The organism is Bacillus sp. AFS015802, assembly GCF_002561455.1.
Lineage (GTDB): Bacteria > Bacillota > Bacilli > Bacillales > Bacillaceae_B > Rossellomorea.
Genome location: NZ_NTUP01000004.1, coordinates 1 through 57,671, shown reverse-complemented (window position 1 = coordinate 57,671; position 57,671 = coordinate 1). Strand labels below are relative to the sequence as shown.

Annotated in this window: 55 protein-coding genes, 1 pseudogene and 1 other annotated feature (1 of these 57 running past the window's edge); of the genes and pseudogenes, 16 read left to right on the top strand and 40 right to left on the bottom strand. The window is 46.4% G+C overall.

What is annotated here, in order from left to right; genetic code table 11:
• Positions 1–351, top strand: partial view of a 30S ribosomal protein S4 gene (rpsD, locus tag CN378_RS02670; protein ID WP_034765742.1) — the 3' portion only. It extends 252 nt beyond the left edge of the window; the window shows 351 of its 603 coding nt (coding positions 253–603); its start codon lies beyond the left edge, outside the window; it ends in the stop codon at positions 349–351.
• 137 nt (positions 352–488) lie between these two features.
• Here the strand turns inward: rpsD and tyrS are convergent, their stop codons facing one another.
• A complete protein-coding gene (gene tyrS / locus CN378_RS02665) occupies positions 489–1,751 on the bottom strand; it encodes a tyrosine--tRNA ligase (RefSeq protein ID WP_098350393.1) in 1,263 nt (420 codons plus the stop codon).
• Between the two features lie 54 nt (positions 1,752–1,805).
• Positions 1,806–2,014, bottom strand: a binding site (T-box leader).
• 177 nt (positions 2,015–2,191) lie between these two features.
• On the opposite strand from tyrS, the gene CN378_RS02660 reads away from it, so the two are divergent.
• Entirely contained in the window at positions 2,192–5,155 is a 2,964-nt protein-coding gene (locus CN378_RS02660; protein WP_098350392.1) for a transglycosylase domain-containing protein, read from the top strand.
• A gap of 477 nt (positions 5,156–5,632) precedes the next feature.
• On the opposite strand, the gene acsA is transcribed toward CN378_RS02660, so the two are convergent.
• Positions 5,633–7,351 carry an acetate--CoA ligase gene (gene acsA, locus CN378_RS02655; protein WP_098350391.1) on the bottom strand — a complete coding sequence of 573 codons (1,719 nt, stop codon included), beginning with the start codon at positions 7,349–7,351 and terminating at the stop codon, positions 5,633–5,635.
• Between the two features lie 252 nt (positions 7,352–7,603).
• On the opposite strand from acsA, the gene CN378_RS02650 reads away from it, so the two are divergent.
• From CN378_RS02650 to CN378_RS02635, 4 genes are all read left to right on the top strand, one after another.
• Entirely contained in the window at positions 7,604–8,236 is a 633-nt protein-coding gene (locus CN378_RS02650; RefSeq protein WP_098350390.1) for a GNAT family N-acetyltransferase, read from the top strand.
• Positions 8,237–8,266: 30 nt separating this feature from the next.
• Complete coding sequence (locus CN378_RS02645) at positions 8,267–8,914, top strand: acetoin utilization AcuB family protein (RefSeq protein ID WP_098350389.1); 648 nt, start codon at positions 8,267–8,269, stop codon at positions 8,912–8,914.
• On the top strand, positions 8,911–10,086 hold the full coding sequence (locus tag CN378_RS02640; RefSeq protein WP_098350550.1) for an acetoin utilization protein AcuC: 1,176 nt from the start codon (positions 8,911–8,913) through the stop codon (positions 10,084–10,086). The genes CN378_RS02645 and CN378_RS02640 overlap by 4 nt, the downstream gene beginning before the upstream one ends.
• Positions 10,087–10,272: 186 nt before the next feature.
• Positions 10,273–11,385 carry a hypothetical protein gene (locus CN378_RS02635; RefSeq protein ID WP_098350388.1) on the top strand — a complete coding sequence of 371 codons (1,113 nt, stop codon included), beginning with the start codon at positions 10,273–10,275 and terminating at the stop codon, positions 11,383–11,385.
• 61 nt (positions 11,386–11,446) lie between these two features.
• Here the strand turns inward: CN378_RS02635 and moaA are convergent, their stop codons facing one another.
• From moaA to mobB, 3 genes are read right to left on the bottom strand one after another with little or no spacing between them, the layout of a single operon-like run.
• Positions 11,447–12,454 (bottom strand): GTP 3',8-cyclase MoaA, encoded by a 1,008-nt coding sequence (gene moaA, locus CN378_RS02630; protein ID WP_098350387.1) that lies wholly within the window; start codon positions 12,452–12,454, stop codon positions 11,447–11,449.
• 33 nt (positions 12,455–12,487) lie between these two features.
• Entirely contained in the window at positions 12,488–13,078 is a 591-nt protein-coding gene (locus CN378_RS02625) for a molybdenum cofactor guanylyltransferase (RefSeq protein ID WP_179884777.1), read from the bottom strand.
• Positions 13,071–13,616 carry a molybdopterin-guanine dinucleotide biosynthesis protein B gene (gene mobB / locus CN378_RS02620; protein WP_257140969.1) on the bottom strand — a complete coding sequence of 182 codons (546 nt, stop codon included), beginning with the start codon at positions 13,614–13,616 and terminating at the stop codon, positions 13,071–13,073. Before mobB ends, CN378_RS02625 begins: the two co-directional genes overlap by 8 nt.
• Before the next feature lie 140 nt (positions 13,617–13,756).
• Here mobB and moaC point away from each other — a divergent pair, with 140 nt between their 5' ends.
• On the top strand, positions 13,757–14,245 hold the full coding sequence (gene moaC / locus CN378_RS02615) for a cyclic pyranopterin monophosphate synthase MoaC (RefSeq protein WP_098350384.1): 489 nt from the start codon (positions 13,757–13,759) through the stop codon (positions 14,243–14,245).
• A 37-nt stretch (positions 14,246–14,282) separates the two neighbouring features.
• On the opposite strand, the gene modB is transcribed toward moaC, so the two are convergent.
• The 7 genes from modB to CN378_RS02580 are packed head-to-tail and all read right to left on the bottom strand — an operon-like array spanning position 14,283 to position 19,331.
• Entirely contained in the window at positions 14,283–14,942 is a 660-nt protein-coding gene (modB, locus tag CN378_RS02610; protein ID WP_098350383.1) for a molybdate ABC transporter permease subunit, read from the bottom strand.
• 27 nt (positions 14,943–14,969) lie between these two features.
• A complete protein-coding gene (modA, locus tag CN378_RS02605) occupies positions 14,970–15,725 on the bottom strand; it encodes a molybdate ABC transporter substrate-binding protein (protein ID WP_179884776.1) in 756 nt (251 codons plus the stop codon).
• Between the two features lie 12 nt (positions 15,726–15,737).
• On the bottom strand, positions 15,738–16,250 hold the full coding sequence (locus CN378_RS02600) for a MogA/MoaB family molybdenum cofactor biosynthesis protein (protein ID WP_098350381.1): 513 nt from the start codon (positions 16,248–16,250) through the stop codon (positions 15,738–15,740).
• A gap of 40 nt (positions 16,251–16,290) precedes the next feature.
• A complete protein-coding gene (moaD, locus tag CN378_RS02595) occupies positions 16,291–16,524 on the bottom strand; it encodes a molybdopterin converting factor subunit 1 (RefSeq protein ID WP_098350380.1) in 234 nt (77 codons plus the stop codon).
• Complete coding sequence (locus CN378_RS02590) at positions 16,517–16,993, bottom strand: molybdenum cofactor biosynthesis protein MoaE (RefSeq protein ID WP_098350379.1); 477 nt, start codon at positions 16,991–16,993, stop codon at positions 16,517–16,519. The genes moaD and CN378_RS02590 overlap by 8 nt, the downstream gene beginning before the upstream one ends.
• Entirely contained in the window at positions 16,983–18,302 is a 1,320-nt protein-coding gene (locus CN378_RS02585) for a molybdopterin molybdotransferase MoeA (RefSeq protein WP_098350378.1), read from the bottom strand. The genes CN378_RS02590 and CN378_RS02585 overlap by 11 nt, the downstream gene beginning before the upstream one ends.
• 15 nt (positions 18,303–18,317) lie before the next feature.
• The gene (locus CN378_RS02580) at positions 18,318–19,331 is read right to left on the bottom strand and encodes a MoeB/ThiF family adenylyltransferase (protein WP_098350377.1); all 1,014 of its coding nucleotides are present in this window, start codon (positions 19,329–19,331) and stop codon (positions 18,318–18,320) included.
• Positions 19,332–19,705: 374 nt separating this feature from the next.
• Between CN378_RS02580 and fdhD the strand changes: the two genes are divergently transcribed.
• The 3 genes from fdhD to CN378_RS02565 are packed head-to-tail and all read left to right on the top strand — an operon-like array spanning position 19,706 to position 23,974.
• The gene (gene fdhD, locus CN378_RS02575) at positions 19,706–20,521 is read left to right on the top strand and encodes a formate dehydrogenase accessory sulfurtransferase FdhD (protein WP_098350376.1); all 816 of its coding nucleotides are present in this window, start codon (positions 19,706–19,708) and stop codon (positions 20,519–20,521) included.
• Between the two features lie 26 nt (positions 20,522–20,547).
• Entirely contained in the window at positions 20,548–23,493 is a 2,946-nt protein-coding gene (gene fdhF / locus CN378_RS02570; protein ID WP_098350375.1) for a formate dehydrogenase subunit alpha, read from the top strand.
• A complete protein-coding gene (locus CN378_RS02565) occupies positions 23,486–23,974 on the top strand; it encodes a helical membrane plugin domain-containing protein (protein ID WP_098350374.1) in 489 nt (162 codons plus the stop codon). The genes fdhF and CN378_RS02565 overlap by 8 nt, the downstream gene beginning before the upstream one ends.
• A gap of 66 nt (positions 23,975–24,040) precedes the next feature.
• On the opposite strand, the gene motS is transcribed toward CN378_RS02565, so the two are convergent.
• The 4 genes from motS to CN378_RS02545 all read right to left on the bottom strand — a co-directional run bounded on the left by motS (position 24,041) and on the right by CN378_RS02545 (position 28,100).
• Positions 24,041–24,775 carry a flagellar motor protein MotS gene (gene motS, locus CN378_RS02560; RefSeq protein WP_098350373.1) on the bottom strand — a complete coding sequence of 245 codons (735 nt, stop codon included), beginning with the start codon at positions 24,773–24,775 and terminating at the stop codon, positions 24,041–24,043.
• Entirely contained in the window at positions 24,765–25,571 is an 807-nt protein-coding gene (gene motP, locus CN378_RS02555) for a flagellar motor protein MotP (RefSeq protein ID WP_098350372.1), read from the bottom strand. Before motP ends, motS begins: the two co-directional genes overlap by 11 nt.
• A gap of 59 nt (positions 25,572–25,630) precedes the next feature.
• The gene (gene ccpA / locus CN378_RS02550; RefSeq protein ID WP_098350371.1) at positions 25,631–26,629 is read right to left on the bottom strand and encodes a catabolite control protein A; all 999 of its coding nucleotides are present in this window, start codon (positions 26,627–26,629) and stop codon (positions 25,631–25,633) included.
• 394 nt (positions 26,630–27,023) lie between these two features.
• Entirely contained in the window at positions 27,024–28,100 is a 1,077-nt protein-coding gene (locus CN378_RS02545; RefSeq protein ID WP_098350370.1) for a bifunctional 3-deoxy-7-phosphoheptulonate synthase/chorismate mutase, read from the bottom strand.
• Positions 28,101–28,304: 204 nt separating this feature from the next.
• On the opposite strand from CN378_RS02545, the gene CN378_RS02540 reads away from it, so the two are divergent.
• Positions 28,305–30,461, top strand: coding sequence for a cell division FtsA domain-containing protein (locus CN378_RS02540; RefSeq protein WP_098350369.1), 2,157 nt, complete (start codon positions 28,305–28,307; stop codon positions 30,459–30,461).
• 48 nt (positions 30,462–30,509) lie between these two features.
• Here CN378_RS02540 and CN378_RS02535 read toward each other — a convergent pair whose 3' ends face one another.
• The 5 genes and pseudogenes from CN378_RS02535 to CN378_RS02520 all read right to left on the bottom strand — a co-directional run bounded on the left by CN378_RS02535 (position 30,510) and on the right by CN378_RS02520 (position 32,947).
• On the bottom strand, positions 30,510–31,055 hold the full coding sequence (locus CN378_RS02535) for a YtxH domain-containing protein (protein ID WP_257140968.1): 546 nt from the start codon (positions 31,053–31,055) through the stop codon (positions 30,510–30,512).
• An 81-nt stretch (positions 31,056–31,136) separates the two neighbouring features.
• Positions 31,137–31,356, bottom strand: a pseudogene (locus CN378_RS23285) (hypothetical protein).
• Between the two features lie 130 nt (positions 31,357–31,486).
• Positions 31,487–31,801 carry a bacillithiol system redox-active protein YtxJ gene (ytxJ, locus tag CN378_RS02530; protein ID WP_098350368.1) on the bottom strand — a complete coding sequence of 105 codons (315 nt, stop codon included), beginning with the start codon at positions 31,799–31,801 and terminating at the stop codon, positions 31,487–31,489.
• Between the two features lie 119 nt (positions 31,802–31,920).
• Positions 31,921–32,409 (bottom strand): YtxH domain-containing protein, encoded by a 489-nt coding sequence (locus CN378_RS02525; RefSeq protein WP_098350367.1) that lies wholly within the window; start codon positions 32,407–32,409, stop codon positions 31,921–31,923.
• A 16-nt stretch (positions 32,410–32,425) separates the two neighbouring features.
• Complete coding sequence (locus tag CN378_RS02520; RefSeq protein ID WP_098350366.1) at positions 32,426–32,947, bottom strand: DUF948 domain-containing protein; 522 nt, start codon at positions 32,945–32,947, stop codon at positions 32,426–32,428.
• 201 nt (positions 32,948–33,148) lie between these two features.
• Here CN378_RS02520 and CN378_RS02515 point away from each other — a divergent pair, with 201 nt between their 5' ends.
• Entirely contained in the window at positions 33,149–34,264 is a 1,116-nt protein-coding gene (locus CN378_RS02515) for an aminopeptidase (protein WP_098350365.1), read from the top strand.
• 321 nt (positions 34,265–34,585) lie between these two features.
• Here CN378_RS02515 and murC read toward each other — a convergent pair whose 3' ends face one another.
• The 9 genes from murC to CN378_RS02470 all read right to left on the bottom strand — a co-directional run bounded on the left by murC (position 34,586) and on the right by CN378_RS02470 (position 44,513).
• Positions 34,586–35,905, bottom strand: coding sequence for a UDP-N-acetylmuramate--L-alanine ligase (murC, locus tag CN378_RS02510; RefSeq protein WP_098350364.1), 1,320 nt, complete (start codon positions 35,903–35,905; stop codon positions 34,586–34,588).
• Positions 35,906–36,062: 157 nt separating this feature from the next.
• A complete protein-coding gene (locus tag CN378_RS02505; protein WP_098350363.1) occupies positions 36,063–36,719 on the bottom strand; it encodes a hypothetical protein in 657 nt (218 codons plus the stop codon).
• 8 nt (positions 36,720–36,727) lie between these two features.
• Entirely contained in the window at positions 36,728–37,831 is a 1,104-nt protein-coding gene (locus tag CN378_RS02500; protein ID WP_098350362.1) for a nicotinate phosphoribosyltransferase, read from the bottom strand.
• Positions 37,832–37,944: 113 nt separating this feature from the next.
• On the bottom strand, positions 37,945–40,653 hold the full coding sequence (locus CN378_RS02495; RefSeq protein ID WP_098350361.1) for a DNA translocase FtsK: 2,709 nt from the start codon (positions 40,651–40,653) through the stop codon (positions 37,945–37,947).
• A 222-nt stretch (positions 40,654–40,875) separates the two neighbouring features.
• On the bottom strand, positions 40,876–41,481 hold the full coding sequence (gene ytpR / locus CN378_RS02490) for a YtpR family tRNA-binding protein (protein ID WP_098350360.1): 606 nt from the start codon (positions 41,479–41,481) through the stop codon (positions 40,876–40,878).
• A complete protein-coding gene (locus CN378_RS02485; protein WP_098350359.1) occupies positions 41,481–42,290 on the bottom strand; it encodes a DUF1444 domain-containing protein in 810 nt (269 codons plus the stop codon). Before CN378_RS02485 ends, ytpR begins: the two co-directional genes overlap by 1 nt.
• A gap of 176 nt (positions 42,291–42,466) precedes the next feature.
• Positions 42,467–42,784, bottom strand: a complete 318-nt coding sequence (locus CN378_RS02480) for a thioredoxin family protein (protein WP_098350358.1) — start codon at positions 42,782–42,784, stop codon at positions 42,467–42,469.
• A 1-nt stretch (position 42,785) separates the two neighbouring features.
• The gene (locus CN378_RS02475) at positions 42,786–43,817 is read right to left on the bottom strand and encodes a PTS sugar transporter subunit IIC (protein ID WP_098350357.1); all 1,032 of its coding nucleotides are present in this window, start codon (positions 43,815–43,817) and stop codon (positions 42,786–42,788) included.
• A gap of 192 nt (positions 43,818–44,009) precedes the next feature.
• Positions 44,010–44,513 (bottom strand): hypothetical protein, encoded by a 504-nt coding sequence (locus CN378_RS02470; protein WP_098350356.1) that lies wholly within the window; start codon positions 44,511–44,513, stop codon positions 44,010–44,012.
• 164 nt (positions 44,514–44,677) lie between these two features.
• Between CN378_RS02470 and CN378_RS02465 the strand changes: the two genes are divergently transcribed.
• Together CN378_RS02465 and CN378_RS02460 are read left to right on the top strand one after the other, a co-directional pair.
• Positions 44,678–45,124 carry a YtoQ family protein gene (locus CN378_RS02465; protein ID WP_098350355.1) on the top strand — a complete coding sequence of 149 codons (447 nt, stop codon included), beginning with the start codon at positions 44,678–44,680 and terminating at the stop codon, positions 45,122–45,124.
• A 218-nt stretch (positions 45,125–45,342) separates the two neighbouring features.
• Positions 45,343–46,836, top strand: coding sequence for a peptide MFS transporter (locus tag CN378_RS02460; protein ID WP_098350354.1), 1,494 nt, complete (start codon positions 45,343–45,345; stop codon positions 46,834–46,836).
• On the opposite strand, the gene CN378_RS02455 is transcribed toward CN378_RS02460, so the two are convergent.
• The 3 genes from CN378_RS02455 to CN378_RS02445 form a co-directional block, all read right to left on the bottom strand.
• Complete coding sequence (locus CN378_RS02455; RefSeq protein WP_098350353.1) at positions 46,798–47,202, bottom strand: hypothetical protein; 405 nt, start codon at positions 47,200–47,202, stop codon at positions 46,798–46,800. The two genes, CN378_RS02460 and CN378_RS02455, sit on opposite strands and share 39 nt — an antisense overlap.
• Before the next feature lie 140 nt (positions 47,203–47,342).
• Complete coding sequence (locus CN378_RS02450; protein WP_098350352.1) at positions 47,343–47,873, bottom strand: DUF84 family protein; 531 nt, start codon at positions 47,871–47,873, stop codon at positions 47,343–47,345.
• Between the two features lie 103 nt (positions 47,874–47,976).
• Positions 47,977–49,050 (bottom strand): M42 family metallopeptidase, encoded by a 1,074-nt coding sequence (locus CN378_RS02445; RefSeq protein ID WP_098350351.1) that lies wholly within the window; start codon positions 49,048–49,050, stop codon positions 47,977–47,979.
• Positions 49,051–49,281: 231 nt separating this feature from the next.
• Here CN378_RS02445 and CN378_RS02440 point away from each other — a divergent pair, with 231 nt between their 5' ends.
• Complete coding sequence (locus CN378_RS02440; protein ID WP_098350350.1) at positions 49,282–49,596, top strand: PepSY domain-containing protein; 315 nt, start codon at positions 49,282–49,284, stop codon at positions 49,594–49,596.
• Positions 49,597–49,931: 335 nt separating this feature from the next.
• Here CN378_RS02440 and CN378_RS02435 read toward each other — a convergent pair whose 3' ends face one another.
• Entirely contained in the window at positions 49,932–50,774 is an 843-nt protein-coding gene (locus tag CN378_RS02435; RefSeq protein WP_098350349.1) for a YtnP family quorum-quenching lactonase, read from the bottom strand.
• Between the two features lie 116 nt (positions 50,775–50,890).
• Positions 50,891–51,535: a tRNA (guanosine(46)-N7)-methyltransferase TrmB gene (trmB, locus tag CN378_RS02430; RefSeq protein ID WP_098350348.1), complete on the bottom strand. Its 645-nt coding sequence runs from the start codon at positions 51,533–51,535 to the stop codon at positions 50,891–50,893.
• Positions 51,536–51,768: 233 nt separating this feature from the next.
• Between trmB and CN378_RS02425 the strand changes: the two genes are divergently transcribed.
• A complete protein-coding gene (locus tag CN378_RS02425) occupies positions 51,769–52,047 on the top strand; it encodes a YtzH-like family protein (protein WP_098350549.1) in 279 nt (92 codons plus the stop codon).
• Positions 52,048–52,049: 2 nt separating this feature from the next.
• On the opposite strand, the gene CN378_RS02420 is transcribed toward CN378_RS02425, so the two are convergent.
• The 5 genes from CN378_RS02420 to thpR form a co-directional block, all read right to left on the bottom strand.
• Positions 52,050–52,823, bottom strand: coding sequence for a phosphotransferase family protein (locus CN378_RS02420; protein WP_098350347.1), 774 nt, complete (start codon positions 52,821–52,823; stop codon positions 52,050–52,052).
• Between the two features lie 168 nt (positions 52,824–52,991).
• Positions 52,992–55,130 carry a type I pullulanase gene (pulA, locus tag CN378_RS02415; RefSeq protein ID WP_098350548.1) on the bottom strand — a complete coding sequence of 713 codons (2,139 nt, stop codon included), beginning with the start codon at positions 55,128–55,130 and terminating at the stop codon, positions 52,992–52,994.
• 19 nt (positions 55,131–55,149) lie between these two features.
• Entirely contained in the window at positions 55,150–55,311 is a 162-nt protein-coding gene (locus CN378_RS22480; protein WP_179884775.1) for a hypothetical protein, read from the bottom strand.
• Positions 55,312–55,952: 641 nt separating this feature from the next.
• Positions 55,953–56,903, bottom strand: a complete 951-nt coding sequence (locus tag CN378_RS02410; RefSeq protein WP_098350547.1) for a nuclease-related domain-containing protein — start codon at positions 56,901–56,903, stop codon at positions 55,953–55,955.
• A 23-nt stretch (positions 56,904–56,926) separates the two neighbouring features.
• A complete protein-coding gene (thpR, locus tag CN378_RS02405) occupies positions 56,927–57,478 on the bottom strand; it encodes an RNA 2',3'-cyclic phosphodiesterase (protein ID WP_098350346.1) in 552 nt (183 codons plus the stop codon).
• Positions 57,479–57,671: the final 193 nt, after the last annotated feature.

The following is a 57,671-nucleotide window of genomic DNA, read 5'->3' as shown; positions in this document are numbered from 1 at the left end:
AACTTCATGGCGCTACTTGAGTGCCGCCTGGATAACGTTGTTTATCGTTTAGGTCTTGCTCGTACTCGCCGTCAAGCACGTCAACTTGTTAACCACGGTCACGTTACAGTGAACGGATCTCGCGTAGACATCCCTTCATTCCGCGTTCTTCCTGGTCAAACAATCTCAGTTCGTGAAAAATCACGTAACCTTGACATCATCAAAGAAGCGATGGAAGTGAACAGCTTTGTTCCTGAATTCCTAACTTTCGATGCTGACAAATTAGAAGGTACATTCACACGCGTTCCTGAACGTTCTGAATTACCAGCTGAAATTAACGAAGCTCTTATCGTTGAGTTCTACTCTCGTTAATCTTTGTGAAAGAGACACTGTCCATTTTGTGGGCAGTGTTTTTTTGTGCTTAAAATACTGAAATTCCCATAATAAAAAGCACGGTACCCGCTCCTAATGAGAGAAACGGATACCGTGCTGATAGATTCTATATCCTATTATACGTACTGAATTCTGAAATATTTCTTCTTTCCGCGGCGGATGATCGTAAATTGTCCTTCGATCTTGTCTCCTTCGCCCATCACATGCTGGAGATCCGTGACCCGTTCGCCGTTGAGGTAGATTGCACCGTTTCCGACATCTTCACGTGCCTGACGCTTGGAAGGCGAGATTTTCGCATTGACGAGGAGATCGATCAATCCGATTTCTTCTCCTTTTGCCTGTTCGAAAGAAGGAACATCTTTGAATCCTTCCAGTATTTCAGAAGCAGATAATGACTTGATCTCACCGCTGAATAAGGCTTGAGTAATGCGGATGGCCTGATCAAGGGCTTCTTCTCCGTGGATCATCTTTGTCATTTCTTCCGCAAGCGTCTTTTGTGCTTTACGCAGATGAGGCTCGGTTTCAACAGAAGCAGCAAGCGCATCGATTTCTTCATGGGAAAGGAAGGTAAAGTATTTCAAATATTTCACAACATCCGCATCAGCCGCGTTGATCCAGAACTGGTAGAACTCGTAAGGAGACGTCTTCTTCGGATCGAGCCACACCGCTCCGCTTTCCGTTTTCCCGAATTTCGTTCCGTCCGCTTTCGTGACAAGGGGGATCGTGAAGCCGAATGCCTTCGTTTCTTCTTCATGTGTGCGTCTGATCAGTTCAAGGCCCGTCGTGATGTTCCCCCACTGGTCACTTCCACCGATCTGCAGCTTACAGTTGTAGTTGTCATATAAGTGATTGAAGTCCATCGCCTGAAGGATCGTGTATGTGAATTCCGTGAATGAAATACCCGATTCCAGACGGGACGAGATCGTATCCTTCGCCAGCATGTAATTCACACCCACATGCTTACCGAAGTCACGCAGGAATGTGACAACATCCATCGCTCCGATCCAGTCATAGTTATTCACCATCACCGCACCATTTTCTCCTTCGAAATCAAAAATGCTCTGGAGCTGCCCTTTAATGCTCTCTACATTTCCCTGAATGGCTTCAATGGTCTGCAGTTTACGCTCTTCATTTTTCCCACTCGGGTCACCGATCAATCCGGTGGCCCCCCCAACCAGGACAAGGGGACGATGCCCTTGATTCTGGAAGCGGCGAAGCGTCAGGAATGGAAGCAGATGTCCGATATGCATACTGTCCGCTGTCGGATCGATCCCGCAATAAATGGAAATGCTTTCTTTATTCAAAAGGTCCTTCAAACCTTCCGCATCCGTTTGCTGATACGTGATCCCACGCCATTCCAAGTCTTTTAATAAATCCATCCTTTTTTCCTCCTTTTGATAAACAAGCTGACGACAAAAAAGTCCCTGCATATATGCAGGGACGCTGTCGCGCGGTACCACCCAAATTAAGGAATAACATCCTTCACTCATTAGAGATAACGGCTCTCACCGTTTGCCGCTACTAATGTTCACGGCAAAAGCTCCAGGATGTAATTCATCGGCCATTTGTGTCAGTTCACAGCAACCACTGACTCTCTTTGTAACAGGGAAGGCAGACTACTTATTCCTCTCATTGCATGTATTATTGTTCAGAAATCCGATCATATGCCGGATCATCATTCATATCACTATATTAGGTTTTTACCATATTCCAAAATAATAGTCAACTAAACGCATGATAAAAGACCATTTTATTTGACTTTTTACGACAGCCTTCCTGGAATTATGCTATAATGGGAATGTTCTGGGGGGAATGATATATGAAGGAAAAATGGAACAAATTTCTCGAAAAAATAGACCCTGCAATCAGGTTCTTTTCAAATACCAGAGTTCAAAAACGAGCAAGAATTACATACGGAGTATTCTGGAACCTGTCATTGATCCTGGTCGTGATTTTCGTACTGGGATTTGCCTTTGCAGGAGGAGTCGGAGCGGGTTATTTCGCTTCACTCGTCAAGGAAGAACCGATCCGTCCTTATGACCAAATGAAAAAGGACATCTACAACTATGAAGAAACCTCACGTCTTTACTTCTCGGATGACGTCTATCTCGGGAAACTCCGGACAGACCTGGAACGGGAAGAAGTAAAGCTTGAAGATATCTCGGTAGATTTGCAAAATGCCGTCATTGCCACGGAAGATGAATATTTCAAGGATCATAACGGTGTCGTGCCAAAAGCGATCATGCGTGCCGTACTCCAGGAATTCACGAATTCATCCACTCAATCGGGCGGAAGTACACTTACTCAGCAGCTGATCAAAAACCAGATCCTCACCAATGAAGTGTCTTTTGAAAGAAAAGCGAAAGAAATCCTTCTCGCTCTTCGCCTGGAAAGATTTTTTGAAAAAGATGAAATACTGGAAGCCTATCTGAATGTAGCGACTCTTGGACGGAACTCTTCCGGTCAAAACATCGCGGGCGTCCAATCGGCTGCCAAAGGGATCTTCGGAGTGGATGCAAAGGATCTGTCCCTGCCTCAGTCAGCCTTCATCGCCGGACTTCCACAGGCTCCCTTCTCTTACACGCCATTCAAGAATAATGGGGAAATCAAAGAGAATCTTGAAGCCGGGATGAGCCGGAAAAACACGGTCCTCTACCGGATGCACCGGGAAGGCTACATCACGAAAAAGCAATATGACGATGCCGTTGCCTATGACATCACGAAGGACTTCGTTAAACCTAAGCCATCACCTAGAGAACAATATCCATGGCTCACTGCCGAACTTGAAAGCCGGGCAGTGGAAATCATGAAAAATGTGCTTGCCAAGAAAGATGGATATTCTGAACAGGATCTGAAAAATAATGACGAACTTGAAGATAAGTACCAGACGCTTGCTGACCGCAATGTCCGTCAAAGCGGGTATCAAATTCATTCGACCATCAACAAGAAGATCTATGATCAAATGCAGAAAACAAAAGATGCATATGATATGTACGGTCCTACCAAGACCGTCACGGTAACGGACCCTGATACTGGGAAAGAAGTTGAAGTAGAACAACCGGTTCAGGTCGGTGCCGTCATGATCGAGAATAAATCGGGACGGATCATCAGCTTCATCGGCGGACGTGATTTCAAATTGGAACAAATCAACCATGCCACTCAGTCACACAGATCAAACGGATCTACGATGAAGCCATTGCTCGCCTACGCACCAGCCCTGGAATACGGATACATTTCACCGGGATCACCGATTCCTGATGTTGCCGTGGATATCAATGGCTGGACCCCGGAAAACTATTCGCTTAGAGAGCGTGGGTTATATCCTGCAAGATTTGCCCTTGCAGAGTCTTTGAATCTCCCTGCTGTCAGAACGTATGCGAATATTTATAACCGGAATCCATTTAAAGAGTTCCTGCTGAAAATGGGCTTTAACTCCCTATCCAGCAGATATGACAATAACCTGTCGTTAACACTTGGAGCAACCACCGAGGGTGTGACCGTCGAGGAAAATGTGAATGCCTATACGACCTTCGCCAACGGCGGGAAATTCATAGATGCCTACATGATCGATAAGATCGTGGACAAAGATGGCACGGTCGTTTATGAACATAAATCAGAACCTGTGGATGTGTTCAGTCCGCAAACAGCTTATTTAACAATTGATATGATGAGAGATACACTGGATCATTCCCTTGGTACCGGGCGTTATGCGAAAACCTTCTTGAACTTTAATTCGGACTGGGCCGGTAAATCCGGGACGAGTCAGGACTATAAAGATCATTGGTTTGTGGCAACGAATCCAAGTATCACCTTTGGGACCTGGTTCGGCTATGACACACCTTCGTCACTGAACACTGCCGGATCCCGTGCCCGGTACGGACATTACGGATTGCGTAACATCCGCTTATGGTCTTATCTGTTGAATGATGTCAGAGATCTGGCTCCCGAGCTGATCGACCCTGATGCATCGTTCCAACAGCCGGAAGGGATTGTCAGAAGATCTTTCTGTTCCATCTCCGGACTGCTTCCATCTGAGGCATGCAGCCAGGCGGGACTTGTAAAAAGTGACTTATTCAATGCCAAATACGTACCAACCAAAACGGATGACAGCTTACTCATGAGCCGATACGTGATGGTAAACGGAAAGAAATACCTCGCATTACCGAATACACCGGCAGAATTTTCACAGCCGGGTGTCATCTTGAACCCTGACTTTGTGAAAAATATCTTCGGGGCTGTACCTGGAAATCCGGATAAGCTCATTCCGGATGGTGACGAACGTTTCAAGAATGTCCTCATCGCGGAAAACAAGATTTCCGATGACGGAGCAGCTCCTGGAACCGTCAATGCGAGCGGAAGCGGGAACACCATTACCTGGACCCCTTCAGCAAGCGGCGACGTAGTCGGATACCGCGTATACAGCACGTCAGGCGGCAAGGTCGGAAGCGTCAAGTCCGGGTCAAGTTTAGCAGTATCCGTTGGAAACGGTGATTTCTATGTGGTTGCCGTCGATGTTGCCGGCAAAGAATCTGCCCGTTCCAACACTGTGCAAATCGGAAAGCCGGAACCGAAACCTGCTGAGCCTAAAGCTGAAAAACCGGCTACGGATCCGAAACCGCCAGGTGACAAACCGGCCGATCCTCCGCCAAAACCGGATAAACCGGACAAACCGGAGCCACCGCCGCCAGAGGATGATGGCGGCGGCACTGGAGGCGGAGACGGGGGAGGTGTCGGTGGAACCGAACCACCTACAGAACCGGATCCACCACCAGCGCAGAACTGATGATTGATTGGAAAGAGGGAAACGTCGTTGTGACGTCTCCCTCTTTTTTAGAAGTCTTATCCTTAATGGAGTAACCAGTTATAGTGAAAATAAGCGGAGTTTTTCCGGTTAAGACTGCAGAATAGAGCTTTGTCCGGGATTTAAGCGGAAATATTCCGGTTAAGCAAAGCAGAATAAGCTATTTTTATCGTTTTTCGAGCAAATAGGCGGAATATTTCCGGCTATTTAAGGTAATTTCAGTTCTTTTTGATCAATAGTCGGAATTTCTCCGCTTATTTACCAAACTGGTTCTCCCCTCCTTTATCGAAAACGGACAATAGAGAAACCGAAAAAACCTTAGAGATCTTTGAATCTCTAAGGTTTTTTGAGTGTGAACTATGCCGTGTTAAATCAGGTGACTTGCTATTTGATTAACCGATTTGCACCTCACAAGTAGACCCCCACTCACAAAGAGCGGGGGTCCATCCAACACATCTATCAGTCTTCCATCGTACTCAAGTCACCCGTAGGCAGGTCCAGTTCCCATGCCTTCAAGACGCGGCGCATGATTTTTCCGCTTCGTGTCTTCGGCAGCTTATCACGGAATTCGATTTCTCTCGGTGCCGCATGGGCAGCAAGCCCTTTTTTCACGAACTGACGGATCTCTTCCTTCAGTTCATCTGTCACTTCGTATCCGTCACGAAGGGCGATGAATGCTTTGATGACTTCACCACGGACAGGATCGGGCTTCCCGATGACACCTGCTTCGGCAACAGCCGGATGTTCCACAAGCTTACTTTCCACTTCGAAAGGACCTACCCGTTCACCTGACGTCATGATGACATCATCGATACGTCCCTGGAACCAGAAGTACCCGTCCTCATCCATATAGGCAGAATCCCCGGATACGTACCAGTCACCCGGCATAAAGTAGGATTCATACTTCTGTGGATTATTCCAGATCTGGTTCATCATCGATGGCCAGCCTTTTTTGATGGCAAGGTTCCCCATCCGGTATGGAGGTACTTCATTTCCTTGATCATCGACGATTGCGGCTTTGATGCCCGGGAACGGTTTCCCCATGGAGCCCGGTTTGATCTCCATGCTTGGATAGTTACAGATCAGCTGACCGCCTGTTTCGGTCATCCACCACGTATCATGGATGCGCAGGTTGAATACCTTCATTCCCCAGCGGACGACTTCCGGATTCAACGGTTCCCCGACGCTCAGGATGTGGCGAAGGGAGCCGAGGTCGAATTGTTTTACGACTTCATCCCCTGCACCCATCAGCATCCTGAAGGCAGTCGGTGCACTGTACCAGACCGTCACGCCATAATCTTCGATCGTCTTATACCAGTTCTCCGGCTTGAAGCGACCCCCTACGATGACATTGGACGCCCCTGTCAGCCACGGTCCGAAGATTCCATAGGAAGTCCCCGTCACCCAGCCTGGATCTGCTGTACACCAGTACACGTCCTCTTCCTGTAGATCAAGGACCCATTTAGACGTTTGATAATGCTGGATCATCGCATTATGGACGTGGAGGACCCCTTTAGGCTTCCCTGTGGACCCCGACGTATAATGAAGGATCAGACCATCGTTCCGGTCCACCCACTCCACTTGAAGCTTATCGCTTGCTTCAGCAAATTTAGCCATAAAGTCCACATGGACATCATCTTCCTCCACATCATCCCCGACAAGGAATACATGCTTCAGATTCGGCAGTTCACTTACCGGAACCCTCTTCAACAGCTCCGGAGTGGTGACGAGCACCTTCGCTTCGCTGTCCTCCAGACGATCCCGTACGGCACCTTCCATGAAAGCTTCAAACAGCGGCCCCACGATGGCACCCAGCTTGATCGCCCCGAGTACGGAGAAATACAATTCAGGTGATCTTGGCATGAAGATGAAGACGCGGTCTCCCTTTTCAACGTCCCCGAAACGCTTAAATACATTCCCTGCCTTGTTCGACATTTTCTTCATATCAGAGTACGTATATTTTTCATCACGTTCTGCATCTCGGTAATAAAGAGCGACTTTATTCTTCCTGAATGACGCTGCATGCCGGTCGATCGCTTCATGTGCGAGATTGACACGACCTGTTTCCGCCCATGAAAATTCCTTCTCGACATCTTTCCAGTCGAATGTTTCATACGTATTTTCATAGCTTTCAAGATTATAGTTTCCCTTTGTCACTGGTAGCGCTTCCACTTTCATATACCGCATCCCCCTTATGTAAGAAATTACAATCTTATTATAGTATAAATCGAATATTTTCTCAATTTTTTAAAAAATCTGCCAGGAGTGAATTCTCCAGATCACAGGGAGAAATCCCATCAAAACGCGCTCTCCCATAGATATTTCAGAATAATATCCTTCATCGAAACGTCTGAATTTTTTGTGAAAGCGCTCTCTTATTTTCAATTTCATGTATAATGGTCTTGAGGAATATCTTTAGGTGGTGTCCAGATGAAATTGAAAAAAACCTATAATGCAACAGAATTAAAGACAGCAAAAGGAAACATCATTATTGAAGGTCCGATTTCTGCAGAGGAATTGGCACGCCTTGACTTTCACGAGGACCTGGTCGCTTTCAGGCCCCCTGCACAGCAGCACAAAGCCCTTGTTGAAATTGCCGGACTACCGGAAGGACGCATCCTGATTGCACGGGACAATCATACAATCGTCGGGTATGTTACATATTTATATCCTGATCCCCTTGAACGGTGGTCCCAGGGAAAGATGAAGAACTTGATCGAGCTCGGTGCCATCGAGGTCATTCCTAAATTCCGCGGTGCAGCCGTCGGAAAGAATCTATTGAAGGTATCGATGATGGACGACTATATGGAGGACTACATCGTCATTACAACGGAATATTATTGGCATTGGGACCTAAAAGGAACCGGCCTGAACGTATGGGAGTACCGGAAAGTGATGGAGAAAATGATGAACGCCGGCGGTTTGGAGTATTACGCGACGGATGACCCTGAAATCAGCTCCCATCCGGCCAATTGTTTAATGGCGAGAATCGGGAAAAGAGTGGATTCGGATTCCATCCAACGATTTGACCAACTTCGATTTATGAATCGTTTTATGTATTAACGTGACAGCTTTCTAAAAGGGGTGGAGAACGTGATTGTAGAAGAGATCATGAAAACGAAAGTGGAAACGCTGAAAGCCGACGATACCATTGAATCGGCTATCAAATTAATGAGGGAAAAGAAAATCAAGCATATCCCGATTACGAATGACGCGATGGAAGTCGTCGGAATCGTCAGTGACCGTGATGTAAAGGATGGAACACCTTCCATATTTCATGATGGGCCAAGTACTTCCGAGTTACAAAATCCTCTTAAATTCATCATGAAAACGGAAGTGATCACGGGTCATCCTCTTGATTTTGTCGAAGAGGTCGCGGCCCTTTTTTACGAACATCACATCAGCTGCCTTCCAATCCTGAAGGAAAAGAAGCTCGTCGGGATCATTACGGAAACGGACCTGTTGTATACCCTCATTCAACTGACCGGTGCCCATCAGCCCGGCTCTCAAATTGAAGTGAAGGTCCCTCATAAAGCGGGCATCCTCTATGAGGTCGCGGGTATCATCAGAAGGAACAACTCCAATATCCAAAGTGTCCTCGTCTATCCGGATAAAAAGGACGAAAACTTTAAAATCCTTGTATTCCGCGTCCGGACGATGAATCCGATGAATGTGATCAGTGATCTTAAGAAAGAAGGATATGACGTGTTATGGCCAAACATGCCGGGAATCTCATCATGAAAAAGGATGCCGTCTTTATCTATTCGGATGAACTGCTGGGGTATCGGTTCTCTGATGAGCATCCTTTCAATCAGACCCGGATCACCCTGACGATGGACTTACTAAAAGAAGTGAATGCCCTAGAGGGGGATGAAATCGTCCCACCGCGGATGGCGACAGACGAAGAGTTATTCCTGAATCATGATCCCAACTATGTAAACGCTGTCAGGCAGGCGAGTAATGGCCAGCTTTCTCAGGACCGGGCAGAAGGATTCGGGATCGGAACGGAAGATACCCCGATGTTCAAAGGCATGCACGAAGCAAGTGCCTATTTAGTGGGCGGGACGTTAACGGCCGTCGATTATGTCATGACCGGTAAAGCGAAGCATGCCCTGCATCTCGGTGGCGGACTGCATCACGGGTTCAAGGGAAAGGCTTCGGGCTTCTGCATTTATAATGACAGTTCCGTTGCCATCCGTTATTTACAGGAAAAGTACGGGGCACGGGTTCTGTATGTCGATACAGATGCCCATCATGGGGACGGGGTTCAGTGGTCCTTCTACGATGATCCGGGGGTTTGCACGCTGTCGATCCATGAAACGGGACGGTATCTCTTCCCGGGGACGGGCAATATCAATGAGCGCGGTCACGGGAAAGGGTATGGATATTCATTCAATATCCCCCTTGATGCCTTCACAGAGGATGAATCATGGCTCGAGGCGTATGAAACGTCCTTCCGGGAAGTGATCGAATTCTTTAAACCCGACGTCATCCTGACCCAAAACGGAGCGGATGCCCATTACTACGATCCCCTCACCCATCTCTCGGCGACCATGAACATCTATCGGGAAATCCCACGCATCGCCCACGAGCTTGCCCATGAGTACTGCGATGGGAAATGGATTGCCGTTGGAGGCGGCGGCTATGACATATGGAGAGTCGTGCCAAGAGCCTGGAGCATGATCTGGATGGAGATGACCGGGCGGATGGACCTCTCCTCTTCCTTCCCTTCCAAATGGGCCGAACGGTGGCAGAGTAAAGCTGGTGTCACCTTACCGATTGAATGGATGGATGCTCCCGACATCTACAAGCCGATCCCGAGAAAAGGGGAAATCACGGAAAAGAACAAACAAACCGTTGAAAAAGCCCTTTATTCCATTCGGCAGCAGCTGAAACAAAAACCGTCGATCTAATGCAAGGCTTATAAATGTACAATAGAGTTGATAGAATGATAGGATAAGTGCCAAGCCCGCCCGAGCGCCGGGGGCTTGGCGCTTTTCTGATTAAATCTTTCTATCAATTTGTTTACATAGCTTTCTTGTAAAGGAAAATGTGTTAAACTCCTCCATAATCTTCTAAGAAAAAGGATGTGTGAGGCAATGAATAAATATTTGCCGCTAATGTTAACCGTTTCACTTGCACTGGGAGCCTGTTCCTCCCCCACTGCAACAAAAGAACATGAAGAAAAGAAAGAAGCCACTTCGGAACAAGGCAAGGCAGAAAAGAAACCGAAAGAAGACAAGGTGGCAGAAAAGAAGGAAGAGAGTCAGCCACCTTTCAAACCGCTGGAACCTTCTGAAGGTGCTGTGTCCCTGAAGGAAAACCTGGCTGAAGAAACACCGGCCGAAGAAACAGAGACCGATCAGGAGGGGCAGAAGGAGAAACCTCAGCGGACAGTGCCTTTGGGTGAGACCCTTGCAAACGGTGTGGAAGACCCATCGGACGGACCATTGAAGAATCATCGTCTCGTGACCTACTATGGCACTCCGGCGTCGAAACATATGGGGATTCTCGGAAAATACGAACCTGAAGAATACATAAAGAAACTGAAAGAACAAACCCAGGTCTATTCCGATCTCGACCCGGATCGTCCCGCTGTCCCGACGATTGAATTGATTACCACCATGGCCCAGAATGCACCCGGTCCAGATGGTGATTATGTGCAGATGACGTCTGAGGAGAATATCGAAACGTATGTGAAGCTTGCCGAGAAGCATGATGCTCTCGTACTGCTCGATATTCAACTCGGAACGGATACGGTGATGAATCAGGTGAAAATGGTTGAAAAGTGGCTTAAGCGCCCGAACGTTCACCTCGCCATCGATACGGAATTCCACGTAGCCGAAGGGGAAAAGCCCGGAGAGGATCTCGGTGAAGTCGACGGCCGCGACATCCAGGAGGCCATCGAGTATATAGGGGCGATGGCGGAAAAAAATAATCTCCCCGATAAACTGGTCCTTGTCCACCAATTCACCGGTCCCGTGCTGACGAACAAAGATGCGATCAAACCGACTGAAAACGTCGAAGTCGCCATCAACTTCGACGGCTGGGGAGCGGCTGCGGACAAGCAGGCATTGTACGGCAGATACATCCGGGAGGAACCGACTCAGTATGGCGCCTTCAAAGTCTTCTATGAGAAGGATTTCCCGGTCCTGACGCCTGAAGAGGTATTGAAACTGGACCCGAGTCCTGCCGTCATCAACTATCAATGATGGGAACTACAAAAAAAGCAAGGACTTCTCTTAGACGGGAAGTCCTTGCTTTTTCAGTTCATTATCCCCCAATATAGGACATCTCAATTTTTCGGGAAGCCTGGCTTTCTTCCGTTCTCACTTCGGAATAGCGGTCATCCCGCTTTTCCCATACGCTTCTGATCGCTTCCTTCAGTTCATCATCCGAGGCATTGCCACGTATCATTGCCTTCAAGTCGAATCCACTTTGGGCAAATAGACAAGTGAAAAGCTTCCCGTCCGTGGACACCCGTGCCCGGTTGCAGCTCGTACAAAAGCTTTCTGTCACGGAGGAAATGAATCCTACCTCCGTATTGGTCCCGCTATACCGATACCTTTTTGCCACCTCTCCAACGTAACCGGGCTCGACGGGTTCCAATGGATAATGACTGTTTATGAGATCGTGTATTTCCTTCTTGCTGATGACATCTTTATAATTCCATCCATTTGTGGTTCCGACATCCATAAACTCGATGAACCTGAGAGTGATCCCTTCTTGTTTAAAATAGTGGACCATTGGCATGATTTCATCGTCACTAAGCCCTTTTTTCACGACCATATTCACTTTTACTTCAAGGCCTTCCTTTTGCGCAGCGCGGATTCCATTTAATACAGGCTTCACTCCCCTGCCCACATCATTGATTTTCATAAATACCTCATCATTCAGGGAATCCAGACTCACGTTCACTCTTGAAAGCCCGGCTTGTTTCAATGCCTTCGCATACTTCGGGAGGAATACCCCGTTTGTCGTCAAGGCGATATCCTTTATCCCTGACACTTTATATAAACTTTCAATCAGGACCGGCAGATTTCTTCTAAGCAGGGGTTCTCCGCCCGTGAGCCGGATTTTTTCCACACCGAACTCTGAAAAAATGCCGGCTAAACGTGTGATTTCCTCAAATGAAAGAATCTCTTCTCTTTCTAAAAATGGATAATCTGCACCAAAAATTTCTTTCGGCATGCAGTACCTGCACCGGAAATTGCATCGATCCGTTACAGAAATCCTCAAATCACGAAGGGTTCGCGTTCGCTTGTCTATGATATGTTCCATGCAGGGCTCACTCCAGTTACATATTTCAACCATTCATTTAATATAAGTATCGTAATCTTGCTTCGTATTGATATTATGAAAGGCTTCCCTTTCTACTATTTCCTCTTCTGTCAGATATAGGACAGAGACGCCTTTAAGTATAGTACCCATTTTGTAGTCTTCACTAACGAGTTGATCATAGATCCTTTCCTTGAGGGAATACCGATACACGGCCAATAAAGGTTGTAGCTTACCGCCAATGATCGGAACAATCGCATCATACCTTTCATCTATTTGACTTACCAGCCGCTCAACCAGGCTTCTGGTCACGAGAGGTACATCGACAGGCAGTACCGCATACCATTCTGCCCGGCATTCACTCATGGCAGTATAGATTCCCCCCAGAGGCCCGCAGTCTTTGAATTCTTTCAAGTCCTCTACCACCTGTACATTTGGAATAGCATTGAACCGTGGGAATAACGCTGCGCTCGTTACAATCATCACCTCATCGGCCAATGAAGCAACGGCCTTCATAGAGTGCTGAAAGAAAGGCTTTCCCTTATATAATGAAAAAGCTTTGTCACTTCCGAACCGCCTGGATTGTCCACCTGCCACAATGACTCCGGCTAATTTAACATCACGCATGTTCATCCCCCTTCCTTTCTTTTGCAAGAGATGTCTGCACCCAGGAAAAAAACCATTTTTCAAATTCCTTCATCCTGTCATTTGAAAAATAAGCGATCGTTTCCTTTTGATCTTCAATGGGGTAAGGGGCTATCACCGCCATCACATTCTCCATTTCCTGTAGGATCCGATGGTCACTCTCGCTCCGAAGAAGGACGATCTTAGGATATCGTTCCCTTTTGTATCCTTCTACGATGATCAATTCCGTTTTCATATAGGAATAGAAAGAGAGAATGTCATCAAGCTGCCATTCCGGTTTTGAAATGGATACCTGAAGCATTCCATCTCCTTCTACACCTGATATCCTCGCTCCTGCCTGCTGATGAAGGGCACTGTCCGTATGTTCAACCGTATCCGGCTTTCCCCCATGACCATGATGCTTACAGGAGGAGACGGAAATCCCCAAAGAAGTGGCCCATTGAATCATCTTGCAAACCAGGGAAGTCTTCCCGCTATTTTTAAACCCGACAACCTGTACAACCGGAATATCCTTGAACAAAATCCAACACCCCTCTTCCATTAAAAAAATTATAATGATTCCAATCCCACATCTTATTAACGGGATCTTCAAAAACAGTGAATGTCAGGATGTTTTACTTTCAATCAAAATACGATTAGACTAAAACTGAGGTGAACATAATGTCTAACTTTACTCATTTTAATGAAGAAGGAAGAGCGAAAATGGTGGATATATCCAATAAGGAAGAAACCGTCCGAACGGCAAAAGCCCACTCTTCCGTTCAAGTCAATCAGGAAATCCATCAAAAAATCGTCCATCATGATTTCAAAAAAGGCGATGTCCTTGGAGTGGCCCAGGTTGCCGGTATCATGGCGGCAAAACAAACATCCTCCATAATTCCGATGTGCCATCCCATTCCAATCAGCGGGATCAATATTTCTTTTTCATGGAAAGAAATGAATGAAGCCTATGAGTTACATATAACGGCAGAAGTCAAAACGAAAGGGAGCACAGGGGTGGAAATGGAAGCGTTGACTGCCGCCACGGCAACGGCCCTTTGTGTGTATGATATGTGCAAGTCAGTCGACAAAGGCATGATCATTGGACCCACATACCTATTGCAGAAATCGGGCGGGAAAAATGGCGATTTCCAGCGTGATCCCCTCTGACATACTAGCAGCTTACGAATCTACCGGCCTTCGAGCTTTAGGGCCGGTCGTTGATTCGATTGACCAATAGCAGGAAGAGGAAGGAAAGCGCAATGCTTATCCCGACATATTTCCACGCAAGACCGTCTTCCCCGGATTCAATGGCCACGTATATGGCCGTGGAGATGGTCTGGGTTTTCCCCGGGATGTTACCCGCAAACAGTAAAGTGGCCCCGAATTCCCCCAATGCCCTCGTGAAACTGAGTACGGTTCCCGTCAGCAGGGATCTGCTTGCCAGTGGGATTGAAACATACAGGAGCGTCTTCATCTCTGAAGCCCCATCTACCCGTGAAGCAGCCTCAATATCTCCATCAATGCCCAGAAACCCTGCCTTGGCTGATTGATACATCAATGGAAACGCCACCACGACAGCGGCCACGATGGCTGCGTATGGTGTAAACAAAATCGTTTCTCCCATTACTTTTTCTATAGCTCTCCCTATTGGACTATTGATCCCAAACACTATGAGAAGGATAAATCCAACGACGGACGGGGGTAACACCAGCGGCAGCATGAACAGGGTTTCTAACAGTGTCTTTCCCCGAAAGTCGATCCGGGAGAACGTATGTGAAAGTGCCACAGAAACAATGAACGTAAAAACAGTTGCCGATGCTGCGACCAAAAGGGAAAGCTTGATAGGGAACCAAAATGATTCCATTTGAATGTCCACCTACTTTTTTACGTATTACCCTTTCGTAAATCCAAATTTTTCAAACGTCTCTTTTCTTTTATCACTGATGACAAACTTGTAAAAAAGAGCGGCTTCTTTAGGATGCTTGCTTTTTTTTAACACTCCGGCGTAGTAACCGATTTTTGAATGCAACGAAGGATTGATATCCTGTATGGGTTCCACCTTTTCGCTTGCGGTCAAATCACTGGCATAGACAATCCCTAACGAAACAGACTGATTTTCCACCAGTGTAAGCACTCCTCTTACATCCTTGGCCATGACCAGCTGATCCTTGACCATATCCCATTTACCCATCCCCATCAGTGCCTGTTTCGCATAATTCCCCGCCGGTACAAATGCCGGGTTTCCTATGGCGAGCTTGTCACCTGAATGGGAAAGAGCATCAAGACTTGGATCATTGCTTGATTCAGGGGCGATAATCACTAACCGATTGGATAAGAACGCCCCTCCAAGGCTGGAGTCAATCAATCCCCGGTCTACCAATCTTTCGTAATCCTTTTTTGATGCAGAAAGAAACACATCACTGGGAGCTCCTTGTTCCACCTGTTTTCTTAACGCCCCGGTGCCTCCAAAGTTAAAGACGATGTGAATGGCGGGATGCTGTTTTTCAAATTCCTTTTTCACTTCCATCATACTATCTTTCAGACTGGCTGCAGCCGATATGGTCAGGGTGACCTTATCCCGGTCTTTTGGAGCACATCCCGTTACGAGCAGTATAATGAAGATGACGATCCATATCCTTTTTCTCATCATGTTTTCCTTCTACCTCGAATCCTTTGTCAATTCATTGGCCATATGACCTATTTCGGGGATGATCAATTGTTCCATCGCAAGTTTCACGGCTCCCGATGAACCGGGCATGGAGAAAATGATCGTGTCACCCGATACCCCTGCAATCGCCCTTGATAGAATGGCAGCGGAGCCAATATCATCACGGTAGCTCAGGAATCGGAACAGTTCACCAAAGCCCACTAATTCCTTATCCAATAATGATTTTACCGCTTCTATCGTTACATCCCTTTTGCTTATGCCGGTTCCGCCATTTAATAGAACCGCCTGTATCTCTTGATTATGTATCGCTTTTTCAAGTGAAGCCGTGATAAGGGTGATGTCATCTTTTACAATGTCGTATTCAGCGACGGCATGTCCCGATTGATGGAGAAGTTCCATCAGCAGCTTTCCACTTTTGTCTGTTTCTTTTGTTCTTGTATCGCTTACTGTCACCACTTTACATGTCACTTCTTTAGTCGATGCTTTCCTATGCTCCTTTAGCAATGGATCGTCTCCTTTCCTATTTTCAAAGATGATAAGTCAATTATCCCCCGCTGACCGGAGGAATGAGTGCAACAACGTCTCCTGAAGAAATCACTTCGTCTTCCAGGGAGTATTGTTCATTGACAGCAACCATGACGCCATCTAAAGAGGGAAGCTGATACTCGTCCATCAGCCGTTCCTTTAACTCTTTCACGGTGAGTTCCCCCTTATCGATCGTCACTTCCTGTCGACCTGCTCTTTCCTGCAGATGGGCAAAAAGGAATACTTTAATCATCCGCTCCACTCCCTTTCATTGGTTTCCCGTCAGGATATTCCACCTGCTGAAGTTGATCTCCTATCCACTTTTCTCCATCTTCCCAGTGCTCTTTCTTCCAGATAGGGACGATTTTCTTTATCTGTTCAATCACATATTCATTGGCTTCATAGGCCGCTTTCCTATGGGGGGATGATACGGCAATGACCACTGCCACATCGGATATTTCGAGCCTTCCCACCCTGTGGGTGATCGCTACCTTGGCTTCCGGCCACTTTTTTTGCACCTGCTCCCCGATTTCTGCAAGTTTCTTCACAGCCATCGATTCATAAGCCTGATACTCTAAAAAGAGTGTCTTTCTCCCTTTTGTCCATTCTCTGACGGTGCCGCAAAAAATGGTTACGGCGCCGGCGTCCCTGCTTTCCACTTTCGAAGAAACTTCTTCTGGATGAATGGGGGCTTCCGTTATCACAAATAAATCATCGTTCACTGAGCTGCATCCTTTCTTCACTTGATTCAACCTTCTGAAAACTGCTTCCAATCTGATCACTTCCCTGCTGGTCTTCCAACAGTAGGACGTGAACCGGCATTCCCTGTTTGTATCCCCTTGTTCCACTCGGAAGGACAATAAGGACATTGGCAGAAGCCAATGAGGAAACGACACCTGATTTATCCAGACCTGTAGGCTCGGCATACACTCTTCCACCTGAATACGTCATCTTCCCCCTCACAAACCGGGTAAATGGATTCGGTTTTGGAAAATCTTTACCGAGAACGGCTTCTTCACTTCTGACATAGAAATGAGGGCAATGTAAAAAATATCGAATGACGGGTCGAACGAATAATTCAAAACCTACATAACAGGCAGATGGATTTCCGGATAATCCGAATAGCAGCTTTCCGTCCTTCTCGGCAACGGTTGTGACACTTCCTGGCCGCATTCCCACTTTATTGAACAGCACATTGGCTCCAAGCTTACGATAAATATCCGGAAGATAGTCATAATCCCCGACTGATACACCACCTGTCGTGATCAGGAAATCCACCTGTTGAAGGGCCTTTTCCACGTGCCCGAAGCACAGGTCGAAATCATCGCTCAACTGTCCAAGAAATACCCCCTCGCCTCCTGCCCGTTCAATCTGGGAGAGAACCATGTATGAATTACTATTCCTGATCTTGCCGGGTACGAGGGGTTCATCTATTTCAAGCAATTCACTTCCGGTCGCAAGGACCCCCACTTTCGGTTTCCTGCTGACGGGTACTTCTTTATATCCGAATGTCGCCAGGAGTGCAGCGATCCCGGGATTGATGTACATTCCTTTTTCAGCAAGGATCGTTCCCTTTTTCGTATCCTCTCCCCGGCAGGAAATATTGTCGCCCTCAAGGTAGGGACGGTTTATGGTGATGAATGCTCTTCCATCTTCCTCACCGTTCTTCACCAACTCAAGCATGACCACTGCGCTTGCCCCCTCGGGAATCGGTGCGCCTGTCATGATCCTGATGGCCTGGTTCTCTTTTATTGATCGATTGTATACACTTCCTGCCCCTATTTCAGACACCACTTCCATCGTAACCGGGTTTTCCCTCGACGCATTGGCCGTATCTTCGGCTCTTATCGCAAACCCATCATACGGGGAGCGGTCAAATAGAGGGACATCGTGATCGGCAACTAGATCTTCCCCAAGGAATCTGCCGGATGCCTTGTCTATTTCCACGGTTTCGATTGCGCCTCCCTTTTTATACTCCATGAGAGATTTTATCGCTTCTTCTACATTAATGGGCGTTCGACGTTCCAACATCCCTTCACTCCCTTTCTATCCGATTAAGCGATGGTAAATCGTTTTCGCTTCGTTCATATCATTGGTGCCATGGATGAATGTCCGGCCATCATGAAAGAACACGATCCTATAAGGATCATATTGAAATGAAAGCAAATAAGGATTCCGCTTCATTTCCCCTAACCCCTCCAGGTTTCGTTCCAGTTCATTTAAGGAGCGTCGGGTGTGGGGCGACCGGATCTGCACTGTATCCCTTCCACAAAGAACCGTTGTCTTGGTCCGGTTTTCAAATTGTAAATAGGGATATACAGGATTTTCACCACAGGAGGGGCACCCGTCTCTTTTGGCCTTTGATACATTCATCGTAGAGGATTGATTCCCCCACAGGTCGAAGGTGATGACCCCGCCTCTCAATGCTTCTTGATCTTCCACTAAAAGCTTCAATGCTTCTATCGATTGATAAGCCGCCACCATTTGCACCACAGGGGCTATGATTCCGGAAGAATCACACGTCCCCCCAGACATCGGGAAGGTTCCGGTGAGACAATTCAGGCAGGGCGTCTTCCCGGGAAGAATCGTATAGCTCATCCCCGTGCTGCCGACACAGGATCCATATATCCAGGGAACGTGATATTTAAGAGAGATGTCATTAATGATAAAACGAATATCAAAGTTATCCGTGCAATCCAACAACAGATCAGCATCGGTGGCGAGCTCTGACAGCAGTTCTATGTCTGCTTCTGCTACGAAGGGTGTAATATGTACTCCTGAATTGATCTCATTCAATCTGTTTTTGGCAGCGACCGCTTTAGGTAAACCCTCCATGGCGTCGTTCTCTGTATATAACTGCTGACGATGAAGATTGCTTATTTCCACATAATCACGGTCAATGATCGTCAGTCTTCCTACTCCCGCCCTGACCAGGGTTTCTGCATTGGAAGATCCGAGCGCCCCCGCCCCGATGACGATGACATGCTTTTCTGCTATTTTTTCCTGCCCGGCTTTTCCAATTGGTTTAAACAACTGTTGACGGGAATATCTATCACTCATTCCGCATCCGCCCCTTTTCATGTCTAGTATGATTAGTGCATCAAGTGGGATAGTGGGAATATCAATCTCCATCTTGTACACGATTATTTTTCAGAGTTTTTCAAAGAATCATAGAAACATTATCTTTTACCCTTAAGAGTCCGTTTGTATTCCTCTATCCCTTCATAACTTTCTATCATTTTCCCGTCATATGCCTTTTTCATAGACCCACGAGGATTCCATCAGGGTAGAGATGCCCGATAACACGCGGTTTTCACGGTTTATATTAAAATATGTAACTATTTTTTCATTTTTTAAACATTTTATGTTTTCCTTTCTTACTTTATAGGGAAAACACGATGTGATGATATTTTTACAAAGGGGAGGGTGTGCTGTTGGAGAATAAAAGTATTCTGACCCGTACAATCCGCAAATATGAAAATGGAGCCTTGTTTGATGAAGTCGATGAGGTGGCAGCTGAATTCCCCCTTACCGTTCATTTAAATGGGGAGGAGTGGGCGACGATGGTCTGCTCCCCTTCCAACCTGGAGGAATTGGTGGTGGGATTCCTGGCTTCAGAGGGGATCATCCGCCGCGTCAACGAAATCACTCGTCTTTCCATCGATCAGGATAAGGGGTTCGCCTATGTCCAAGTCGACAAGCTTCCTGAAGACAGAGCTAGGAATACTTCGAAACGATTTATCGGTTCCTGCTGCGGGAAAAGCAGACAATTTTATTTTACGAACGATATGCTGACGGCGAAAACGGTTACGGCCAAAACAGAGCTTACCGCCCTTCAAGCCATCAACCGCATGGAAGAGCTCCAGAACCATTCCCGGGAATTTCACAGAACGGGCGGGATGCACAATGCAGCGATCTGCAGCAGTACCGGCATCATCCAATGCTATCAGGACATCGGAAGACATAACGCACTCGATAAGCTGTATGGATACTGCCTCATGAATCACATTTCAGTCAAGGATAAGGTCATTGCATTCAGTGGACGGATCTCTTCTGAGGTGCTGCTGAAAGTTTCCAAGATGGGGATCGGCATCCTTCTATCCAAGTCCGCCCCGACCAGTCTTGCATTGGAACTCGCAGATGACTTGGGGATCACAGCCATTGGGTTTATCAGAGGGGACAGGATGAACATCTATTCGCATCCTGAAAGAATAACCGATGCAGTCCTACATATTTCGGAAACCAATTAAATCTGTAAAGAGGGGAAGATTTTTAAATGGAAGGAAAGTTATCCGTATTTATTAATGATATTCAATATGAAGCAGAGCGGGGTTTGTCTGTCCTGGAATTCCTTAATAGCATGAAGGTTGAAATCCCACAGGTTTGTTATCAGGAAAGTCTCGGTGCCATCGAAACCTGTGATACGTGTATTGTCTCTGTTAATGGAGAACTCAAGAGAGCCTGTGGGACACCCCTTCAAGAAGCAATGGATATCCAGACAGAGCTTTCCCATGTGAAAGAGGCAAGATTCAAAGCGATGGATAACATTCTCGAAAACCACGAGCTTTACTGTACGGTCTGCGAGAAAAACAATGGAGATTGCACCCTTCATAATACCGTGGCGATGATGGGACTCGAACACCAGATGAAACCGTTTGAACCAAAGCCATATGAAAAAGATTTCTCCGGACAGTTCTATCGATATGATCCGGATCAATGCATCCTTTGCGGAAAATGTGTGGAAGCCTGTCAGGATATCGAGGTCAATGAAACACTGTCCATTGACTGGGAGCGTAAAAATCCCCGTGTCATCTGGGATAACGATGTACCGATTGATCAATCCTCCTGCGTCAGCTGTGGTCAATGTGTGACTGTGTGCCCATGCAACGCCCTCATGGAAAACGATATGCTCGGGAAAGCGGGATATATGACCGGCTATAATACGAGTCTCCTCCGATCCATGATTGATATTACGAAAAATGTGGAAACTGGCTACGGTCCCCTTTTCGCCGTTTCCGATTCAGAAGCCCAGATGAGGGATGATCAAATCAAGAAAACCAAAACCGTGTGTACGTATTGCGGGGTGGGCTGCAGCTTCAATGTCTGGACAAAAGGAAGGGATATATTAAAAATGTCCCCGACCGACGAAGCCCCGGCCAATGGGATCGCTTCCTGTGTGAAAGGAAAATTCGGCTACGGACACGTGAACAGCGACAAGCGTCTCACCCGTCCATTGATCCGCGAGGGCGATCATTTTAAAGAAGTGGAATGGGAAGAAGCCCTTCACTATGTGGCAGAGAAATTCAAGGAAATCAAAGAAAAGAATGGACCGGACGCACTCGGATTCATCGCCTCATCCAAAGCCACCAATGAAGAGTCGTATCTCCTGCAAAAGTTGGCCAGACAAGTGATTGGAACGAATAACGTGGATAATTGTTCCCGCTATTGCCAGTCTCCCGCGACCAAAGGATTATTCCGGACAGTCGGATACGGAGGGGACGCAGGTTCCATGAAGGATATCGAGCATGCCGAACTGGTGATGCTGATCGGTACAAACACAGCCGATGCCCATCCTGTGCTCGCTTCCAAAATCAAACGATCCCACAAACTCTTCGGACAAAAATTGATTGTGGCTGACTTAAGAAAGCATGAAATGGCCCAGAGAGCCGATCTTTTCTTACATCCCAATCCAGGGACCGATCTCGTATGGTTATCTGCCATCACCAAATTCATCATCGACCAGGACTGGCATGACAAAGATTTCATCGATGAAAAGGTGAATGATTTCGATGAGTATTATCAAAGCCTAGCTCCTTTCACGATGGAATACGCAGAGGAAAGAACGGGTATTTCTGGGGAACATCTTAAAACCGTCGCAGAGAATATCCACCGGGCAGGTTCAACAGTCATTTGCTGGGCGATGGGTGTTACCCAGCATCAAATCGGGTCTGATACATCCACTGCCATCTCCAATCTCCTGTTAGTCACCGGAAATTATGGAAAACCCGGGGCAGGAGCTTACCCTCTCCGTGGTCATAATAACGTTCAGGGAGCAAGCGATTTCGGAAGTATGCCGAATACCTTCCCCGGCTACCAGAGTGTGGAGGATGAAGAAATCCGTGCAAAATTCGAAAAGGCCTGGAATGTCGAGCTTCCTAAAGATATCGGTATGAACAACCACGAAATGGTGGAGGAAATCCATGAAGGAAATCTGAAAGGATTGTATGTCACCGGTGAGGATATGGGAATCGTCGACTCGAACATCAACTATGTGACAGACGCATTTGAAAAGCTTGAGTTCTTCGTCGTACAGGATCTGTTCCTGACGAAAACCGCCGAATATGCCGATGTGGTGCTTCCTGCCGTACCAAGTGTCGAAAAGGAAGGGACCTTCACGAATACCGAGCGTCGCATTCAGCGCATTTATCAAGCACTCGAGCCCTTAGGGGAAGCAAGACCCGACTGGGAAATTTATTCAGGCATAGCGGAAAAACTTGGATTCAACTGGGACTATCATTCTCCGGCAGACATCATGGATGAAGCCGCTTCACTGACTCCATTGATTGCCGGCGTTTCCTACGATAGGCTCGAAGGATTCGATAGTCTTCAATGGCCCGTACAGGAGGATGGAACGGATACACCTCTCCTTTACACGGACGGATTCCACTTTGATGACGGGAAAGCACGATTGTACCCCCTTGAATTTGAATACAACTATCCTGCACAAAAAGGATACGATTATCATGTGAATAATGGGCGGGTGCTTGAACATTTCCATGAAGGAAACATGACATCCCATACGAGAGGCATCCGAAACAAAGTTCCCGAACCATTCTTTGAAGTATCCGAGAAAATGGCTCAAGAACTTGAAATTGAAGAAGGTGCGCTCATCAAGCTTTCTAACGATAATGGTGAGAGTACTGGAAGGGTGCATGTGACGAAGGAAGTGTTTGATAAGGAATTGTTCATCACCCTGAACAGTGACGGTAAAAATGCGGTGAACTATTTGACCAGCAGCAATGTAGATAAAGATACCGATACACCGGCCTATAAAGAAGTTCCTGCCAAAGTGGAGGTCCTCGAGAAAAAAGGGAAATCGCCCATCCCTCATAACAATCACCGCTGGGCAACACGCAATCCACAAATGGGCCCTGAGGTAGAAAGGAAATGGGATCGAAAAGATTACGTCTTCCCGGGAAACGAGGTTGATACAAATGGCTAAATCCATCGATAAGGTTGTTCGCCTGGAAATTCCGAAAGAAAAAATTCAGGAGCAGAACTTGAATGAACTGGTTGAAGCCCTTGCTGATAATAAAGATTCCCTTTTAAAGGTCATCGGGATCATTAAGCACATGGATGAAAATCAAAATCTGGATACCATCAGCGCCATGGTAAACCATCAGGAGGATATCCTCCATAATTTTTCAAAGGAAGCCAATAAAGATCAGAACGCGGCCATCCTGAATAATCTGGCCCGTATGACTGAATTGCTCGGAAGTTTGAATCTGGAAGGGATTGAAACATTGAGTGTCCGGAATACCCGAAATCTGAATATAGGAAAAGAAAGGCCCCCTACCAAGAGAACCGGGATTTTCGGACTATTCCGTGCCCTTAGGGACCCGGCCGTCCAGCGTACCATTACGATCATCATCTATATTTTAAGAGGGATCGGGAAAAACCGTGTGAAAAATGATAAGAAATAAACTACAAAAAAAACAGGATGACGACCTCTTAAGGTTGGCATCCTGTTTTCTATTTTTCCAGACATTCTATTGTTCCTCATACGCTGGATCGGTGATGATCACTTCGACCCGCCTGTTTTTCTGGAGATTTTCGTCGGTGTCATTAGGGGCAACCGGGCGTGTATCTCCATATCCGACGGCAATGAACCGTTTGGGATCGAGGTTTTCGGTCGTGATCAAGTAACGGATCACACTGCTTGCCCTTGCAGAGGACAGCTCCCAGTTCGAAGGGAACCGGTATGTATCAATGGGGCGATTATCCGTATGTCCTTCCACCTTCACAAAGTTTGGGATGCCCGCTAAGAGGTCACCTACTTTATTCAGGAATGGATAGGCATCGGGAAGGACCGTCGCTTCGCCTGAAGCAAACAGCGCCTGTTCCTGAAGTACCAGGACGACTCCGCGTTCGGTTCTGGTCGCAACAATCACATCACTCAATTTATTTTCTTTTAGATAGCTTTGAATATTGGCCAATAACGAGTTCAGGTCCTGTTCACCCTCACTCCCCTTTGGCTCTGTGTCCTTCGATTCCATTTCCGGTTCTGCCGATGGATCATCGAACGGAATGACAGAAGGATAAAACTCGAGGATCTGCCGCTGCTGAAAGGAATCAGCGATGGTCCTGAATTTCACGATATCAATTTGGGACATAGAGAATAATAGAATGAAGAATACGAGAATGAGTGTAATGAGATCGGAAAATGTGACCATCCATCTCGGAGCCCCTGGAGGCTCTTGTGACAGTCTTTTTCTACGCTTCATCTCGTAATGCCCCTTCTCTTGCTGCCGCGTGCAATTCCTCATGGGATAAGAAAACTCTTAACTTCTCTTCTACTATTTTCGGATTCTGACCGGACTGTACGCCGATGACACCCTCGATCACGATTTGCTTCATAAACACTTCTTTCTCTGTTTTCATCGCGAGCTTGGAGGCCATTGGCAGGAAGACAAGATTGGCAAGTAAGGATCCATACAGTGTCGTAAGGAGCGCGATGGCCATATTGGGACCCAGAGATGCCGGATCATTTAAATTTTTCAACATGAGGACGAGTCCGATCAACGTACCGATCATCCCCCAGGCAGGTGCGTATTCCCCCGCCTTATCGAGTAAACTCTTATTTTTGCGGTGCCGCTCTTCTAACGCGATGATTTCAGCATTCATGATATCGACGATCACGTCCTGTTCGACCCCATCAATGGCGAGCAGCACCCCTTTCCGGATAAAGGGATCCTCGACCGCTTCCACTTCCGCCTCCAGTGAAAGGAGACCTTCACGCCTTGCCTTTTCTGATAGTGTGACAAACGTCCGGATCAGATTGTGAAGATCATATTCCACATCACGAAAGGATTCTCTCATCACTTTCCCCAGCTGCTTCAATTCCCTGATCGAAAAACTGACCAGCATTGCCGCAATCAATCCGCCGATGACAACAAGCATGGACGGAAGATCGATGAAGGAGCTGAAGCCGGTCACTCCTGCATTCGAAATGATGGCGAACGCAACGAATAGAAACCCTACTACAACCCCGATTGGTGTAAGAACATCAAGCTTTTTCATTTTGACTCTCCCTACAAAAATAAGTTCTGTTTGTCTTTATCTTTATATCGACAAACTTCTTATTTTGTTGAGTTGCGGTATTCAAGTCGATGAGGGAGAACAACCGTCGATTCTTCAACCGTTTCCTTGTTCATGTATTTCGTAAGTAATCTCATGGCAACCGCCCCGATATCATAAAGAGGCTGTACGACGGACGTTAACTGAGGTCTCACCATCAGGGCAAGTCTCGTATTGTCGAAGCTGATGACTTCCACTTCTTCAGGAATCGAGACATTCTGATCCTGTGCACCGTGTACGACACCAAGCGCCGTTTCATCGTTTCCAACGAAGATGGCTGTCGGCTTGTCCGAAAGCTCAGAGAACTTCTGCCATGCTTCAAGACCTGAATCATACGTGTATTCGCCTTCCACCACGAGATCATCGCTGTACTCGACACCAGCTTTGGCAAGAGCCTCCCTGTATCCTTCCAGCTTGAACTTCATGTTGATCGTATCGTGGAAAGGACCGCTGACAAAACCGATGCGTTTGTGTCCCTTCTCGAGCAGTTCAGACACTGCGTCAAAGGATGCCGCCTTGTAATCGATATTCACAGAAGGGATCTTGTTACTATCTTCGACTGCCCCGGCCAGTACAATCGGAACTGGAGAACGTTCAAACTCCTGGACATGCTCTTCTGAAATGTGACCGCCGAGGAACAGGATCCCATCCACTTGTTTCCCAAGCATCGTGTTCAGAAGATGAAGTTCCTTCTCGGCATTCTGATCTGAGTTGCTCAGGATGATATTGTATTTATACATCGTGGCGATATCCTCAATCCCACGTGCGAGTTCTGCATAGAAAATGTTTGAAATATCTGGGATGATGACCCCGACCGTCGTCGTTTTCTTACTGGCAAGCCCTCTTGCCACCGCATTCGGACGATACCCGAGGCGATCAATGACCTCCAATACCTTCTTTCTTGTCGCCGGTTTTACATTCGGATTTCCGTTTACAACACGGGAAACCGTCGCCATCGATACATTGGCTTCTCTTGCTACGTCATATATTGTCACGTTCATAGCTTACACTCCTTTACTCTTCTTCTCATTTACCTTATTTTACACCAAATAAACCTAAAGAAAAAAGCGATTACAATAGTTTGTTAAAAAATGCACATATTTATGTTCACATTAGAGTTTATATAGGTTATTTATCTGCAATTACAGAGATAATCATACGATAGTCTTTATATTCCTGCAACGACTCCCGCTTTTATTTGTGCAAAAAGATTATTATAGCATATTGGAGGAGAGTTTGGTGGGTTTTTTTGGGGGTGGAAAAGCAGGTGAAGTCGTGTTTCGCTGAATTTTTTCGGATTACGCTGATGTCCGTATCAGCCGGCACTGCCCGCCGCACCATATTTCAACAATCAAAAGGGCTGAATCCCATAAAAAGGATCCAGCCCTTCACCCATCATACTTCGATTGTTCTGCCTTTTAACAATTCTTTGTAGAAATGATCGAATTGATCAAGATCCATTTGCTGAGCGGAGTCGGATAAGGCAACGGCTGGGTCCGGATGAACCTCGGCCATGACTCCGTCGGCTCCGATGGCAAGTGCTGCTTTTGCCGTCGGAAGGAGTAAATCTCTCCGTCCAGTGGAGTGTGTCACGTCCACGAATACAGGAAGATGCGTCTCCTGCTTAAGGATTGGGACAGCTGAAATGTCGAGTGTGTTTCGTGTTGCTTTTTCGTACGTACGGATCCCACGCTCACAAAGGATGATGTCTCCATTCCCTTGTGAAATGATGTACTCGGCGGCATTGATGAATTCATCAATCGTTGCAGCTAATCCGCGCTTCAGGAGTACGGGCTTTTTCACGGCACCTGCTGCTTTTAACAGCTCGAAGTTTTGCATATTCCGGGCACCGATCTGAATCACATCAATGTATTCTAACGCAGGTTCGATATCGGCTGGATTGACGATTTCACTCACGACAGCCAAATCATATTCGTCCGCCACTTTTTTAAGAATCTTCAAGCCTTCGATCCCGAGGCCCTGGAAGTCATAAGGTGACGTTCTAGGTTTGAATGCTCCGCCACGCAGCAATTTAAGTCCTTTTGCTTTAACGGCTTTCGCCACTGCCGCCACTTGTTCATATGACTCTACGGCACATGGACCGAAGACAAAATGAGGCTTCCCGTCACCGATGGCTTCTCCATTAATATTGACGATGGTGTCCTCCGGTTTCTTTTTGCGTGAAACCAGGAGTGCTTTCCGGTGATCGTCTTTTTGCAGCTCCAAACCAGCCTTGAAAATCTCTTTGAAAATATGTTCAATGGTCGAATGTTCAAATGGACCATCATTGTTCTCCTTGATCAGATCAAGCATCCCTCTTTCACGAACAGGATCATAGCGGTATACTCCTTGAGTCTCCTTGACACGACCGATTTCCTGAACTAGTTTAGCACGTTCATTAATGGTGTCTAACAGTTTTAAGTTCATCTCGTCGACTTGTTTTCGTAATTGATCGAGTTCTTGATTACTCACAATACAGCACCCTTTCTTTTTTTATCCTGTTCATACGTAAAAACTGTTATAGTTTTAAGAAAGTATGATACATTTTTGATATTGAAACTTATTATAATGGAACATATCCAAATTGTCACGATAAAATTCTTTATTAATTAGACGCTTTTAAGCGCTAAAGTATTCTGTATTGTATGATAACAGGCTAAAGTGGGTGAATACGAATTGAAAAAAACGCAAAAAATCTTTGCATTAGACATCGGTACCAGATCCGTTGTCGGTCTCATTTTGGAAGAAATAGACGGAATATTTCAAGTTTCAGACATTTTGATGGAAGAACATAAGAAGAGAGCCATGCTGGATGGGCAGATTCATGATGTCCCTGCCGTTGCCGAGGTCATCTCATCCATTAAAGGAAAGCTTGAAACGAAACACGGTCCCCTTTATAAAGTGTGCGTTGCAGCGGCCGGGCGTGCCCTTAAGACGGAGACGTCCCTTTCCACCTTGAATATTAAAGGAAAACCCCTTCTGCAGAAAAATGATATTCTCCACCTGGAATTGAGTGCGGTTCAACAGGCTCAGGCGTTAGCTGCAGAAAATGAACAGAATGCGAAAGGATATCATTATTACTGTGTCGGTTATTCGGTTCTCTTTTACCGCTTGGATGGTGAGGAGATCGGCAGTCTTGTCGATCAACAGGGGGATGAAGCAAGCGTCGAGATCATCGCCACCTTCCTGCCCCGCGTGGTGGTAGAATCCCTGATTGCGGCGCTTACCCGTGCCGGACTTGAGATGGAGGCCCTGACACTCGAGCCCATCGCAGCGATTAACGTGCTGATCCCTGAATCCATGAGGCGCCTGAATGTGGCCCTCGTGGATATCGGGGCGGGGACATCCGACATCGCGATCACCAATATGGGGACGGTCATTGCATATGGGATGGTGCCGACAGCGGGAGACGAAATAACAGAAGCCATCAGCAATGAATTATTGCTGGACTTCCCATTGGCTGAAAAGGCGAAGCGGGAACTTCAATCCTCAGGAGAGATCACGGTTACCGACATTCTTGGGTTCGAAACGATCTTCCCATCTCTTGAAGTGGTCGAGAAAATCGCACCTGCCGTTAACCGGCTTGCGGGGGAGATTTCAAAGGAGATCCTGCGTTTGAATAACGGGAAGCCGCCCCAGGCCGTCATGCTCGTTGGGGGAGGGAGCTTGACCCCGGGACTCCCTGTTCAATTGGCTTCCTCCCTACAGCTTCCGCCCAATCGAGTCGCCGTTAGGGGTGTGGACGCCATTCAGAATGTCACTCTATCGGAGGAAGTGACGAAGGGACCCGAGCTCGTCACGCCGATCGGTATCGCGATTGCAGCGAAGCAGGCCCCTGTTCAATACGTCACCGCCTATGTCAATGATCAGCCCGTCCGATTATTTGAAGTGAAAGACCTGACGATCGGGGACTGTATCCTTGCTGCAGGGTTAAAGGTAAGCAAATGGCACGGGACTCCGGGGAATGGTTTCTTTGTGAGCGTCAACGGTCAGGACATCACTTTACCCGGCGGGCACGGTCAACCGCCACTCATTGAAAAAAACGGCCAACCGTGCGAACTGGATGAAACAATTCAGAATCATGACCGGATCACGGTACAAAAAGGGAAGAATGGCTCTTCCCCGCAGGTGACGATTGGCGATCTAGTGGATACCTCTTCTTCTAAACAGATTGAGATAGACGGGAATAGGTATCAGCTCACTCCCCTCGTCTACAGAAACAATCAGCCTGTACCATTGGAAGAAGTCATTCATGACCGGGATGAAATTCGCATCGTGCTGGTCGACACCCTTCTCGACGTATTAACTCAATTCGGCTACACCGAATGGTTGGAGGCTGCCAAGCCTTACCGCATTTCCATCAATGGGGTGGACACCTTCTTCCCGGCCTATTGTGGAAGGTTGTTCATCCATGATGTCGAAGCCAAGCCCTCTGCTAAAATCAAGAATGGGGATGTCATTTCATTCAAACCGGGTGGTACACCTACCGTGAAGGACATTCTCATGAAAAAAAAGTTTACCCCGGACTCCGCTATCCGCATTACGTTTAACGGGGAAGAAGTGTACCTTAAGAAAGAAAGCAGCCGAATCACGAGGAACGGAGTCAAACTCGGGATGGACGACCGTTTAGTAACAGGGGATTCAATTCACATAGAAGAACAGCCCATGAGCTCATTTATCTTCCAGGATTTATTCAATTCCGTGGAAATCAACATGCCCGCTCATTCGAACGGGAGCTTCGTCCTTTTGAAGAATGGCGAGGAAACGACTTTTTTTGAAGAAATCCAAGAGGGAGACGAACTCGAAATCGTCTGGCCCCAAGCATCCCGCTAACGTTTCATGGACAACAAAAAAACTGGCTTTTACGCCAGTTTTTTTGTATTATGATCCAACTTGACCAGGAATGCTGCTCGTGCGGTTGGTTGGATGAACATTGTTTTCCTGTGTGGAAGTGGAGCTTGTCGCAGTCGGTGATGAAGTAGAATCGCCGGTCACTTCTTCTCCCGCTTCTTTCACCTTGCCGCCAATATCCTTTAATTCTTCTGCCGCTTCTTTCGTCGTAGCGATCATTTCGGTTGAATCTTCCTTTATTTGATTGACTTGATCAATCACATCATCATTCACCTTTTCATACAGGCTCTGAGCGTCTGTGATGGCTTCCTTCAAGACGCTTGACGCTGTCTTCAGGCGGTCCTGCCAGTCATTCACGATTCCAGAAGGATTTTCTCTCACCTTGGCTACCATACCCATAGTCGAGTCTTTCATATCTGATGTTCTGGTAGATACGTTTTTTCGCGTCGTTTTATCCAGCATGGCAAGGGCTCCGCCTACAACGGCTCCTACCACCATTCCCTTTACTAACTTGCCGCTTCTTTTCGCTTGTGTATTATTTTTTGTCCCAGTTTGATAAGGTACAGGCTGTGTCATAAATCGTTCCTCCATTTAATTGTTTTTTAGTCTTATTAGTTAACTTCCCTGTAAGAAGATAAATAAACGTATAGGAGGGAATTACCAAATATTATCTAAAACAAAAAAACGAGGCTGGGACATAACTAAATCTATACATTCTAAAGACGAACAATTTGATCACGTGTAATACCGCTGTTGATTTCCGTGCAAGACTTCGCTTTCCTCGGGCGGAAGGCGAGCCTCCTCACAGCTAACGCTCCTGCGGGGTCTCACCTATTCCGCTTTTCCCGCAGGAGTCTTCGTCTTGCACTCCAATCAACAGCTAGAACCTGCTTAATGCATAGATTAAGCTTTAGCACTAAAAATTAAAAACCGAACGAGTTAGATTTTTATCAAATCACTCGTTCGGATTTTTTTAAGCTGAAACCCATTTGTCCCAGTCACATTCCTTATAGCTTGTTCAATTCATCTTCAGTGATTTTCCAATGAGAGGCGTTCCAGCCCGGTTTTCCATCGATGAACAGGAAAGCCTGTGGTGATTCATGTTTGATGCCAAACTTTTCGGCGATGTGTGCGGAAAGCTCCCTTGATTCCTGCACGGCTAAATAGTAGCCTTGCTCTTCTTCATGTTTGTTCAGAAATGCCTGATATTCATTGAAGGCATTCGAGCTTACCGGGCAAGTAAGGCTGTGCTTCATAAAGAAGAAACGCGGGTTTGTTTCCGAAAGCTGTTCAAACTCTTGAACGGTATCAATCTTTTTCATGTGATCCATACTTCCTTTCTTGTGCTTTATTCCCGGCCAGAGGGATCCTCCGGCCGTTTTCATTGCATTAAAAAAACGGTGAAGTCATCATATCACTTCACCGTCCTTTGAATCAATGATTATTGATTGTATGTCTTCTCAGTTTCATCGAAAGCTTTTTTTGTTTCCTCTAGCTTTTGATTCACATCTTCTGTATCCTCGACCGGTGTTGGTTCAGCCACTGAAACAGCTTGGAGCTCATCATTTGTTTCCTGAAGCTCCTTGTTGTTTGAACGGTATGTCTTCAACTTGCCGACAACATTATTGGATTGCTCCTGTACAGACTTCGTAAGGGCAGATGATTTTTCTTTTGCCACTGCAGCAAGCTCATTGCTCTTCTCTACAGCCGTATCTTTCCACTGGCCTGTCTTTTCTTTAATGACACCAGCCTGCTCGTTCAGATCATTACGAAGGTCTTTACCGGATTTAGGAGCCAGTAGAAGAGCTGCTGCAGCCCCCACGAATCCTCCGATCAGTGTCCCGATCATGAAGTCCTTTGAGTTGATGTTGTTGCTGTCGTTCGTTTGGTTCTGATTTTGATTCTGGTTTTGATTGTACTGTTGAGTCATGTAAAAATTCCCCTCTCTAATTGTTATAAGATCTTGCTCTTTTAACTAATTTTTCTCGAGATCGAACTTCTTTGGATGCTTGGTTTGGAACAGCTGCATCAGCAACATCAGGTTGTGTTGGCTGTTTTTCCTGTCTTTGTTTCCATTTGTCCTTTAACTCAATGAATGCATTTCCCCATTGAACCACCTGTGAAATCTTCCCCTGGTTGCGCTCCAGTTCAGTTGAAATGGATGTACTTACCTTTTTCACCGAGTTGTTAAGGTTCTGGATGGAATGCCCTACATCTCTTACCGCATAAACAACCGTGTTCAGATCCTCAGACTTCTTCTGGATATCCTCAGCCAATAGATTCGTTTTATGTAGTAATTCTGTAGACTCCCTTGTTACTCCCTGAAGCTGGCTCTCAAGGCCCGTCAATGTCGTCGACACACTGTCCAGGGTGGAACCAAGCGACTTCAAGGTCTTCATGACACTCATAACCAAAATAAAAAATGCAACTGCTATGACAGCTACGCTCAGATAAAGAATGATTTCCATATGCAACACCTCCATGTATAGAAATTCTTTACCCTTATGATAAACAATTAAACATTATACTAGTATTTCTCCTTACACAGGCATTTTCCTGCATGAAAAATAAATATTTTTTTCTTGTTTTAGCATTTCACATTCTATTCCTCTCATCCTCTTACATTTTAGGGTACAATAAAACAGACTACATACAAGGGGGAAGATCGAATGAAAGATCCACGTATAGAAAAACTGGCAAAAAATTTAATTCAATATTCTGTTCAATTACAGCCTGGTGAAAAAGTATTGATCGAAAACTTCGGATTGCAGAAAGAGCTGGTGACGGCTCTCGTGAAAGAAGCGTATGCAGCCGGAGGACATCCTTTCGTTTCCATCAAAGATCACGCAGTCGACCGCGCCTTATTGATGGGAGCGCAGGAAGAGCAGTATGATATGATCGCAAGCTTTGAAGCGAATGTCATGGAGCAGATGGATGCCTATATCGGTTTACGTGCAGGCGATAACATCAGCGAACAATCCGATGTGCCGGACGAAAAAATGAAGATCCACGGCAATACGATCGGGAAAAAAGTACATAGAGAAATCCGCGTCCCTAAGAAGAAATGGGTCGTACTGCGTTATCCGACTTCGTCCATGGCGCAGCTTGCCAACATGAGCACAGAAGGCTTCGAAGACTTCTACTTCGATGTCTGCAACCTGGACTACAGCAAAATGGATAAAGCCATGGATAACCTCGTCGAACTCATGAACAATACGGACAAAGTCCGCCTTGTCGGGGAAGGGACGGACCTCACATTCTCCATCAAGGACATCCCGGCAGTGAAATGTGCGGGACGCCTGAACATCCCTGATGGCGAAGTGTACAGCGCACCTGTGAAGGATTCGGTCAATGGAGTCATCTCCTACAATACACCGTCTCCTTACAATGGATTCACGTTCGAAAATGTGAAATTGACATTCAAGGAAGGTAAAATTGTGGAGGCTACGGCAAACGATACAGACCGTATCAACAAAATCTTTGATACGGATGAAGGGGCTCGATATGTAGGGGAATTCGCCATCGGTGTGAATCCATTCATCCAGCATCCGATGCAGGACATCCTCTTTGATGAGAAAATCGACGGCAGCTTCCACTTTACACCGGGTGAATGCTACGAAGAGGCCTATAACGGAAACCACTCGAACATCCACTGGGACATGGTGATGATCCAGCGTCCTGAGTATGGCGGCGGAGAAATCTATTTCGACGATGTATTGATTCGAAAAGATGGAAGGTTCGTCATTGAGGAGCTTGAAGTGTTGAATCCGGAGAATTTGAAATAAGAGAGTTGGGGGCCTCCGTCAAATTAGGACGGTGGCCTTTTTTGTGTGGTGATATGGATTGGATGTTGAGTGAGTTAGTGTATTTGCCTGTTGAATGTCTGTCTGATTTTAACAGGTGATTTCAGTGGGGAATTTGCCTGTTGAAAAAATGCAAGAATTCAGCAGGTGAATACTAGCCACTATTCACCTGCTGAATGACACGCCATTTTCTCCTGCTGAATTCCCCTCTAGTTTTAACAGGCAAAAACCCACCAATATTCTCCTGTCAAACGAACCAAAGCACAAAAAAACCGGCTCCCAATAGGAACCGGTTTTTATCCATTATTTCTCTTCTTTCACTTGTTCCTCAAGCTTCTGTTCATAAGCCTGCTGGAACTTTTGTACGTCCCCTGCCCCCATGAAAATGAGGACGGCGTTTTCGTGTTTGAGTAAGGCTGTTGTATCTTGTTCGTCTATGATTTCGCATCCTTCGATTTTGTTCTCAAGATCGTGGATGGACAGTTTCCCGTGGTTTTCCCGTGCGGAACCGAAAATTTCACAAAGGTACACTTTGTCCGCAAGACTCAGCGTTTCGGCAAACTCTGTAAGGAAGGTTTGCGTACGTGTGAATGTGTGCGGCTGGAAGACAGCGATGATCTCTTTTTCAGGATACTTCTGTCTTGCCGAGTCGACGGTTGCCTTGATTTCAGTCGGGTGATGGGCGTAGTCATCGATCAGGATTTGAGTGCCGACTTCTTTTTCGGAGAAACGGCGTTTGACTCCCTTAAAGGTGCTTAATCGTTCTTGAACGATGGCTGTGTCCAGCTCTTCGTAATGACAAATGGCAATGACGGATAAGGCATTCATGATGTTATGGTCACCGAATGTCGGGATTTTGAATGCGGCATAAAATTCATTGCGCACAAACACATCGAATGAAGTACCTGTCCGGTCACGTGTTACGTTTCTCGCCTGGAAGTCATTCTCCTCGGCGAATCCGTAAAAGACCACCGGTACCTGAGCCTGGATTTTTTGAAGCTGCTCGTCATCCCCGCATGCGATGATTCCCTTTTTGACCTGCATGGCCATCTCCTGGAACGCTGAGAAGACGTCATCCACATTGGCAAAATAGTCGGGATGATCGAAATCGATGTTCGTCATGATGGCGTAATCAGGGAAGTAGGACAGGAAGTGACGGCGGTACTCACATGCTTCGAATACGAAGTAATTTGCGTCTACTTCGCCTTTCCCTGTTCCATCCCCGATCAGGAAGGAAGTCGGCTTTGCGCCGCTGATCACATGTGCCAATAAACCGGTGGTGGACGTTTTCCCGTGCGCCCCGGTTACCGCTACGCTTGTGAATTCCTGCATGAAATCACCGAGGAATTTATGGTACCGGGTAACAGGCAATCCCTGTTCCACTGCCGCTTCAATTTCTTCGTGGGTATCAGGGAACGCATTTCCTGCGATCACATGCATATCCCCTCCGATGTTTTCTTTTTGGAAAGGGAGTATTTTTATATTTGAATCATCCAGAGCCTTCTGAGTAAAGAAATATTTATCTACGTCAGATCCTTGGACCTCGTAGTCCATATCGTGGAGTATTTGGGCTAACGCACTCATGCCCGACCCCTTAATTCCTACGAAATGATATATCGTCATAATAGAACCTCCAACAATCGTCTATCTAAAAGCATTATATGAAATGTATATTTTTTTGCCATCGGTCTTTAGCTTTTGATATTGAGTATAGAAGAAAGCGAACTTTCTTCAACTTGAAACATTATATCATTTTTTGAAATTCCTGACCATGACGAAGCTATGAAAGACCGGGCAGAATGAAGTTTGGCGCTTCTTCTTTTAAGAATGTTCTCCATAATACCCCAGTTTTTTGATTCATTTGACCATATTGTGTTTTCAGATTTGCTACCGTATCCATTGATTTCACGGGAAAAACAGGACCTAAGATCCACTGATGGATCACCAGCGGGACTTTCCTCACGAAATACGCTTCCCCTTCAATCATTTCCTTTTTTATACAATCAAGGTTCACTTTAACAAAAATTTCTTCGCTCTGCATGATGGTTTGACAGCGTACGGTCTCCCCTTCCATTTCCCTCACTATGACGGGTTCCCAGGCCGCTGTCAATACAACCGCACCAAGGAGTTTGGTTGATTCGTGAAGTGGATGTGTCTGGAGGTATTGAAAAAATAAGGTCTGTCCCTTGATGGTTTTATAATCGAACAGAAACCATTCTTGAAACAATGCCTCCATCCTTTGGGATAACCGTGCCTCGACGGGCTGAAGGAAACGCTTGGAGAATATCATTTTGGCCCGTACTTTTTCTCTAATATTGGTTTCCTTCAGTGCGTATTCATGCGCTTTCCTGTAGAGGTCCCCGATATGTTCCTCGGCGATCTTCTGCTTTTTTCTCCTGTATTGTCCGAGATCCAACGCGTTTTCCTGCTCTTGCATGTTCTCACCTATTCGAATTCTACTTTTTCCAGACGGGGGTTGGGACGAAGCTTTCTCCCTGCCTTCGCTTCAGGAGAACCGTCGATGACGACATTGTCACCTGTAAACCCGACATGGATCTTCAATAGACTGCTCCCGACCCCGTACATATCGACTGGTACCTGATTTTCCTCAAACCGGCGGATGCGGTCTTCATTGAAACCGCCCGATACGACAATCTTGACGTGATGGTATCCTTCTTCATCCAGTGCGAGCCTTAATGCATTGATAAGCTGCATATTGACCCCGCGCGGATCAAAGGTTCCCAGTACGTGTTGATTACGGAGGAAATATTTATCGATCATCATTCTTGATGTATCTACCCTTACCCCTTTTAATTCCGGACCAAACTCCCTTGCGACCTTCAGGGAGTCGGTGATGACATCATTATTGTAATCGACAAGGGCGATGAGCTCATCTTCCGGGAATGTCTCCTGATATGCTTTCGCCGCTTCGACGATATCGCCATTGAACAGTTGGATGAGGGCATGAGGCATCGTCCCCATCCCTTTCTTTCCCCACCATTCGTTCATGGCATGTGTGGCCTGGGCAGTGGATCCCCCGATGAAAGCGGCATAGCCGTCGCCTGCCTGCTGGGTGAAATGATCATCCCTGTCACCCATGAAGATGACCGGTTTCTGTTTCCCTGATATGGAAGCGGCTTTCATGACATTATAAACACTCGTCGCTACAGAGGTTCTTCTGGCAAGGATACCGTCGATGATGCCTTCTAAATATCCAAAGTCCTGATAACGGCCCTTGATGGTCAGCACCGTTTCAAACGGCGAGATCTGGTCCCCATCCTTCAGTGAATGGATCTCAAGATTCTCCGGGTTATCGGCGAACGTATGCAGAAGGGCGATGACTTCATCCGTTCCACAAATGACCGCTTGGGTCTTTTGGAAGAATTGCATGGTGACGACCGCTTCCGGTTTGAGTCGCTTGGCGATTTCCTTCGTTTTTAAAAAATAAACGGCTGAAAACCAGCCATCCTTGATTCTTTCATCAAACTTAAATGTATGATTGGTCAACCTGTTGAGTTTTCCTTGAAGTTTCAATTCGATTTCTTTCATCATTAAAGCTCCTTATGGCTTTTCCTACACAAAAAGAATAGGTATTCTGTTTACTGAGTCCTTTAGCCGGACAGATATAAACAGAATACCATGTATTAAATATTTGTACTAGTCTAGGCAAGTGTCTCCAATTCACTCTCGGAAATGAGGACATCCCTTGGTTTACTGCCTCTTGACTCGGAGATGATTCCATTACTCTCCATCATTTCCATCAATCTTGCCGCCCGGTTATAGCCGATACGGAACCTCCGCTGCAGGCTTGAGGCGGATGCCCCGCCCTGGTCGACGACAAACTCACATGCTTCTAAAAACAGATCATCTTCTTCCTCGGTCACCTGAGCCTTCTTGATCAGTTCATCCTGTTGGAAGAGATAATCCGGTTCCCGTTGCTCCCTTACATGACGGATGATGTCATCGATTTCGTCATCGGATACGAATGTACCCTGCAATCGGACCGGTTTGGATGAACCATTCTCAAGGAATAGCATATCCCCTTTACCGAGCAGGCGCTCTGCTCCGCTGCCATCGATGATCGTTCTTGAGTCGACGCTTGATGAAACGGAAAAGGCGACCCTTGTCGGCACATTCGCCTTGATCAAGCCGGTAATGACATCGACGGAAGGACGTTGAGTGGCGATGATCAAATGGATTCCGCAGGCACGTGCCTTCTGGGCGATCCGGCAGATCGCTTCTTCCACGTCTGCAGGCGACATCATCATCAGGTCCGCCAGCTCGTCAATGACGATCACGAGATACGGCAGCATATCGCTATATTGTTTGTTCCGCTTGGCCAGTTCATTGAAGCGCTTAATATCCCTTACTCCCGTGTGGGCAAATAATTCGTACCGTCTTTCCATTTCCTCCACGGCCCATTTAAGGGCGGCAGTCGCTGCTTTCACATCCGTGATCACCGGACTAACAAGGTGAGGTATGCGGTTATAAGGTGCAAGCTCGACCATCTTCGGATCGATGAGGAGCATCTTCAGTTCATCCGGTGATGCCTTGTACAGGAGACTGACGAGAATCGAGTTGATGCACACACTTTTCCCGGATCCGGTGGCTCCCGCAATGAGACCATGGGGCATCTTGCTCAAGTCGGTCACGATGGGCTGGCCGGAAATATCGAGTCCAAGCGCCGCCGTCAAAGGGGACGTCGGCTCTTGAAACGCCGGACTTGCAATGACTTCACTGATGCATACCGGCCGGCTCTCCCTGTTCGGCACCTCGATACCGATCGTGTGCTTACCGGGAATCGGCGCTTCCATCCGGATGTCCTTGGCAGCGAGACTGAGCTTTATATCATCTGTCAGATTCGTAATTTTATTGACTTTCACCCCTGGCTCCGGCTGCACCTCGAACCGTGTGACGGACGGTCCCTGTGTGACATTCACCACTTTGGCCCTGACGTTAAAGTTATGCAGCGTCTCGTCAAGTAATAGTCTTTGAGAATCCAGCCACTCTTCACTCATTTCCTTTGAAACAGGCGGCATCAGATAATCCATTTCCGGGAAGGCATAGTCCCTCGTCCTCTTCGATGATGCGCTCAATTCGCTATAGCTCTTGACCGCTTCCTCCCCCTGGACCGTGCTCCCTTCAGAGTGCTTCTCTTCTGAAACACCCGGGGCTTCAGCCGGTTCTTCCCGGCGTGCCTCCTGGACAGGCGGTTGCGGTGCCGTTTGTCCCACCGCACCCTCTCTTTCCTTTGAAGGAGATCTTTCCGGACGCTGGGCTGATTTACGGCTGTCCATCTGGCGCTTATCCTGTTTCAGCATTAAAACGTTAAAAGGAAGATGAGATCTCTTCCGTCTCTGTGGCTCCTCCTTCGCCGGTTCAACTGCTTTCGGTTCTTCTTCGACACGACTCACCTCTGCAACCGGCTCTTCTTCTGCAACAGATCCTTCTACTACAACCGATTCCTGAATTTCCGTTTCCAGTTGGGGCTGCACAGCCTCCACTGAAGGGACTTCCTGTACAGGATCAGCTGATTCATTTTCGAGGGACGGACCTTCATCTTGAAGCGGTTCTAGAGGCTCAAGACTTTCCGGCTCATCTTTTTGCGGTTCCGTTTCCGTTATAAGGGAGATACGTTCACTTGATTCAGGTTGAGCGTCATCTGTAAATCCTTGCTCTTGTTCCTCTTGTGCATCTGCAGCATGAATCGGTGGCTCCACAGGAAGTTCAAGTGAAGGGCTGCTGCTTGTTTCTTCTTCCACTTCTCCTGTTCCCGCGTCTTCAACCTCACCCACTTTTCCTGCCAAAGGAAGGGATTCTTCCACTATCGATATGGCTTTATGATCGATGACTGTTTCTTTTTTCTCTTCTTCGTTATGTAAAAATTTCTTCAGCTCATATTCGACACTTTCTTCTTTTTTGACCGGTCTTCCTTTAAACCCGTAAATGGGCGATGGTATTTCCGTCGGAGTAAACGGTCTGCTGTTTCCTTTTTCCACTTTGGACGTTTTCTTTGTTTTGACAGGAGCAGAATGGTTCTCTTCTTTCCATTTCCGACTGCTCGGGGATTGGGTGGGTTTCTTCACCGCTTGTTCCTTGACCGACTCTTCCTGTTCTTGATTTCGTCGGACTCTCCGCGGACGTTCTCTCGTCTCCCCGTCTGATATGAGGGGAAATCGGAAGTTCCCTTTTGGGTATTGATAGGTCATCCTTGCTTCTACATCACGGGAATGATTGGGCCCTGCTATATGTTTACGTTCAGCTTTTTTCGGTTCGATTTTCTGAACATCGTCATGGTTTTCATCATAATATTCTTCAAATTGTTCGTCATTATCTGATAATTTACCAAATATTTTTTTAATCCAGCTCACAAACATCACTCTTTCTTTCATACTTACTATTTATTTTATCAGTTAAAGAGAAAAATTCGAGTCATTTCGATAGAATAAGAGAATTGTTAAAGGATTGTGTCGAAATAAACATAGGTGTAAAGAGATTGTAATGCGTAAGTTTTCAACTATTCTCATTTACACTGACTTTAATATTGAAAACAAAAATACCTGAGCCCACTCTCCGGACCCAGGTATTGATTTTTATGCTGTGAATGGTTGGCCAACTTGGTAGGTATCTTCCAGGACCAGGATGCCTTTTTCCTGCGGAGCATCCGGGAGGGCGAGTTCTTTGGCAGAGCAGATCATGCCTGATGAGGCGACTCCGCGGAGTTCTGCATCTTTGATGACCATCCCGCTTGGCATGACTGCGCCGACTTTGGCCACAACGACTTTTTGTCCTTTGTCAACGTTCGGTGCACCGCAAACGATCTGAAGGGTTTCTTCTCCAACGTCCACTGTGCAGATGTTGAGCTTGTCAGCATTTGGGTGTTTTTCTTTTTCAGAAACATACCCTACCACGAACTTTGGTGAGAAGTCTGCTTCCAATACTTCCTCGAAACCGTTTTTCTTGATGGCATCATTGATCCATTGGAGCTTCTCGTCATTCATCTCGACAGGCCCCACTTCAGTCATTTTCATATACTTTGAGGCATTGAATAGGTTATAGCCAAGTGTTTTCCCTGTTTTCTCGTCATATAAACGTGCAGCATCTTCTTTTCTTTCGTGCAGCACTTCTCCTTCAAACCCCGGATTCAATGTTACGATCAGAGTATCACCAATACCTTCCAAATTGTAAAATACGTTCATTATTTCTTCTCCCTTTCCTTCTTGCGATTTTTTGCCAAAATAAAGATCGGCTCCAGTTCCCCTTCTTCATATACAAAGGATAAAGCCGTAATCGGAACATTTCCTGTGGTAAAGAAGCTCATGGTCATCTGTGCCAGGACGTCGTATCCTGTTTCATTACGAATATCCCCGATGATCAAAACATCCTGATGGGGCACTGATACCGTCATTTCACCTTTAATATCCTTGCTCACCTGTTTCAGGAACGCCTCATTCAGGATGCGGCTTGCATCGTACCCGTCATTATTGTTGAGGAAATAGAAGAGGTTTCCGGCTACTTCGTCCTTCTTCATGTTTGTCGGTAAGCTCCTTACATTGAAGAGGGCGGTTTCCTTCATTTGCCCGTGGGTCCATCCTTCAGCCTTCAGCATGTTTTCATCCAATAGTCGGTAGGTTTTCCCCAAGTCAACAGCATAGTAAATACGCGTTTCAGCAGTATGGTCATCTGTGACGAGGCTGACGCCCTCATTGGACTCCGTTGCAAAAGAGGTGGAGCGGATGACAGGGAAGACTTTTTTCTGTTTGCCGCCAAGATCCGCTTCGGTTCCCATCACGTTCAGCGCTTCTTCCACGTAGTAAACCACTTCGTCGATGATGGATTTATTATTTTCTTTCCATTTGGATACAATCGGCGGCAGGGCGACGGTGATGCCTTTTTTCGTATCAGTGTTTTCGATTCTGAGGGAGTCTTTGTCCCGGTCATATGTAAATGTACGATTCGGCTTTTGTAATCGTTCCTGAAGTATACCTTTCAGCTTTTTTATGTCCAAAACTGATCCTCCTTTACTCTTACTTTTATAATAGAAAGTAATGGTATCCTACTTTCGAATTTAATTATTCACTTATAACATTTTACATCAAACTGACGAGAATACAAAAGGAACCTCTTCATTTCAGGCAAAAAGAAAAGGAATCACACACATAAGGTGATCCCTTTTCCTGTTGTTTATGAAGCGAATGAATTCATAAAGTCTTCGATTTGTTCTTTTGTTTTCCGGTCCTTGCTCACGAAGCGTCCGAGCTCGCGGCCATCTCCGTATGCTAAGAAGCTCGGGATCCCGAAGATATCCAGCTCGATGCACAGGTCGATGAATTGATCTCTATCCACATATAGGAATGTGTATTCCGGATACTCGCTTTCGATTTCCGGAAGGATCGGCTCAATGATCCGGCAATCCGGACACCAGTCGGCTGAAAACATGAATACATGTTTCCCGCTTTCTTTCAGCTGATGGAATTCTTCCACTGATTCAAGTTTACGCATTTTACTTGCCCCCTGTTTCGATCGTCATTTGGTTGGGTTTGATCCAACCTAGTTTACGCATATATTCAGATATTAACAGGCTTATGAAGGCAGGTCCAACAAAATGCAACAAGAGGATTTTCATCGTGACATCCCAGCTGAATCCCATTGTCTTGAAGGTCATGATCTGACCGACGAAGCCGCTTGTCCCCATCCCTGCTCCGGCTGCATTGTTTTCCATCACCCAGATGGTCGTACCGATCGGGGCCAGGATCATGCCTGCTATGGTCGGGGGAATGAGGATAAGGGGGTTGCGGACAATGTTTGGAACTTGAAGCATCGAGGTACCGATACCCTGGGCGAACAATCCACCCACCCGATTTTCCCGGTAACTGATACAAGCGAATCCCACCATTTGAGCGGCACAGCCGATTGTGGCGGCTCCAGCCGCAACACCGCTTAAATCAAGCATCAATGCGATGGCCGCACTTGAGATCGGGGCTGTCAGCGCAAGACCCATGAGGGCCGCAACCAAAATCCCCATCACGATCGGCCTCTGCTCCGTCGCCCAGCTGATCCAGCTTCCGAACATGCTCATGAAATCAGCGATTCCCGGCCCGATGAAGTAGGCAATCGTGAATCCGGCAAAGATCGTGATAAATGGTGTAACGATGATATCAATTTTTGTTGTCTTACTAACGAGCTTGCCGATTTCAGTTGATATAACAGCCGCTGCATAGGCTCCAGCCGGTCCTCCGAGGCTCGCCCCGGCAGCCCCGGTCACGACAGCCGCGAATATGACAAGGGGCGGTGCACCCAGACCAAAGGCAATCGCCACCCCAATGGCCGGTCCCATCAGGCTGATGGCAAGAGTTCCCATCTCTATGAAAAATTCACTTAAGCCTGCAGGGATGGGAAGCTGTTCCCCGATCGTCTTGATGATCAGTCCGATGATCAACGAACTGAACAAGCCCAATGCCATATAACTTAATGCATCTATAAAATACGTCTTTGCCGACAACGTAATGCCTTTTTTCTCCAAATATGCTTTCATGTTTCTCTCTCCTCCACTGTAACCACTTCCTTTTACTAGTGTAAAGACACATGTTGCATTTGTCTATCCTTTTTCCCCTTTCAATATGGTCTGATTTCTTATATTTTCTTTTTCAATCGATTAGCTATTCTACATACATAAAAAAAACCGGCACCCTCCTGCTTTTGCAGAAAGGAACCGGTCTGTATCTATCTAGTTGTGTTTCACTGATGCTGCCATTTTCATCATCATTTCAGCGTTATCCGATAAGTCCTCTAAGGCAGATTGCGTCGTTACTTTCGTGCCGCCCACTCCCACAGTCAGTTCGTATTCTTCTGTATCTGGTAATTCCTTAATGACATAGTATCCTAAGCGGTCGTCTTCTTTGAAAGTCCCATGCTTCACGAGACTTTTTTTGTCATTAATGGCCATTTTATATAGAAGTTCACTATCCTGATCCTCTTGAGGGTTCGTGAAAAGGATAAACGTATCAGAGCTTTTTGAAATAATGATATTATAAGGAGATTCTTTTTCTATCTCGGCACCAAACGGGAGATAAAAGCTGATGTTCCCAGCCTCTTCGCCGGCTGCTTCATCTGAGTCCAAAGCACCCTCCACCACGTTTGCTGTCTCCTCTTTTTGTTGATCGATGGTTGTATTGCATCCTGCTAAAATAAGGATAAGAATAAAGAAAATGATCGATGCTATCGTCTTCATTTTACCTCCCTTTCATGCCTAGGACCTACGCCTATGATACCCTCACAAAGTCCCACTGACAACCCTTCCAATAAGAAATTCTGCCTTTTTCATGGGAAAGATGGTTTATTTACCTTCGAGAGGGTATTTATGATAAGATGACTAAAAACAGGAAGGTGATCAGAGTGGAATTTACCGTTTATTTAGCAGGAGAGATTCACAGCTCCTGGAGGGACGAATTAAAGGATAAAGCGAAAGCGCTGCGACTCCCCCTTCATTTTGTCGGCCCCATGGAAAATCATGATCGTTCCGACTCGATTGGAGAAGAAATCCTCGGAGAACAGCCAAACAAGATTCTTCGTGACGAGGCTGCATCGGCTGTTAACAATTTCCGGACAGAGCTGCTTATGAAGAAATCCGATGTGGTGGTTGCGTTATTCGGGGAAGAATACAAGCAATGGAACACAGCGATGGATGCAAGCACGGCCATTGTCCTGGAAAAGCCCCTTATCCTCATCCGCCCCGAAAAACTGCATCATCCATTGAAAGAGCTTTCAAATAAGGCAAATGTCACCGTTACATCCATTGATCAGGCACTAAAGACCCTGTCTTACGTGTTTGAAGTTGAATAAGCATATCGTACACGAAGCCTGCAGGAATCATTCCTGCACGCTTTTTTCATGCGAATAATCAAACTTACGAAAGACCTATAAATTTTCACTATTTAAAAATAATAAAATATTGGCAATCTAAAGATAGATTATGTTATTATTAACCATTTGCAAACTTTTTTTGACTTTAAGAAAATAATAAAATATTATAGTAAAAGAATAAGGGAGGTTGTAACAACATGTCATCAATGAATAAACAGAAAATTGTGGATAGTGTCCCTCAAAAAGGTTTCTTTGGACATCCAAAGGGATTATTCACTTTATTCTTCACAGAGTTTTGGGAGCGCTTTTCCTACTATGGAATGCGTGCCATCCTTGTCTTCTACATGTACTATGAAGTGTCAAAAGGTGGACTGGGCCTTGAGCAAAACACCGCTTTAGCCATCATGTCCATTTATGGTTCACTTGTGTACATGTCAGGTGTCATCGGAGGCTGGCTGGCTGATAGGGTATTCGGGACTTCGAAAGCCGTCTTCTACGGTGGAATATTCATCATGTTTGGTCACATTGCTTTATCATTTCCAGGGAGCTTATCTCTGTTCTTTGTCTCAATGGTATTGATTGTTATCGGAACAGGTTTATTAAAGCCGAACGTTTCCACGGTTGTCGGGGAAATGTACAGTGAAAATGATACCCGCCGTGACGCTGCTTTCAGTATTTTCTACATGGGAATCAACTTAGGTGCCTTCATAGCTCCACTGATCGTAGGTAGCCTTATGGAATCAAAAGGTTTCCACTGGGGATTCGCAGCTGCCGCCGTCGGTATGTTCTTAGGTCTTGTCGTATTCATGTTAACGAAGAAAAAGAACCTGGGTCTTGCGGGGACATATGTTCCAAATCCGCTTAATGCCCGTGAAAAGAAGAAATACGGATTAATCGTAGGTGCAGTCGCAGTAGGTCTTGCCATTTTATTAGGTATCACGATTCCTGCAGGTTTATTCACATTGGACGTATTCATCAATATCGTCGGGATTTTCGGAATCGTCGTGCCGACCATCTACTTCATTGTGATGTACTATAGTCCAAAAACAACAAAAACGGAACGTTCAAGAGTACTTGCATACATTCCATTATTTATCTCAGCGGTTATGTTCTGGTCGATCCAGGAACAAGGCTCTACTATTCTTGCCGCTTATGCAGACAAGCGTACACAGCTTGATTTCATGGGGATTTCCATCTCTCCTGCATGGTTCCAATCACTGAATCCACTATTCATCATCCTGTTAGCTCCAGTGTTTGCCTGGATGTGGGTGAAACTTGGTGACCGTCAGCCATCCATTCCGAAGAAATTTTCATTCGGTCTATTGTTTGCCGGTTTATCTTTCTTAGTGATTCTGTTACCTGCACAAATGGGAGGAGAAGACTCTCTTGTAAACCCATTATGGCTTGTGCTGAGCTACTTCATCGTCGTGCTTGGTGAATTATGCTTATCACCGGTCGGTCTTTCGGCTACAACAAAGCTTGCACCTGAAGCGTTCTCTGCTCAGACGATGAGTCTTTGGTTCCTGGCTTCTGCCGGTGCGCAGGCTCTGAACGCACAGCTTGTCCGTTTCTATTCACCAGAAAATGAAACACTTTATTTTGGTTCAATCGGTGGGATGGCCATCGCGTTAGCGGTCATTTTATTCCTCATTTCACCAATGATCCAACGGGCGATGAAAGGTGTAAAATAATTTCCCTAACCCCCTGTACACAACGTTCAGGGGGTTTTTTTGAATAAAAAAAGAACCCCATTTTACAGGGGTTCCAATGCTATTACCAGAAAAATCCGAAGCCACAACCGCAGCGCTTATGTCTTCTACATCCGCATCTTCCACGATTGTCTTCATCGCCTCTTCTGCCTCTGCATCCTCTGTTACGGTCTTCTGCACCTCTGACGTTGTCTCTATCACATCCACATTTTCTGTGATCATCATTCGTCCCAAATAAGTTGCATCTTCTTCTGTTCCCAAACAGGAATTTATCCCAGTCACAACAGAAGCGATCGTCATGGCGATCGTCACGTCGATCATCATCACGGCGTCCGCCAACTCGGTCATTACAATAGTTGCATCCCATAAATTCTAACCTCCTTAGAAAGAATTTATCAGATTAAATTAAGTCTGATATACTCCATCCTATGAAGGTCCGGGTGATTTGGTATGGGCCAAGTACCCCTTAATGATAAATGTACCGCATATTATTTTCCTGAAAGATTCGTTTTGTATTGCCACTGACCGATCAATAGCTCCACGACGTGAAGGAACATTGCTTCCCTTGTAATGAGACCATTGGTAAAAACGCCTATGGCCCCTTCTTTTTTTCTGATTCCCGTTCTCTGGGTGTATTCATCCATCAAGGGACCGAGCTCTTTCCCGGCTTTCAATTCCATACTGATTTCTTTCGGGAGGGAGATCCTTGCCCCTCCACCGATGATTTCGTTTCCTTGCCGATCAACAAGCGCGCCCCAGTTACAGACGAACATTCCGTACAGGGCCTCGGATACCCCACCTTCAAGTCCGATCCCTATGTCACTATCCGTGACTTTGAGGACATTCTTGGCACGGTTTATTGCGCCTTCTATCGTCTCCTGGTCGGATAGGGGCTGTTCGCTCACATAGGATTCGGTTTTCATACACTGGAATTGCACTTCCCCGTATTGTTCCTGAAAGGCTTTTTGGATTGCTTGTACCTTTGCGGGATTTGTTGTTCCGATTGCTACTTTTAACAAAATAATACCTCATTTCTAACAGGGTAAACCCTTTTTTCTCTCTATAAAAAAGCTGCCTCAATGCTACATAATGAGACAGCCTTTTCCTATTCTTTATTCGTGATCATCCATTGGATTTAATGGTCTCGATGGTCGAGCGATCACACTCTTTGACTAATTTGACGATCAGCTCTTTGGCTGCCGCATAGTCATCTACATGGATCATGGATGCATGGGTATGGATATACCTTGAACAGATTCCCACCACTGCACTTGGGACCCCTTCATTGGACATATGGACTCTTCCGGCGTCTGTCCCACCCTGGGAAACAAAGTACTGGTATGGAATATCATTAGACTCAGCTGTATCAAGGACAAATTCCCTTATGCCCCTGTGCGTGACCATGGAACGATCAAGAATGCGGAGAAGAGCCCCTTTCCCTAACTGACCAAATTCGTTCTTATCCCCTGACATATCATTCGCAGGACTCGCATCCAGTGCAAAGAAGATATCCGGATTGATCATATTGGCTGCGGTCTGGGCACCGCGCAATCCCACTTCCTCTTGGACAGTGGCCCCGGAGTAAAGGGTGTTCGGAAGGGATACGCCCTCAAGCTCTTTTAATAATTCAATGGACAATCCGCATCCATAGCGGTTATCCCACGCTTTGGCAAGGATCTTTTTCTCATTGGCCATCGGCGTGAACGGACAGATCGGTACAATCTGCTGACCCGGCTTGATTCCGATTTCACGTGCATTTTCCCGGTCATCCGCACCGATATCGATGAGCATATTTTTGATATCCATCGGCTTTCTCCGCTGTTCTTCCCCAAGCAGGTGAGGCGGGATGCTTCCGATCACGCCTGTAACAGGACCGTTATCGGTCATGATCTGAACCCGCTGGGCGAGAAGCACCTGGCTCCACCAGCCGCCAAGTGTCTGGAAGCGGATCATGCCGTTATCCGTGATTGACGTAACCATGAAGCCCACTTCGTCCATGTGCCCGGCCACCATGACAACAGGATCCTGATCACTGCCTTTTCTTACACCGAATATGCCGCCTAACCGATCCTGTACGATTTCATCGGAGTGTCGGGATAATTGTTCCCTCATAAATTTACGGACCGCATGCTCATTACCGGGCGCTCCCGGCAATTCCGTCAATGTTTTAAATAATTCCAACGTATCTTGTTTCATGTCGTATGCCCCTTTTTATTTAAAATCTAGTTTATGTATAATCTTATTTTACAGAACTTTCGCACCTCTTACCACCAATTGAGAGTAAAACCAGTTCTCTTTTTTATGTTTTCTTTGATAGAATGTACGTATGGATGGAAAATTATCGATCATTGCCGGGAAGTTTGACAAGGTCCGATTGGGACTTTCTTTCATGCCCGCATGCAAGATCAGCCTGTGGAGGGAATAAAGATGAACTGGAAATTTTTCGTAGTTGGACTCGGAATCGGAGCAGTGGGCGGATACTTCCTGAAAGAACAGCTTGATGATTCGCGCCTCATATCTGCTGAAAAAGTATTAAAGGACGTCAAACTGTCATTTAAAAAAGAAGGCAGTATCGATGGTTCATGGATCGGTATGAAGCCTGAAGACTATCAGAAGCACTCCGTCAAAACAAAAGTGTATAAAGGCGGCATCTCTAGACGAATGGACGGCGAACTGCAGCAGTACGAGTTCGTTGCCGATGCTTATACCGGAACGGTTGTGGATGTATATCCATTGGTTTGAATGTGATAAAAAGAGGCTGGGACATAACTAAATCTATACATTCTAAAGACGAACAATTAGATCACGTGTAATACCGCTGTTGATTTCCGTGCAAGACTTCGCTTTCCTCGGGCGGAAGGCGAGCCTCCTCGTCGCTGACGCTCCTGCGGGGTCTCACCTATTCCGCTTTTCCCGCAGGAGTCTTCGTCTTGCACTCCAATCAACAGCTAGAACCTGCTTAATGCTAGATTAAGCTTTAGCACTAAAAATCAAAAATCCGAACGAGTTAGATTTTCATCAAATCACTCGTTCGGATTTTTCTTTAGCTGAAACCCTTTTGTCCCAGTCTCTTTTCCTTATTTTTCCCGTTCGACCTTTTGGACGATTTCCCCGTCCCGATTCCATTTGATGCCTCTGTACACCGCATCATGATAGAAAAGGAACCAGTACCCTTCTTCGATCGCCTTACTGATCCATTTTTCCTTTGCTCCGATGGACGTCATCGGATAGTCGTCATAAGCGAGTACCCACAGCGGATTTTTGTGTGCATGGGTCGGCATGATGTCCGCCATATGGATGAACTTCTCCCCACCATGCTCCAAGAGGATGATCGAATGGCCGTCGCTATGTCCGCCTGTGTGGACCATCTTGATCCCTGGAAGGACCTCCGTCTCGTCTTTGAACGTTTTTACCTGAGACTGGATGCTTTCCCAATTCTCCTTCCAATATGTATTCCGGGAGCGTACGTTGGGATTTCTCATCTCATCCCATTCCACCTGTGAGGTGTAGATGACGGCGTTCGGAAAGACCGAAACCATTTCATCTCCCTCATAGGCCGTCAATCCACATGCGTGATCGAAATGCATATGAGTCATCAGGACCACATCGATATCTTTAGGCGTAAGCCCAAGGGACGCAAGGGATGCTTCGATATCCGATTCTTCGTGCACCCCGTAATTGCGCTTTTGTTTGTCATTCAGTTTTCCCTTTCCGATCCCGGATTCGATTAATACATTTTTTCCTTCCCACTGAAAGAAAAGGGGATCGGTCCGCAATTCGATCTGATTCAACTCATTCACGGCATATTTTTTTGACCAGAGAGGCTTTGGCACCACACCGAACATCGCTCCCCCATCCATATGGGTCACTCCGCCGTTCAGCCAGTGTATTGTTAGATCTCCAACCTTCAACGTTTCCATCCTGACTCCTCCTTTGTTCATACTCCTTCATTTTATCAGAATACATGGACAACTTGTAGGAGGAGGCCCTGGCAATGAAAACAGCCCCGCGAAATCAATCGCAGGGCTGCTTTCATTCATCCATTTTGGAATTGTGCTTCGACGCGGTAAATCCTTTGACCTTTAGCAGAGAATTTCTCTTCGTATTCGGTCATGATATTGCCTTCGAACTCACTGTTGTGAAGATCAAGGCTTAAGAAATTCAAATGAAGACCGTACCACGAGAAACTCTTCAAAGAGTACTCGAATAATCCCTGGTTATCTGTCTTGAAGTGGATTTCTCCAGCCTTGACCAGGATTTGTTCATACATCGATAAAAAGTCCTTATACGTCAGGCGGCGCTTTTCATGGCGATTTTTCGGCCATGGATCTGAGAAGTTCAGGTATACCCTGTCCACTTCTCCCGCTTCGAAATACTCCGTCAGATTCCTTGCATCGACATTCAACAGCTTCACGTTCGGAAGCTCTGCTTCGATCAGGCGATCAAGGGCGGTCACAATGACACTTTCGTATAACTCGATTCCAATATAGTTAACGTCCGGATTGGCCCTTGCCATTTCCGTGACGAATTGACCTTTTCCTGTCCCAACCTCAATATGGATGGGATTGTCGTTGCCAAACTCTTTGTTCCATTGACCTTTTTTCTCCTGGGGTTCTGCCACCACATACTGTGGATGATCACTGATTTTCTCAGAAGCCCAAGGTTTATGACGTAAACGCATGTAGACACCTCATTTTTTATTATCGAAAAAAACATACCATGACTAACAGTCCTATGCAAGAGCCAAAATGGAACCAGACTCAGCTTGGAGGTCCGTCCCTCAAAAAAGGGCGCATAATTGAAAAAGGAATTCACACACTAGTAGTGAATTCCTTTTTTCGGGTCCGTTCATTTAAAGGGCTCTTAGAAAGTACGTGTTTCAGTCAAACTTATGAAAATGAAAGGGTGTACTCGATGCCTTTAAATTCACAGAATCAAATACAGTTATTGTCCGATATTTTAAGCAATCATTCGTCTGACTGCTGCGGTTCGGTTTCAGAATGTGAGCAGGTTGAACGTTTAGTGAAGTCATTGATGGTCAATGCCGATATCCATGAAAACGTCAAACCCGTCTTACAGGAAATTTATCAATACAGTCAAAGCGGCATTTCCTCGCCTGACTTGACGAACCATATTACGACCAATAAACAGAACCTGTCCCAGTGGGTCACGGATATGAACAGCTACTCTTGAATTTATATGACCTTGTGTAAATATTCAATCCAGTGATTCATTTCGTGGAAACGGGCTTTCCCCTTATGCCACTGGATGGATAAAATCGTTTGGGCCACGACGTACCATTTCATGCGCAGCTTCAGGTTATCGGTCAGCTCGAGCCCGTATTGAGTCAGCCAGTTTTCCCACTGATCCTCAGGGATATACCAGTATAACAATAAGCCTACATCAAAGGCGGGATCTGCAATCATTGCTCCATCCCAGTCGATTAAATACAACTGGTTGTAATCAGACAGCAGCCAGTTGTTGTGATTGACGTCTCCGTGACAGACCACATATTCTTCCTGTTGAACGCTCATGAGCTCTTTTTGAAGAAACAAAAGCGCCTCTCTGATCACAGGCAAAGAAAGAAGATCGAACTCCAGGCCCGTTTCCACTTCCGTCAGCATATGCTCCGGTTGAAACGGCTCTTTCCCCAGCCTCTCGAGCATGGTGGAAAGGGGCTTTGAGGAATGGATCTTGTTCAACAGCCTTGCCACACGTTCATCCTTCATCTCTTCGGGCTTTAATTCTCTCCCATTTAACCAGTGTTGTGCCGTGATGACGTCCCCGTTTTCCATTCGTTTTGTCCAGACAAGCTTGGGGACGATCCCTTCTGCTGACAATACAGCAACAAAAGGGGAAGAATTACGCTTCAGAAATAACCTTTGCTCCTGATACTGAGCAAAGAACGCTTCTCCGGTCGCACCGCCTGCGGGGACGATTTCCCAATCTTGGTCAAATAAGTGTTCCAATATATTCACCTTCTATTGGTCCTTTGTCATGTTTATATTTCATTCATATATGTCATGTTTAAAAGTCTTATAAAATAAAAAAGACAGCTATTGGGCAATACAAATCAATAGCCATCTGTTTAGATTTTATCGTCATCTTGCATTTTCGTCAAGCACTGGAATGAACGGTCACCTTACAAACACATAGGATGAGACCGGCTCGAGATTGATGGAAGGCGCCTTCACATCGTACAGACCGCTTACACTCGCCTGATTGCCATCTGATAGACAGATCCATTGTTTTCCTTCAGGGAGGGAATACTGACAGGGCTTAGTATCAGAATGAAAGACCATGAGGATCTCATCCCAAGGCCCGTATGGATGGACATTCCGATACGTGACATCCACCAGGTTCGCCTGACTGTGGGACACCTTTACATGTTCCCGGATCATGTCACTCTTTTGAAACCGGAAGGCCCCGTGACTTTTCCGGATTTGGATCAAGGCTTTTACGTATTGAACCACGTCATCGTATTCTTCTCTTCTCACCCAGTCCAGCTGATTGATTTCTACGGGTGAGTTATAGCTGTTCTCGATCCCCTTTTTCGTCCTGAAAAATTCCTGCCCCGCATGGAGAAACGGGATCCCTTGGGATAACAGCACCATCGTAGTCGCTAATTTATGGCGAGCCTTCAGTGTTTCTTCGTCTTCATTCAGGCACGCCTTCATTTTATCCCACAGCGTATGATTATCATGGGACTCCACATAGTTGACCGATTGAACCGGCTCTTTGAATAGTCCACGTTCCCCGCTCCTCATCCCGATGCTGCCGGTGAGGACAAGCTCCACCTTCTGTTCTAGATGTCCGTGACCGAGGGCGAAGCCTTTATCGTATAAATTGAATGTACTCCCCTTGATGGTGTCCCTGAACCAGTCATTGAATTGCCCGATTCCCTGAAGCTGATGGGCATTGCGAAGATTCGCCTTTTGGTGGGGAGGGAGTGGCGTATTCAAGTCCCAGCCTTCTCCAATTAATATCGCCCCCGGTAACACCTTATCCACTTCTTCACGGATCACGGTCATGGTCTTCACATCGAGGATCCCCATCAAATCAAAGCGAAAGCCGTCGACACCGTATTCTTTCATCCAGTAAAGGATCGAATCGACAATGAACTTCCTCGCCATCAGCCGTTCAGAGGCAAAATCATTTCCCACCCCCGTCCCGTTCGACGGTAAGCCATTTTCATCGTGACGGAAAAAATAGCCGGGCACGAGCTTTTCGAAAGATGAATTCTCCCGGATGAACACGTGGTTGTACACCACATCCTGGATGACCCGGATATTCTCATCGTGAAGACTTTGAATCAGCGTCTTTAATTCCCTGATCCGTTCAGAGGGATCTTCGGGCTTTAAGCTGTAACTCCCTTCAGGAGCATTGAAGAACAGGGGATTGTATCCCCAATTATAGCTTGTGTCTGAAGGGTTGTCGGTCACACCATCGAAATCGTTCACAGGGAGCAGCTCGACGTGGGTGACCCCGAGCTCCTTTACGTACTGGATCCCGCTTGAGAATCCTTTAGGGGTGGTCGTTCCCTTTTCCGAAAAGGCACGGTATTTCCCCTTGAACTTCATCCCGCTTTCCTCTTGTGCAGAAAAATCCCTGATGTTCAGCTCATAAATCACAGCATCTGTCGGAGAGGGTAATGGTGACAGGGGAACATTCTTCTTGCCCGGATCGATGACACAGCCCCATTCACTATTCAAAGAGACTGCTTTCGCATAAGGGTCGACAAGCTCATCCCAAACGAGATTGATACACGGAAGGATACTGTAAAAATACCCCTCTACATCGGTATCCACCCTGCATGCCCACACGCCGCTATCCATTCGTGTATACGGGTATTGGATTTCTTCCTCATCGGGTGATTTGAGCTTCAAACGGACCTCTGTCGCAGTCGGTGCCCACACCTTGAAAACGGTGCACCCATCCAGGTATGTAATACCCAGGTCATCGCCATCATAGTAGTACCTTTGATCAAACTCCCCGGTCCGGATGACGGCCCCGATCTGAAGGTCTGTCTTTGTACCATGTTCATCGACGATTTCATAGAGCTCCCCTAAAACAATCTTCTCACTTTGAATGGTCGTCACATACTTCATGGCATCGTTCAGGGGGATCTTGTCTTCGATATGAAGGGCGATTTTCTCCTCTCCCCTGATAAGGGTGAAGTGATTCGAATTGCCCTCATGATAATCGTATGGAAGGATCATGGTGATCGTATTGAACGTATCTAGAAACGCATCATATTGCCTGCTAATGACTAACACTTCTGCCACCCACTTCTGTTTAACATTTTCCGAGATAACAAATTTCTGCTTGTGCTCTGTCAATCAGTAACTGCTGGATGGTGCGGGAAAATGCTTCGCTTTCCGCGGACGTTCGGCCGAGCCTCCTCAGCTTCGCTTCCGGGGTCTCGTCACGATCGTTTTTCCGCAGGAGTCTACGCATTTCCCCTCACCATCTCAAGAGTCAACTTGCCAGAGCACAAAAGTTTCCAAAAGAAAAGAACCAGAAAAAAGGGTCAAAGTTCAATGAACCTTAAATGAAGTTGTTTCTCAAAGACTTATGTTCACGTAACTACTTGTAAAGGAAACATTCTTAGAAAGTTGATTGGAGCGGAAGGATGCTCGACTCCTGCGGGAATAGCTGGACAGCTCGAAAAGCGGAGACGGCTTGCTCAGCCCCGACAAGCATAAGGTAGATGGACCTAGAAGGCGCTTTTTGCCTTCTTGGACCATTTATCTTATGACCTCGAGGGGCTAGCCGTCGGAGCTGGACAGGTGAGACCCCACAGGCGCAGCCGAGGAGGCTCACCGCCAGCCCCGCGGAAAGCGAGCATCCTGGAGCGGAAATCAACTACCCCTCTCTTATCTAAAGTAGCAATAAACTCATAAAATAAGCTTAAAGAAAAAACATGATGAGCACATTTAACCTATCTTATAGTATTCACTGAACGCCCATTTGGTCCGCTGTTTATGGTTGGATATCTCATGACGCTTTATTAAGGTATATGCTTGTACTTTATGAATAAGTCAATCAACTGCATGTTGATTGAATATACCCTGTAAGCATCCTCTTAAAACCGCCGGCTACTCTTCTAGTGCAGCTTGCCCATCTTCCCATTGAAGTCTCTTGAAGGAGGTGGTCTGACAATAGTCCATGATGGCCTGAGCGGCTTTCAGCTGCACACTCTTAATCGGTGAAGAGCTTGACCTCTGCTGAAGGAACCATTCATTGTGGATTCGCTTGTCCAGGAACCGGATCCCTGCAGGGGACTGCGGATAGTCTATGTAACCATTCCTGCTGATGACAGCTTGATGAATAGGGAGTTCCACTCCGGCGTATTGTATGATCTGATGGATGATACGCTCCATCCGTTTCAACCCAATGAGCGGATTCAACACCTTGGTCTCGGCATCTCCCCACTTTTTCAACCAGAATCGCTCCCCCGAGCCGATATAGGCCGTTCCCTCCTCGAACTCGAGAAAGGTCAGGCACCATATGCCCGTCGGAGTGATCAGGATCGTCTCCAGCTCGACCGGTGCATTCTTGATTTTCAGGACGGGGTTGTACATGACGAATATATTATCCGGGAAACGCTGGAGGAGATGGCGTAATCGCTCGTCATAATGGTAGCTGTTGTCCACATAGGATTTCTCCGTGATCGTAGAGCTTGCCCATCTCAGCTGAAAATCAAACACAAGGTTCAAAAAGGACATCTTCAACTCTTCTTCTGAATGGATATCCTGACCTGCATCCATCTCAAAATGCAGTTCTTCATCACTCGGCTGAAGGGGAAGGGGCTCTTCCTCAGCCTCTTTCTTTTTAAAAAGGGAAAAGAGCTTTTCCTTCATGGAGTTCTTCTCATCGTCCGCTTCTTCCTTTACGGGAGCTGATGCAGAGGGCAGATTCCCATTCTCCCAATGTTGTTTCATTTTTTCCCATTGCTGCTTTTTTAATCGGACAAATTGGGAAGGATATCTATATAAATCCGTTTCGTATCGTGAAACGTAATCTTGAAGCTTAATGAGCTGTGCCATATGAATCGGTCCTTTCGTGACGGTCAATTTGCCTGTAGCGGTATGGTGTGTATGGCTTCATACTTAGGCAGCCGGTCATGGTGAGTCTGATATAAAACCATTTTCGTTGCTGTAAACGCATGGCTTTCAGTTGGCTGGAATTCGTTCAGCCACCCGGGTGTAAAGGCGAATCCTTCATCCCATTTCCGGCCCACTGTAATATGCGGGGAAAAAGGCCTCTTATCCAATTGAAAGCCCGCTTCTTCGCACGAACCGTACACAAGATCCCGGAGTCGGTGCAACGCGTCCGAATGCTCCACCCCCATCCACAGGATTCTCGGGGAGTCGCTTTTACCGAACGTGCCGAACCTGCCTAGCGTCAAGGGAAAAGAAGGATATACCAAATCCCCCACCTTATCCATGACAGGCCCAAGATCCTCTGCACTCCCTAAAAAGGCAAGGGTCAGATGATAATCTGCGGGATGGACCCATTTCTTAAACGAATCCTGCTCCTTCATCGGCTCAATCCACCCATCAATATAACGTTTTGTTTCCTCTGGAAGCGAAAGTGCAAAAAAATAATGGGATGTCAACATATCACTCGTCCTGTCTTTTAGGATTTTTTAAGCATTTTGGTTGGTCATATAATTAAGAAATGTCTATATTCTAAATTTTCATAGCGCTTGAAATTAATTGGAGCAAGAAACTGATTCTCAGTAAGTTGATTGGAGCGGAAGGTGCTCGACTCCTGCGGGAATGGCGGGAAAGCTGAGACCCCACAGGGCTTTA

Coding starts and splice junctions, on each gene's coding strand:
- tyrS (WP_098350393.1), bottom strand. CDS start 1,751: ATGGATTTATTAAAAGACTTGGAATGGCGTGGGATCACGTATCAGCAA.
- CN378_RS02660 (WP_098350392.1), top strand. CDS start 2,192: ATGAAGGAAAAATGGAACAAATTTCTCGAAAAAATAGACCCTGCAATC.
- acsA (WP_098350391.1), bottom strand. CDS start 7,351: ATGAAAGTGGAAGCGCTACCAGTGACAAAGGGAAACTATAATCTTGAA.
- CN378_RS02650 (WP_098350390.1), top strand. CDS start 7,604: ATGAAATTGAAAAAAACCTATAATGCAACAGAATTAAAGACAGCAAAA.
- CN378_RS02640 (WP_098350550.1), top strand. CDS start 8,911: ATGAAAAAGGATGCCGTCTTTATCTATTCGGATGAACTGCTGGGGTAT.
- CN378_RS02635 (WP_098350388.1), top strand. CDS start 10,273: ATGAATAAATATTTGCCGCTAATGTTAACCGTTTCACTTGCACTGGGA.
- moaA (WP_098350387.1), bottom strand. CDS start 12,454: ATGGAACATATCATAGACAAGCGAACGCGAACCCTTCGTGATTTGAGG.
- CN378_RS02625 (WP_179884777.1), bottom strand. CDS start 13,078: ATGCGTGATGTTAAATTAGCCGGAGTCATTGTGGCAGGTGGACAATCC.
- moaC (WP_098350384.1), top strand. CDS start 13,757: ATGTCTAACTTTACTCATTTTAATGAAGAAGGAAGAGCGAAAATGGTG.
- modB (WP_098350383.1), bottom strand. CDS start 14,942: ATGGAATCATTTTGGTTCCCTATCAAGCTTTCCCTTTTGGTCGCAGCA.
- modA (WP_179884776.1), bottom strand. CDS start 15,725: ATGAGAAAAAGGATATGGATCGTCATCTTCATTATACTGCTCGTAACG.
- moaD (WP_098350380.1), bottom strand. CDS start 16,524: ATGATTAAAGTATTCCTTTTTGCCCATCTGCAGGAAAGAGCAGGTCGA.
- CN378_RS02585 (WP_098350378.1), bottom strand. CDS start 18,302: ATGTTGGAACGTCGAACGCCCATTAATGTAGAAGAAGCGATAAAATCT.
- CN378_RS02580 (WP_098350377.1), bottom strand. CDS start 19,331: ATGAGTGATAGATATTCCCGTCAACAGTTGTTTAAACCAATTGGAAAA.
- fdhF (WP_098350375.1), top strand. CDS start 20,548: ATGGAAGGAAAGTTATCCGTATTTATTAATGATATTCAATATGAAGCA.
- CN378_RS02565 (WP_098350374.1), top strand. CDS start 23,486: ATGGCTAAATCCATCGATAAGGTTGTTCGCCTGGAAATTCCGAAAGAA.
- motS (WP_098350373.1), bottom strand. CDS start 24,775: ATGAAGCGTAGAAAAAGACTGTCACAAGAGCCTCCAGGGGCTCCGAGA.
- motP (WP_098350372.1), bottom strand. CDS start 25,571: ATGAAAAAGCTTGATGTTCTTACACCAATCGGGGTTGTAGTAGGGTTT.
- ccpA (WP_098350371.1), bottom strand. CDS start 26,629: ATGAACGTGACAATATATGACGTAGCAAGAGAAGCCAATGTATCGATG.
- CN378_RS02535 (WP_257140968.1), bottom strand. CDS start 31,055: ATGACACAGCCTGTACCTTATCAAACTGGGACAAAAAATAATACACAA.
- ytxJ (WP_098350368.1), bottom strand. CDS start 31,801: ATGAAAAAGATTGATACCGTTCAAGAGTTTGAACAGCTTTCGGAAACA.
- CN378_RS02525 (WP_098350367.1), bottom strand. CDS start 32,409: ATGACTCAACAGTACAATCAAAACCAGAATCAAAATCAGAACCAAACG.
- CN378_RS02520 (WP_098350366.1), bottom strand. CDS start 32,947: ATGGAAATCATTCTTTATCTGAGCGTAGCTGTCATAGCAGTTGCATTT.
- CN378_RS02515 (WP_098350365.1), top strand. CDS start 33,149: ATGAAAGATCCACGTATAGAAAAACTGGCAAAAAATTTAATTCAATAT.
- murC (WP_098350364.1), bottom strand. CDS start 35,905: ATGACGATATATCATTTCGTAGGAATTAAGGGGTCGGGCATGAGTGCG.
- CN378_RS02505 (WP_098350363.1), bottom strand. CDS start 36,719: ATGCAAGAGCAGGAAAACGCGTTGGATCTCGGACAATACAGGAGAAAA.
- CN378_RS02500 (WP_098350362.1), bottom strand. CDS start 37,831: ATGAAAGAAATCGAATTGAAACTTCAAGGAAAACTCAACAGGTTGACC.
- ytpR (WP_098350360.1), bottom strand. CDS start 41,481: ATGAACGTATTTTACAATTTGGAAGGTATTGGTGATACTCTGATCGTA.
- CN378_RS02480 (WP_098350358.1), bottom strand. CDS start 42,784: ATGCGTAAACTTGAATCAGTGGAAGAATTCCATCAGCTGAAAGAAAGC.
- CN378_RS02475 (WP_098350357.1), bottom strand. CDS start 43,817: ATGAAAGCATATTTGGAGAAAAAAGGCATTACGTTGTCGGCAAAGACG.
- CN378_RS02470 (WP_098350356.1), bottom strand. CDS start 44,513: ATGAAGACGATAGCATCGATCATTTTCTTTATTCTTATCCTTATTTTA.
- CN378_RS02460 (WP_098350354.1), top strand. CDS start 45,343: ATGTCATCAATGAATAAACAGAAAATTGTGGATAGTGTCCCTCAAAAA.
- CN378_RS02455 (WP_098350353.1), bottom strand. CDS start 47,202: ATGACCGAGTTGGCGGACGCCGTGATGATGATCGACGTGACGATCGCC.
- CN378_RS02445 (WP_098350351.1), bottom strand. CDS start 49,050: ATGAAACAAGATACGTTGGAATTATTTAAAACATTGACGGAATTGCCG.
- CN378_RS02440 (WP_098350350.1), top strand. CDS start 49,282: ATGAACTGGAAATTTTTCGTAGTTGGACTCGGAATCGGAGCAGTGGGC.
- CN378_RS02435 (WP_098350349.1), bottom strand. CDS start 50,774: ATGGAAACGTTGAAGGTTGGAGATCTAACAATACACTGGCTGAACGGC.
- trmB (WP_098350348.1), bottom strand. CDS start 51,535: ATGCGTTTACGTCATAAACCTTGGGCTTCTGAGAAAATCAGTGATCAT.
- CN378_RS02425 (WP_098350549.1), top strand. CDS start 51,769: ATGCCTTTAAATTCACAGAATCAAATACAGTTATTGTCCGATATTTTA.
- CN378_RS22480 (WP_179884775.1), bottom strand. CDS start 55,311: ATGCGTAGACTCCTGCGGAAAAACGATCGTGACGAGACCCCGGAAGCG.
- CN378_RS02410 (WP_098350547.1), bottom strand. CDS start 56,903: ATGGCACAGCTCATTAAGCTTCAAGATTACGTTTCACGATACGAAACG.
- thpR (WP_098350346.1), bottom strand. CDS start 57,478: ATGTTGACATCCCATTATTTTTTTGCACTTTCGCTTCCAGAGGAAACA.